The sequence below is a fragment of the Streptomyces sp. NPDC006512 genome, assembly GCF_040611935.1.
GTDB lineage: Bacteria > Actinomycetota > Actinomycetes > Streptomycetales > Streptomycetaceae > Streptomyces.
Window position 1 is genome coordinate 111,963 of the sequence record NZ_JBEXPG010000001.1, and the last position, 56,555, is coordinate 168,517.

Genomic DNA, 56,555 nt, shown 5'->3' on the forward strand with positions numbered 1-56,555 from the left:
AGTCGGGCGAGGCCCGCTACCCGTCCTTCAAGGGCATCATGGCCGCCAAGAAGAAGCCGGTGGAGTCCTGGGACCTGTCGGACCTGGACCTGGAAGCCGAAGAGGTCGGCCTCGAGGGCGCCTGGACCGCGGTCGACTCCGCGGCGCAGCGTCCGGCCCGCACCGCCGGCACGATCGTCAAGGACGAGGGCGAGGGCGGCAAGCAGCTGGCCGAGTTCCTGGCCGGCCAGAAGTTCATCTAAGAGCTTCGGCCATCCCCCTCTTAGCCCCCAGATACTTCGCAATCGCAGGAGAGCAGTCCCATGGCTGAAGTTCTCGTCTTCGTCGACCACGCGGACGGTGCCGTCCGCAAGCCCACCCTCGAGCTGCTGACGCTGGCCCGCCGCATCGGCGAGCCCGTCGCCGTCGCCCTGGGTGCCGGCGCCGCCGACACCGCCGCGGTGCTCGCCGAGCACGGCGCCGTCAAGGTCCTCACGGCCGACGCCCCCGAGTTCGCCGACTACCTCGTCGTACCGAAGGTGGACGCGCTCCAGGCCGCGTACGAGGCCGTCTCCCCGGCCGCCGTGCTCGTCCCGTCCTCCGCCGAGGGCAAGGAGATCGCCGCCCGCCTCGCCGTGCGCATCGGTTCCGGCATCATCACCGACGCCGTCGACCTGGAGGCCGGTGACGAGGGTCCGGTCGCGACGCAGGCCGCCTTCGCCGCGTCGTTCACCACCAAGTCCCGTGTCTCCAAGGGCACCCCGGTCATCACCGTGAAGCCGAACTCGGCCCCGGTCGAGGCCGCTCCGGCCGCCGGCACCGTCGAGGCGCTCGCCGTCACCTTCGGCGCCCTGGCCACCGGCACCAAGGTCACCTCGCGCACCCCGCGCGAGTCGACCGGCCGCCCCGAGCTGACCGAGGCCGCGATCGTCGTCTCCGGTGGCCGCGGCGTCAACGGTGCCGAGAACTTCGGCATCATCGAGGCCCTCGCGGACTCCCTCGGTGCCGCGGTCGGCGCCTCGCGCGCCGCGGTCGACGCCGGCTGGTACCCGCACGCGAACCAGGTCGGCCAGACCGGCAAGTCGGTCTCCCCGCAGCTGTACATCGCCTCCGGCATCTCGGGCGCGATCCAGCACCGGGCCGGCATGCAGACCTCGAAGACCATCGTGGCCATCAACAAGGACGCCGAGGCCCCGATCTTCGACCTCGTCGACTACGGCGTGGTCGGCGACCTCTTCGCGGTCGTCCCCCAGCTGACCGAGCAGATCCAGGCCCGCAAGGGCTGACCTGCGAGGAAGTCTTCTCCGGGGCCGTGTGGTGTTTGTCACCGCACGGCCCCGAGTCGTTTCCCCCTCCGGGCCGGGGGACCATTGACGGAGCGGAACCCCGTGACTAAATTCTGCTATGCGGATCTAAGCTTCCGTGAAGCGGAAAAGAGGAGAGTGCACGATGGGTCAGCAGGAGAAGGTGGCGACGAGCCTCGCAGGCGCGGTCAGCGAGGGCATCAGCGCCTCCCTCGCGCCGGTGGACGCGGAACTCGCGCGCCACTACCCGGGCGACCCCGGCACCCGTCAGCCCATCCACACGGTCTACGTGCCCGGTGACGTCTTCGCCGCCGACACCATCCGCTCCTGGGGCGACCAGGCCCTCGCGGCCCTCGACGAGCACGCCCCGGACGCCGCCACCTTCGCCAAGGTGCTGGGCATCTCCGACGAGCTGGCCGTACCCGTCTACGAGCGGGTCCGAGCCAAGCTGGCGAGCGAGCCCGTCGAGGACCTCCGCGTCGACTTCGAGGACGGCTTCGGCGTCCGCTCCGACGAGGAGGAGGACCAGGCCGCGGCCCGCGCCGCCCGCCTCGTCTCGGAGGCGTTCGCCAACGGCACGAACGCCCCGTACATGGGCATCCGCATGAAGTGCATGGAGTCCAACGTCCGCGACCGCGGCATCCGCACCACCGACATCTTCCTCTCCGGCCTGCTCGCGAACGGCGGCCTCCCCGAGGGCCTCGTCCTGACCCTGCCCAAGGTCACCTACGCCGAGCAGGTCAGCGCCTTCGTCAAGCTGCTGGAGGCCTTCGAGAGCGCCCGCGGCCTGCGCCAGGGCCGGATCGGCTTCGAGATCCAGATCGAGACCAGCCAGTCCATCGTCGCCTCGGACGGCACCGCCACCGTCGCCCGCATGATCGAGGCCTCGAAGGGCCGCGCCACCGGCCTGCACTACGGCACCTTCGACTACAGCGCCTGCGTCGGCGTCTCCGCCGCCTATCAGTCCAGCGACCACCCGGCCGCCGACCACGCCAAGGCGATCATGCAGGTCGCGGCCGCCGGCACCGGCGTACGCGTCTCCGACGGCTCGACGAACGTCCTGCCCATCGGCACCACCGAGCACGTCCACGAGGCCTGGAAGCTCCACTACGGCCTCACCCGCCGAGCCCTGGCCCGCGCCTACTACCAGGGCTGGGACATGCACCCGGCGCACCTGCCGACCCGGTACGCGGCCGTCTTCACCTTCTACCGCGAGGGCCTGGAGACCGCCGCCGCCCGCCTGAAGGCGTACGTCGCCAAGATCGAGGGCGACGTCATGGACGAGCCCGCCACCGCCAAGGCCCTGGCCGGCTACCTCGTCCGCGGCCTCGACTGCGGCGCCGTCGGCGCCGACGAGGTCACGGCCCTCACCGGCCTGACCCGCGCCGAACTCGACGCCTTCGCCATCCCCCGCCGCTCGGCGACACTGACGGCCTCCGCCTGATCCGCGGCTCCGCGTACGGCCCGGCCGGGGACCCCCGGCCGGGCCGTACGCCGTTTCCGGAACCGGAGCCCTGAGCCGGGGCCTCAGCCGGCCGGGGGGAGTTCGCCCGAGCCGCGGGGGATCAGGTGGGTCGGCAGTTCGATGCGGGTCGGGGGGAGGCCGGCGCCCGCCAGGCGCTGGAAGAGGCGGTCCGTGGCCACCCGGCCCAGGGTCGCCGCGTCCTGCGCCACCACCGTGACGCCGGGGTTCAGCAGGTCGGCCAGCTCGAAGTCGTCGAAGCCGACCAGCGCCACCGGGCGGTGCCGCGCCGCGAGGACCCGTACGACCGTGACGGTCACCCGGTTGTTGCCCGCGAAGACGGCCGTGACCGCGTCCGGGCCGCGGAGCATCGCCCGCGCCGCGTCCGCCACCCGCTCCGGGGAGGTCGAGCCGAGCGAGACCCAGGAGCCGGACACCGGCAGGCCCGCCCGCTCCATGGCCTCGCGGTAACCGCGCAGGCGCTCCGTCGCCGTGTGGATGCGCGGGTGGTCGCCGATGAACCCGATCCGCCGGTGCCCGCCCGCGATCAGGTGCGCCACCCCGTCGCGCGCGCCGCCGAAACTGTCCGACAGTACGACGTCGGCGTCGATCCGGCCCGCGGGCCGGTCCACGAACACCGTCGCCACGCCCGCCCGGATCTCCGGCTCCAGGTACCGGTGGTCGTCCCCGGCCGGGATCACGATCAGGCCGTCCACCCGGCGGGCACACAGCGCGAGCGCCAACTCCCGCTCGCGGTCCGGGTCCTCGGCGCTGGAACCGTTGATGAGGAGCGCGCCGTGCGTCCGGGCCACCTCCTCCACGGCCCGGTTGAGCGGACCGTAGAAGGGGTCCGCGAGGTCCTCCAGGACCAGACCGACCGTCGCCGTACGGCCCTTGCGGAGCACGCGCGCGCTGTCGTTGCGGCGGAAACCCAGCGCGTCGATGGCCTCCTGGACCCGCCTCTCGGTGTCGGGGGTCACCCCCGGCTCGCCGTTGACGACCCGTGAGACCGTCTTCAGGCCCACACCCGCCCGTGACGCCACGTCCTTCATGGTCGGCCGGTTGCCGTAGCGGGGCTCGGACGGGTGGCGGGTGTGCGGCACGGTGGGGAAACCTCCGGAGGCGGGGCGGCTCGGACAGGGCTCTGACCTTGAGGATAAGCACTCCGCCGAGGAGCGGGTTTCCGTGGCAGGGTGGGGCGGGCAAGCCACTGGGGGCTGCGGAGGCGAGCCATTGGGAGAGGGGTAGACGTGATTGTCTGGATCAACGGCGCGTTCGGTGCCGGGAAGACCAGCACGGCCCGCGAACTGGCCGGACTGCTGCCGGACAGCACCCTGTTCGACCCGGAGCTCATCGGTGACGCACTGCGCCGGCTCCTGCCGCCCGAACGCCTCGCGGAGGTGAGCGACTACCAGGACCTGCCGAGCTGGCGGCGCCTGGTCGTCGACACCGCGGCCGCGATGCTGGCGGAGCTCGGCGGGGTGCTGGTGGTGCCGATGACCCTGCTGCGCCAGGAGTACCGCGACGAGATCTTCGGAGCCCTCGCGGCCCGCCGGATCCCCGTACGGCACGTGCTGCTCGCCCCGGCGGAAACGATCCTGCGCGAGCGCGTCGCGGCCCGCCGGGAGCCGGGCGGCCCCGGCGTCGAGGACGCACGGGACCGGCAGCGGGCGCACGACCAGGTCCCCGCCTACCGGGAGGCACTGGGCTGGCTGACCGCCGACGCCCACGTCATCGACAACGGGCGGCTGACCGCACGGGAGACGGCCGGGCGGATCGCCGAGGCCGTACGGACGGACGCGGCCGGGATCTGCGACATCGTGCAGACCCCGGAGCCGACGCGCGAGACCGTGGCGGCGGGCGTCCTGCTCTTCGACGACCAGGACCGGGTCCTCCTCGTCGACCCGACGTACAAGGCGGGCTGGGAGTTCCCGGGCGGCGTCGTCGAGCCCGGAGAGGCACCCGGCTGCGCGGGCGTACGGGAGGTCGCGGAGGAACTGGGCCTGGAACTGGACCACGCCCCGCCGCTGCTCGTCGTCGACTGGGAACCGCCGCTGCGTCCCGCGTACGGGGGACTGCGGCTCCTCTTCGACGGCGGGCCGCTGACCCCGCCGCAGATCGGCGCGCTGCGCCTGCCCGGCCCCGAACTGCGGGCCTGGCGCTTCGTCACCGAACCGGAGGCCGCCGGGCTGCTGCCGCCGCAGCGCTACGAACGCCTGCGCTGGGCCCTGCGGGCCCGTGAACGCGCCCGCCCCCTGTACCTGGAGGCGGGCCGCCCGACGCCGTGAGCCCTGCGACGCGGTGAGCCCGCGACGCGGTGGGTGCCGGCCCGCGGCGTGACCGGGGGAGTGGACCCGCCACCCGCCCCGTCACCGGAGGGCGGCACCCCGCCGTCCTCCGGTTCCCGGCCGACCGGGGCCGGCGGGGCCTCGTGGACGGTCAGCCGTGTGCGCAGAGCGGCGGTTCCCGGTACGGCAGCACCGGGTCCGGGACGGGCCGATCGCCGTGGACGACCGGGGCGTCCGGCCGGTGCGCCGGCACCAGCGCGCCCCAGCGGGCGGCGAGTTCGCAGGCGGCGCCGACGCGGTCGCGCATGCGGAGCCGGTCCGGGAGCACTCCGACGGGATCCGTGCCCCGGACCCGGGCACGCGGACCGGGCACCCGGCCGCGCACCCGGCACGTGCCTCCGCCCGGGGCGGAGTACGCCGGGGCGCACTCCGCCCCGGGCGGACGGGTGTTGCCGCTCGCGCCGCGTCAGCCGCGCTTGGACTCGGCGTAGTTCACCAGGAAGAGTGCCTCCGCCACCGACAGGCGCTCCAGCTCCTCCGGCGAGACGCTCTCGTTCACCGCGTGGATCTGGGCCTCCGGCTCGCTCAGGCCGATCAGGAGCATCTCCGCCGCCGGGTACAGGGACGTCAGCGTGTTGCACAGCGGAATGGACCCGCCCATGCCGCTGACCTGCATCTCCTGGCCCGGGTACGCCACCCGCATGGCCGCCGCCATCGACGCGTAGGCCGGGCTGCTCGTGTCGGCCTGGAAGGGCTGGCCCTGGCCCACGACCTCGATGCCGAGGCGGGCGCCCCACGGAGTGTGCGCCACCAGGTGCGCCTCCAGCAGCTTGATGGCCCGGGTCGTGTCCACGCCCGGCGGCACGCGCAGGCTGATCAGCGCGCCCGCGCTCGCGTGCACCGAGGGGGTCGCGCCGATCACCGGCGGGCAGTCGATGCCGAGCACGGTGACGGCCGGCCGGGCCCACAGACGGTCCGCGATCGTGCCCTCACCGATCAGCCCGACCCCGTCCAGCACCTTCGCGTCGGCGCGGAACTCGTCCTCCGGGTACTGCAGGCCCTCCCACACCGCGTCGGAGTCGAGGCCGTCCACGGTCGTCGAGCCGTCCGCCGCGCGCAGCGAGGCCAGGGTGTGGATCAGCGCGGCCAGGGCGTCGGGGGCGACCCCGCCGAACATGCCGGAGTGCAGGTTCCCGCCCAGGGTGTCGATCTTCACCTTGAGGAGGGTCATCCCGCGCAGCGTGGCGGTCACCGTCGGCAGGCCCGTACGGAAGTTGCCCGCGTCGCCGATCACGATCGTGTCTGCGGCCAGCAGCTCCGGGTTCGCCTCGGCGTACTGCTGGAGGCCGCCGGTGCCCTGCTCCTCGGAGCCCTCGACGATGACCTTGACGGAGACCGGCACGCCGCCGTTCGCCTTCAGGGCGCGCAGCGCCAGCAGGTGCATGATGAACCCGCCCTTGCAGTCGGCGGCGCCGCGCCCGTACCAGCGGCCGTTCCGCTCGGTGAGCTGGAAGGCGGGGGAGATCCAGGCGGCGTCGTCCAGCGGCGGCTGCACGTCGTAGTGCGCGTAGAGCAGGACGGTCGGGGCGCCCTCGGGGCCGGGCAGGAAGCCGTACACCGACTGGGTGCCGTCGGGGGTGTCGAGGAGCGCCACGTCCTGGAAGCCCTCGACGCGCAGGGCGTCGGCCACCCAGTTCGCGGCGGCCTCGCTCTCGCTCTTCGGGAACTGGGCCCAGTCCGCCACCGACTGGAACGCCACCAGCTCGGTCAGCTCCGCCTTGGCGCGGGGCATCAGCGAGGCGATGGTCTCGGCGATCGGATTCTGGGTCATGGGCACGCTCCTCGTGGGTGCGACGTTGTGAAAGGTGCCGGGTTACGGCGAAAGCAAGGCGAAATACAGTTCCGATCCTCGCACAGAGGGGCGGGCGGACTCTCGCCGTAGGATTTCCACGGCATCCGAGCAATCGCGTGATCAGGAGCAGCAGCACATCGTGAGCAGCGACGACGACGTACACGGCGCAAGCGCAGGGCAGGCCGCTCAGGGGGCGGACGAAGGGACGGCGCGGGAGCCGGCCGACGGGCCGCTCGACGGGCCGCTCGACGAGCCGGCCGGTGGGCCGGACCACGAGCCGGCCGACGGGGCGGCGAGGGCCGCGGACGACGGCACGGGCGAGGTGTGGGACGTGGTCGTGGTCGGCGCCGGTCCGGCCGGGGCCTCGGCGGCCCACGCCGCGGCGACCGCGGGCCGGCGCGTCCTGCTGCTGGAGAAGGCCGAACTCCCCCGGTACAAGACCTGCGGCGGCGGCATCATCGGCCCCTCGCGCGACGCCCTGCCCCCGGGCTTCGTGCTGCCGTTCAAGGACCGCATCCACGCGGTCACCTTCTCGATGAACGGGAAGCTGACGCGGACCCGCCGCTCGAAGGGCATGCTCTTCGGGCTCATCAACCGGCCCGAGTTCGACGCGGCCCTGGTCGCGGAGGCCGAGAAGGCCGGCGCGACCGTCCGCACGGGGACGGCGGTGACCCGGGTCGAGCAGCACGGCGCGGCGGTTCCCGACCGGCGCACCGTCGCCGTGGTCCTCGCGGACGGGGAGACCGTGCTGGCCCGGGCCGTGGTCGGCGCCGACGGCAGCGCCAGCCGCATCGGGGCGCACGTCGGGGTGGAGATGGACCAGGTCGACCTCGGCCTGGAGGCGGAGATCCCGGTGCCGGAGACGGTGGCCGAGGACTGGAAGGGCCGGGTCCTCATCGACTGGGGTCCGCTGCCCGGCAGTTACGGCTGGGTCTTCCCCAAGGGCGACACCCTCACCGTCGGTGTGATCTCGGCGAAGGGCGAGGGCGCCGCCACCAAGCGGTACCTGGACGACTTCATCGCCCGGCTGGGGCTGGCGGGCTTCGAGCCGGCGATCTCCTCCGGGCACCTGACGCGCTGCCGCAAGCCCGACTCGCCGCTGTCGCGCGGCCGGGTACTGGTGGCGGGCGACGCCGCCGGGCTGCTGGAGCCGTGGACCCGGGAGGGCATCTCCTTCGCCCTGCGCTCCGGCCGGCTCGCGGGGGAGTGGGCCGTCAAGATCTCCGAGGCGCAGGACGCGGTGGACGCGCGGCGCCAGGCGCTGAACTACGCCTTCGCGGTCAAGGCCGGGCTGGGCGTGGAAATGGGCGTCGGCAAGCGCATGCTGACCGTGTTCGAGGCGCGGCCGGGCGTCCTGCACGCGGCGATCACCGGCCTGCGGCCCGCGTGGCTCGCCTTCGCCCGCATCACCCGCGGCTCGACGACGCTGGCCGAACTGGTGCGTACGTACCCGCTCGCGGGCAAGGCCCTGCACCTGCTGGACGCCCGCCAGGCGCGCAACGGCCGCGGCTGACCCTCCGGCCCGCCCCGCCCTGCCCCGTCCTTCCCGCAGGCGGGGCGGGGCCCGTGCCGCCCACCGGTGGGCGGCCCTTTTCGGGGTTGATCTATATTGGTCCGGGCTGCCCACCTCGTCACGCCGAAATACGTGGGCATCTGGCATCGCTCCGAGGGGGAGGGGTGTATTGCGACACGGGGGTAGGCGTGGCAGCCCTACGAAAGGCTTTGTCTCAGACCAGTCGGTTCCGAGCGCGTCCGCTGCCGCCGGTCGGCGGTCCTCGATTCCGGAATTCCTTGACCGAGGTATTTCCGCGCGAATCGATCGGAGCCTCTCCCTGCCGTGTCTTCGTCGCACCACATGCGTGGGGACGTACGGCTGAGCGCCAGGTCGCGGCGTGACGGGTGACAGGGGCGGGACAACTGAAGGAATGGCTTGAACATGCAGAACGGCACGCTCGGGGCCCGTGGTGTCACCACCGCGACCAGACCCACGGACCGGGGGCCCGGGTCCGTCGGCCTGTCCGTGGTCATTCCGGCCTACCGGGAGGAGGACCGGCTCGCCCCGACCCTGGAAGTCGTCCGGAAGTACCTCGACGCGCACGTGGGCGGCGGCTCCGGTGACTGGGAGGTGCTCGTCGTCGACGACGGCTCGCCCGACAGGACCGCCGCGATCGCCCTGGAGGCGGGCGAGGACGAGCCCAGGATCCGGCTCGTGCAGTCCGAGCAGAACCGCGGCAAGGGAAGCGCCCTGCGCCTCGGCGTCGCCGCTTCCCTGGGCCGACGCGTACTGATCATGGACGCCGACCTGGCCACTCCCATCGAGGAACTCGCCAAGCTGGAGCGGGCGCTGGCCGACGACCGGGGCGCCGGCGCCGCCATCGGCTCCCGCGCACACCGCGACTCGGCGATCGAGCGGCAGCAGAGCGTGCTACGCGAGGTCCTGGGGTGGGTGGGCAACCGCGTCATACGCATGGTGGCCGTCCGCGGGATCCGGGACACGCAGTGCGGGTTCAAGCTGTTCGACGGCGATCAGGCGCGCGCCGCGTTCGGTGCCGCCCGGCTCGACGGCTGGGCCATCGACGTGGAGATCCTCCAGTACTACCGGCGCAAGGGGTGGCCCGTGGCCGAGGTTCCCGTGCGCTGGGCGCACCAGGACGGCTCGAAGGTCCAGCTCCTGGACTACTTCCGCACGCTCGGCGAGCTGATGCGCCTCAACGCCGGCGGCATAGCCGTCGCCGCCCTGTACGTACTGGCCTCGCTCTACCTGTACAAGGGGCTGTGGGGCGACCTGGACGGCGCGATCCTGGCGCACTCGCTCCAGGACCAGAACCAGTGGGAGTGGTTCTTCGGCATCACCGCCGACAACATCTCCCACCTGCGCAACCCGCTGTTCACCGATTTCCAGAACATGCCCGACGGCGTGAACCTGATGGGCAACACGGTCATGCTCGGGCTGTCCGTGCCGCTGACCCCCGTCACGCTCCTGTTCGGGCCGACGTTCACCCTCGCGCTGGTGTTCACCCTCGGGATCGCGGTGACGGCCTGGGCCTGGTACCGGCTGATCCACCGCCGGCTGACGGACAGCCGCTGGGCGGCCGCCGCGGGCGGCGCCCTGGCCGCGTTCGCGCCGCCGATGATCTCGCACGCCAACGCGCACCCGAACTTCGTCGTGCTCTTCATGATCCCGGTCATCATCGACCGGGCGCTGCGCCTGTGCGAGGGCAGGAACGTCGTCCGCGACGGTCTGCTGCTGGGCCTGTTCTCCGCCTACCAGGTCTTCCTCGGTGAGGAACCCTTCCTGCTGGCAGCCATGGGCATGATGGTCTTCGCCGTCGCCCACGGGCTCTACGACCGCGAGACCGCCCGCAAGGCGGTCAAGCCGCTCGCCAAGGGCCTGGGCATCGCCATGGCCGTGTCCGTCCCCCTGGTGGCCTTCCCCCTCTACTGGCAGTTCTTCGGCCCGCAGAGCTACCACTCGGTGCTGCACGGTGAGAACGGCGCCGGCAATCCGCTGCGCGCGCTGACCGAGTACTCGGCCCGCTCGCTGTTCGGCAACGCGGAAACCGCCGGCAGGCTGTCGCTGAACACCACCGAGCAGAACGCCTTTTACGGCTGGCCGCTGCTGACCCTGGCCGCCGGCATCACGCTGTGGATGTGGCGGCGCCCCCTCGTCCGCGCCCTGGGCATCACCGCCCTCGTCATGGCCGTGCTCTCCCTCGGCCCCCATGTGGAGATCGACAAGTTCGGCTTCACGATCCCCGGCCCGTGGATCCTCCTGCGCCACCTGCCGCTGCTGGAGTCGGTCATCGAGAGCCGGGTCGCGATGGTCTGCGCGCCCGTCTTCGGCATGCTGCTCGCGCTGGCACTGGACCGGGCCGCGGGCTTCCGGGCCCGCGAGCACCGCGTCGTGGGCTACATGGCGGCCGCGGCCGCGCTCATCCCCGTCCTGCCGCTGCCCCTGGTCACCGAGGCCCGCGAACCCGTACCCGCCTTCATCACCCAGGGCCTCTACAAGGACCACCTGAAGGACGGCCGTTCCCTCGTCCCGGTGCCGCTGCCCGACCCCCGTTACGCCGCGGCCCTCCGCTGGCAGAGCAACACCGGATTCGGCTTCAAGCTCGCCGGCGGCTACTTCAACGGCCCGGACGGTCCCGACCGGGTGGGGATTTACGGCGCCAAGCCGCGCATGCTGTCCACCCTGCTCCGCGACATGCGCTGGGGCGCCGTCCCCCCGCCGGCCGTCACCCCCGAGATGCGCGACGAGGCCCGCCAGGACCTCGCCGCTTGGAAGGCCGGGCTGGTGGTCCTCCCCGAGAAGGCCGAGCGCACCGCCGAACTGAGCGGCACCATCACCGCCCTCCTCGGCAAGGAGCCCAAGAGGGTCGCCGACTGCCTCATCTGGCAGGTCGGCCCCGAGTAACCCGCCCGCAGCCGCGAGCAGCCCGCCCGGCCGCGGGGGACGACCTCCCGCGGCGGCGCTCCCAGGGGGCGTCCGCGAAGCCCGCCACGCCCTCCGGGCGTACGGCGCTACTTCGCGGGCGCCCCCTGGTCCGTGACCGTGATGCGGAAGACGGGGTGGTCGGCCGCGGCGGCCCGCAGTTCCGCGTCCGAGGACTTGGCGGTGACGCCCTGGAAGAAGCGGTTGACCTCCCAGCCCCACTTCGCCAGGTACGTGCGCAGCACGGCCGCCTTCGCCGCGGGGTCGGTGAGCTCCGTGGCCGTGAAGGCGCGCACCGTGCGGCCGACGCGGAGTTGACCGCCGCCCGCGACGCGCATGTTGCGGACCCACTGGGAGTGGCCCCGGGCGGAGACCAGGTACTGCGCGCCTTCGTGGCGGTGGGGGTTGACCGGGATCCGCTGCATCGCGCCGGACGTGCGGCCGCGGACCGACAGTTCGGCCGTTCCGGCGAGGCTGATGCCGAGGCGGGCGAGCTTCCCGAAGAGCGCGTTGAAGCGGACACCGAACGGGCCGGCCTGGACGTAGTACGGGGTGGGCGCGTTCACGGCGGGCCTCCGGGACCTGTGAGAGAGCGGTGCTCTCGCTTGAGACCAGTGTGCGCGGATCGATGCGCCGAAGCAAGAGCAGTGCTCTCCGAAAAGAGCGATGCTCCGATTTTCGTGCACTGCTCCACCCGCATGGCACACTGATCCGCATGAGCACCGTGAGAGGGGCCAGGGAGCGGGCCCGCGTCGAGGTCACCGCCGCCATCAAGGACGAGGCGCGCCGCAGGCTCGCGGCCGAAGGAGCCGCCAAACTGTCGCTGCGCGCCGTCGCCCGCAAGCTCGGCATGGTCTCCTCCGCCCTCTACCGCTACTTCCCCAGCCGCGACGAGCTGCTCACCGCGCTGATCATCGACGCCTACGACAGCCTGGGCGCCGCCGCCGAGGAGGCCGAACGGGCCGCCCTCGCCGCCGGTGCCGGCCCCCGCGCCCGCTGGATCGCCGTCTGCGAGGCCGTGCGCGGCTGGGCGCTCGCGCACCCGCACGAGTACGCCCTCGTCTACGGTTCCCCGGTCCCCGGCTACAGCGCCCCCCTCGACACCGTGGGCCCCGCCTCCCGCGTCGCCAACACCCTCATCGGCATCCTCCGCTCCGCCTACGAGGGCCGCGGCCTGGCCCTGCCCCCGCTGCCCGCCGCCCTGCGCCCCGAAGCCGGCCGGATGGCGGCGGACTTCGCCGAAGGGCTGCCGCCCGAGGTGACGGCCGCCCTCGTCGCCGCCTGGGCGCAGCTCGTCGGGCTGGTCTCCTGCGAGCTGTTCGGCCAGTTCGAGCGGGTCGTCGAGGAGCGGGCCGCCTTCTTCGCCCACGCCGCCGGGCAGCTCGCACACGGAGTCGGCCTGCCGGCCGCGTGAACCCCGAGGCCCCGGATCTGCGGCGCGGGTCCCCGGTCCGGCTCCCGGTCCGGCTCCGGTCCGGCCCCCTGGCGCGGACCGGGCGGACCCTGGCTTGGCTGGAATCTGACGGTGGTTCACATGATGAGGTGACAGATCGCTTTTCTGTTCCTCACACCAAAGTGGGTGGTTCGCCTTTCACCGAGTTGCCGCGCGCCTAGTGTTCGTCGGGTCGCGCCCCCGCAGCCGGAGGAACATCCATGCCCCCCGCCCGCTCCGTGACGGCCTTGTACGCCGTCCTGCTGGCCGTGTTGCTCGCCGCCGCGGCGGCCGTGGTGAAGGCCGCGGCCGACGGGACGCACGCGGCCGCCCGGCGCCCGGCGGGAACCGCGCCGCCCGACGGGCGGGCCCCCTCCTCGCCGCCGCCGAGCGCGATACCGGCCCCCACGATCACCCCCACCCCCCGGATGCCCGGCGTCCGCGGCCTGGACATCGCCGTCCCCGCCTACGTCTGGGCCGACGCCCCGATGCTCGCCGACCTCACCGCCACCGGCCCGGCCGCCTCCGTCGTCGTCCTCAATCCCGGCAACGGAGACTCCCCCTTCGACGCGGCCTGGCGGGCCCGGGCGGACGCCCTGCGCGCCGGCACCACCGCCACGGGCGAACGCACCAAGGTCCTCGGCTACGTCCACACCGACCACGGCAACCGCGACATCGCCGCCGTCAAGGCCTCCGTCGACAACTACCTCAGACCCGCCGACGGCGGCGACGGCCGCCTCCACGTCGACGGCATCTTCTTCGACGTCGTCAGCCGGGACTGCGGCCCGGACAACGCCACCCGCGACCACTACGCCGAGCTGCGCCGCTACGTCCAGGAGGTGATGCACACCGTCGACCCGGACGTCCCCGACCTGGTCGTCAACAACCCGGGCACGGCCATCGCCGACTGCTACCTGGAGCCCGGCCACCGCACCGCCGACACCTTCGTGACCTACGAGGACACGTACGCGGAGTACCTCTCGGGCGGCTGGCTCGGCGGCAACGTGTTCAACGCGCGCACCGGCTACCGGGCGGGCTCCGAATTCGACCCGAGCGGCACCGCGTTCTGGCACCTCGTGCACGACGTCCCGGACGAGGCGACGATGCGGGACACCCTGCGCACGGCCTTCGAGCGGGGCGCCGGCTACGCCTACGCGACGAACACGGTCATGCCCAACCCCTGGAACACCGGCCCCACCTGGCGCTACCGCAGCCAGACCGAACACGCCGCCACCCTCGGCTGACGGGCGCCCGGCCCGGGCGCCCCCGGTCCCGCGCCGCCTTACCCGTACGGCCCCCGCGGTCCAGCCCGCCGGTTCAGCCCTCCGACAGGTCCGGCCCCTCCGCCCGCGGCTGACGGCCGAAGCGCCACAGCACGTGCGTGACGCGCAGCAGGAACGCCACGGCGGCCAGCACGCCGCCCGCCACCGCCAGTGTCCGGTGCGCGGCCGGGGAGAGGTCCAGGGCCGGTGCCGCGCCGTAGACCGCCCCGAACACCAGCACGGCGGCGAAGCAACCGCTGACGAAGGCGTAGCCGATCTCGACGGTGACCGCGTCCCGCTCCGCCTGTGTACGTCGCTCCATGCGGGCAGTGTCACAGCGTGCACCGCGAGTCACAAGAGGGCCGGACCGGTGTCGCGGCGGGGGACGGTCGTCGCCGGCCGGCCTCCCCTCAGATCCCGGACGTGCCGCTCCACAGCCGGGCCAGCGAGTCGTCGCCGCTCACCTGCGGCCCGGCCAGGGGGAGCCGGTTCCACAGGGCCGCGTACAGCCAGGCCGCCTCACCGGTCACCTCGCAGTCCGCCCGGTCCCCGGTGTCGCCCGGCACCGCGCGGGCCGGCTCCCGCGACAGGTGGACCGTCCACACCGCGCCCGTGTCCGCCGCCCGGACGCGCAGCACCCGGGGCTCCTCGGTCCGGACCCGGCTGCGGGGCCGGGCGTGGAAGCCGGTGAGCAGTTCGTCCACCCCGTCCTCCGCGAACTCCGGCGTCACCGGGGAGAACTCCGTCCCCTGCGCGGACTCCGCGTCGAAGCGGTGCACGGTCGTCTCGTGGGCCTGGCGCCGCGCCCAGAACGCCAGCGGCGACGGCGGAGCCGTCGGCAGGAACGTCCAGCACACCACGTCGTCCGGAGCCCCGGTCAGGGTGCGGACCAGCGCCTCGTGCCCTTCCCGGAACCAGGAGAGCAGCTCCGCCCCGGCCAGCTCCGGCGCGTCCGGCAGCGGCGTCGGGTCCACCCGGGGCTCCCCGACGAACCCGGCCGCCCAGCGGTGCACGGACCCGGTGTGCCGCAGCAGGTCCGCGACCCGCCACTGGGGACAGGTCGGCACCGCGGCGTCGGTACCCGTCCGCCCGGCCGTCTCGGCGAGCAGCTCGCCCTCCCGGACCAGCGTCTCCACGTATTCGGTGATCTTCATGCCCAGGAGTCTGCCAGCAGGGCCACCATGGAGGGATGGGAGAAGAACTCTTCGCGCCGGAGGAACTCTTCCCGCGCGAACGCGCCGAGATCGCCCCGGGAGCCGTCCACCTGCCCGACTGGCTCGGCCCGCAGGACCAGCGGGAGCTGCTCGCCGCCTGCCGGGCGTGGGCGCGTCCGCCCGCCGGCCTGCGGACCGTACGCACCCCCGGTGGCGGGACGATGAGCGCCCGGCAGGTGTGCCTGGGGTGGCACTGGTACCCGTACGCCTATGCGAGCACCGTCGTCGACGGTGACGGGGCGCCGGTCAAGCCGATGCCCCGCCGGCTGTCCGAACTCGGGCGCCGGGCGGTCGCCGACGCGTACGGGACGTCCCCGGAGCAGGTGGAGGAGTACGACATCGCGCTGATCAACTTCTACGGCGGCGACTCCCGCATGGGCATGCACCGCGACGCCGAGGAGAGGTCACCGGCGCCGGTCGTCTCGCTCAGCCTCGGTGACACCTGTCTCTTCCGCTTCGGCAACACCCACTCGCGCGGACGTCCGTTCCGGGACGTTCCGCTGCGCAGCGGGGACCTGTTCGTCTTCGGCGGCCCGAGCCGTCTGGCCCATCACGGGGTGCCGAAGGTCCTGCCCGGCACCGCACCGCCCGGCCTCGGCCTCGACGGGCGGCTCAACATCACACTGCGGGTCGGCGGCCTGGGGCCGTAGGAGGGCGTCCGGTACCTCCCGATCATGCGAGGATCCATGTCATGAACGGCAACGGGGCCCCGCCGCGGGTGGGGGACGTGACCACGGTGTCCACGGGGACGGCGGGTACCGCGGATTCGGAGGGGTCGGCGGGTACCGCTGGTCCGACGGCTTCGGCCGCTTCGGCGAGGACCAAGCTGGAGCGGGGCCGCGGCGCGCTCGGCCCGGCCCTCGAACTCGTCCACACCGGCCGGGCCCCCACCCGCGCGGTCCTGACGGCCGAGCTCGGGGTCACCCGCGCCACCGCCGGTGCCGTCGCCGCCGAACTGGAAGCGCTCGGCCTGATTCGGGTCGACTCCCGCCCCGGCGGGGCCGGCGGCGCCCAGGGCCGCCCCTCGCACCGGCTGGCGGTCGAGGAGAACGGCCCCGTGGCGCTGGCGGCGCAGGTGCACCCGGACGGGTTCCGGGCCGCACTGGTGGGCCTCGGCGGGCGCATCGTGGCCACCGCACCCGGCAAGGTCACCGTCTCCGCCGACCCGGCGCAGGTGCTCGGCGCGGTCGTCGAGGCGGGGGCGGCGCTGCTCGCCGAGTCCGGGCGGCGCTGCATCGGCGCGGGCCTCGCCGTGCCCTCGGCGGTCGCGGAACCCGACGGTACGGCGCTCAATCCGCTGCACCTGGCCTGGCCGGCCGGTTCTCCCGTACGCGCGATCTTCGCGGAGTGCGTGAAGGCGGCCGGGATCGACGGTCCGGCCCTGACCGGGAACGACGTCAACCTCGCCGCCCTCGCCGAGCACCGGCACGGCGCCGGGCGCAGCGCGCAGCACCTGCTGTGCGTGGCCACCGGGCACCGGGGCGTCGGCGGGGCGCTGGTCCTCGACGGCCGGCTGCACAGCGGCAGCGCCGGTCTGGCCCTGGAGGTCGGCCACCTGACCGTGAACCCGGAGGGGCGGGCCTGTCACTGCGGCAGCCGGGGCTGCCTGGACGTGGAGGCGGACCCGCTGGCCTTCCTCACTGCGGCGGGCCGCACGCCGGGCCCGGAGGTGTCGCTGCTCCAGCAGGCCCGCGACCTGCTGCGCGCGGAGTACGCCGATACGGGGGTCCGGGCGGCCTCCGAGGAGCTGATCGACCGGCTCGGACTCGGGCTCGCGGGCCTGGTAAACATCCTGAACCCGGACCGGATCATCCTCGGCGGCCTGCACCGGGAACTGCTGTACGCCGACCCCGAGCGGCTGCGCGCGGTCGTCGCGGACCGCAGCCTGTGGGGGCGCAGCGGGGGCGTGCCGATCCTGCCGTGCACCCTGGACCACAACAGCCTGGTCGGGGCGGCGGAGCTGGCCTGGCAGCCGGTACTGGACGACCCGCTGGGCACGCTCGGCACCCCCGCCTGACCCACGGCGCGACCCCCGGTCCGCCGCCCGGGCGGGCCGGGCGGGTACGGAGGGTACGGCGGGTGCGGAGGGCTGCGGCGGGCGGTGGCCGGCCGGGCCCGGTGCCGACCGGGGGCTACACCGGCACGCCGGTCCTGACGGCCTCGGCGTCCACGGCGACGAGCACCGGGCGCAGTGGCTCCCGTACGCTCTCGGCGGTGATGCGGACCGTACCGGCCGGAGCCGCCGGAGCGGGGGCCGCCCGCAGCGAGAACCAGACCATCTTCCCGGCGCCGTCCGGCTGGGGCCGGGCCCCCCAGGCTTCGCTGACCGCCTCGACGAGCGCCAGCCCCCGCCCGCAGGTCTCCAGGGTCCCGGCCTCCCGCAGGACGGGCAGCCGCGGATCGCTGTCGTAGACCGCGACGGTGAGCCGCCCGAGGCGGAGCTCGATCTCGACCGAGCAGACCTTGTCCGGCTGCGCGTGGCGGTGCACGTTGCTGAGCAGCTCCGTCACGCCGAGCGCAGCCCGGTCTATGAGCGGATCGAGCTGCCAGTGGCGCAGTTGCGCGGTGACGATGCGGCGGATCTGGCCGATCCGCGCGGGCAGGGCCTGCAGTTCGACGACGCAGTGCCTGCGGGAATGACGTATCACGGCTGCGACTCCCCGAGATGTGAGTTACGGGTGCTGCACCCTCGGTAAAACACCACAAGCGTCACCTAACGTGCCGCGTTCTGCAACCGAATGCGACCGAAAGCGATCGGTATGGAAACCCAAAGTAATCGTTTGCGCAGGTGAGGGGGGTACATTTCGAAAGCGGGGGGCCGCGGAACAGACAAAGGAGCAAGGCGCATGAGCACCACCGGTACCACCGGTACGACGCCCGTGATGACGACCGTCGACGTCGACCGCAGCGACGCGGAATACCGGGCCTGGCTCAACGAGGCCGTCCGCAAGGTCCAGGCCGACGCCAACCGGTCCGCGGACACGCACCTGCTGCGCTTCCCGCTCCCGGAGGCCTGGGGCATCGACCTCTACCTCAAGGACGAGTCCACGCACCCCACGGGCTCCCTGAAGCACCGCCTGGCCCGCTCCCTCTTCCTGTACGCCCTGTGCAACGGCTGGATCCGCCCCGGCAGACCGGTCATCGAGGCCTCCAGCGGCTCCACCGCCGTCTCCGAGGCCTACTTCGCCAAGCTGATCGGCGTCCCGTTCATCGCCGTGATGCCGCGCACGACCAGCCCGGAGAAGTGCCGGCTCATCGAATTCCACGGCGGGGAATGCCACTTCGTCGACGACTCGATGAAGATGTACGAGGAATCGGCCGAACTCGCGGCCCGCACCGGCGGCCACTACATGGACCAGTTCACCTACGCGGAACGCGCGACGGACTGGCGCGGCAACAACAACATCGCCGAGTCCATGTACCAGCAACTGCGCCTGGAACGGTACCCGGAACCGGCCTGGATCGTGGCGACCGCCGGCACCGGCGGCACCTCCGCGACCATCGCGCGGTACGTGCACTACATGCAGCACGACACCCGCATCTGCGTCCCCGACCCGGAGAACTCCTGTTTCTTCGACGGCTGGACGCGCAACGACCCGCACGCCACCAGCGACTGCGGCTCGCGCATCGAGGGGATCGGCCGGCCCCGCATGGAACCGAGCTTCGTACCGGGCGCCATCGACCGCATGATGAGGGTCCCCGACGCCGCGAGCGTCGCCGCGTGCCGGGCCCTGGAGCAGGCCATAGGGCGCAAGGCGGGCGGCTCCACGGGCACCGGCCTGTGGAGCGCCCTGAAGATCATCTCGGAGATGGTGGCCGAGGGCCGCACGGGCAGCGTCGTGACCCTCCTCTGCGACCCGGGCGACCGCTACCTCGACAAGTACTACTCGGACGACTGGCTGGCGGCCCAGGGCCTCGACATCACCCCGTACGCGAAGACGATCGACACCCTGCTGACGACGGGGGAGTGGCGCGAGCCCACCGCCTGACAGCCGCCGGCGCCGCACGGACCAGCAGGAATGCGGATGCGTGCGGCCAGGCCGGACACGTAGAGTCGACGCCCGTGGAACCGCTCAGCGAAAAACAGATCCGTTCGTCCTTCGTGAACTGCACCAAGGGCGAGGCGACCCGGCTGCGACTGCCGCTCGACTTCGCCGAACTCCCCTGGGAGAGCCTGGACTTCCTGGGATGGGTGGACCCGGGTGCGCCCCTCAGGGCGCACCTCGTCCTGCCCCGCGAGGGGGGACCGCTCGGCATCTCGCTGCGGGTGCCCTCCGTGGGCCGCACCAGCGCGGTCAAGTCCAGCCTCTGCCAGATCTGCCTCACGGGCCACGCCTCCTCCGGCGTCACCCTCCTCGCGGCACCCCTGGCGGGCGCACGCGGCCGGGAGGGCAACACGGTCGGCGTCTACGTCTGCGCGGACCTCGCCTGCTCCCTGTACGTACGGGGCGAGCGGCAGCCCAAACTGCGCACCGGCCAGTACGAGGAGTCCCTCACCCTGGAGGAGCGCCTCGACCGGATGGCGGCGAACCTGGACGCCTTCGCCGCCAGGATCACCGCGGCCTGACCCGACCGCACCCGGGCAGCGGCCTCACCCGTTCCGGCTGTGGGCCGCGAGCCGGGTGTCCAGGGCGCGGACCGCGGAACGGAAGGAGCGGCCGAGGCCGGGGCGCGCGGCGGTCAGGGCCAGGCGGAAGGCGGCCGGGCCGTCGGCGGCGAAGGTCCAGCGGACCAGGGTGCCGCCCGCGGGGGCGCCGGCCGTCGCGGGGGCGTCGGTGAGGCGCCATTCCTCCAGCAGGGCGCGCACGCCGAGGGCGTTCGTCCCGTCGACCCGGTACGCGTAGCGCCGCCCCGGCTCCGTGGTCATCACCGTCTCCTGGAAGCGGACTCCGCCCCGCAGCCCGATCTCCCGGCCCGCGCCGCCCCGCGTCGGCCGGGCCAGCGTGACCGCCCCGAACCACAGCGGCCAGCCCGTCACGTCCTCCGCGAGTGCCCGGTACACGGCCTCGGGTGCGGCGGCGGCCCGGGCGGTGAAGACCAGGCGCACCGGGGCCTTCTCGGCGAAGTCCGGTTCCACGGGGCGAAGTCGGCGGAGTCGGCGGGCCATGGCATTACCCCCTGAGGTGGCGGCGCGGTCGGTACGTGCCGCGTCACACTAGCTGGCGCCCCGTCAGATGTCCCGTACGGGGCGCCGTCCCCGGGCGGATCAGCAGGGCGCGGGCAGGACCGGCAGCACGGGGAGGTCCTCCGGGAACAGCAGGGTGAGGTCGTCGGTACTCGGCTCCGTCAGCTGCGCGACCCGGCCCGCGTGCCGTTCCACCATCGACTCGAAGGTCTGGCGCGCGGTCCGCCCGTTGCCGAACGCGGGGCCCTTGGGCAGCTCCGTGAAGTACGCCAGCAGCGCCTTGCCGGTGCCCTCGCCCAGCCGGTACTCGTGCTCCTCCGCCTGCTGCTCGACGATCCGCAGCAGCTCCCCGGGCCCGTAGTCGCCGAAGGTGATCGTCCGGGAGAACCGGGAGGCGACCCCGGGGTTGACCGTCAGGAACCGTTCCATCTCCGCCGTGTACCCGGCGACGATCACCACCACGGCGTCCCGGTGGTCCTCCATCAGCTTCACGAGGGTGTCGATCGCCTCGCGCCCGAAGTCCCGCCCCGAGTCCTCCGGAGCCAGCGCGTACGCCTCGTCGATGAAGAGGACCCCGCCGCGCGCCCGGTCGAAGGCCTCCTGGGTGCGGATCGCCGTGGAACCGATGTGCTCGCCCACCAGGTCCACCCGCGACACCTCGACCAGGTGGCCCCGCTCCAGCACCCCCAGCGAGGCGAGGATCTCTCCGTAGAGCCGGGCGACGGTGGTCTTGCCCGTACCCGGGGAGCCCGTGAAGACCAGGTGGCGGCGGACCGAGGCCGCCTTGAGGCCCGCCTGCTGCCGTCTGCGCCCGACCTCGATCATGTCGGTCAGGGCCCGGACCTCCCGCTTGACGCTGTCCAGCCCCACCAGCGCGTCGAGCTGCCCCAGCACCTCGACCGAGCCGCGCGACTCCGCCGCCGGCGCCGCCGCGTCCGGCAGGTCCGCGGGCCGCGCCGCGGGCACCCCGCCCCCCGGCCCCGCGGGGGCCTGCGCGGCCGTGACCGTACGGATCCCCGTCTGCGCCCCGGAGGAAGTGCTGCCGGCCGCCGACCGGGCGGCGAGCCGCGGCCCGGACTCGTCGCTGGTGCAGCCTTCGGCGAGCGGGCCGTCCTCCGCGAACTCGTAGCCCCCGCGCGCACAGCGCTCGGTGTGGCAGGTGGAGAGCGTGGTGCGGCAGCCGTCGATGACGTGGAAACCGAAACCGGAGCTGCCGCTCACCCGGCACGCCCGGAACGTGCCCCGGCCGCCCGCCGAGACGTAGAACCCGGCCTCGGTGGGGTTGGTGACCGTGCACCGTTCCAGGGACGGGTCGGCGCCCTTGGTGACGATCACACCCGTCTGGACGTCGTCGATGGTGCAGTTGGCGAGGGTGCCGCCGCTGCCGTGGTCGCGGAACCACGCCCCGGTGCCCGCCTCCCGGATCCGGCAGTCGTCGACCTGCGCGGTGGCTCCGTCGCTCACCGACACGGCCGTGTTCCGCACCTGGGACAGGTCGCTGTCGACCACGTCGACGCGCGAACCCCGGTCCAGCACGAACAGCGCGTCCGGCACGTCGTGGACCCGGCACGAGTCCAGGGAGGCCGTGGCCCCGTCACTGACCCACACCGCCGGGTAGTCGCCCGTGCTGTCGTGGATCTCGCAGGACTCGGCGTCGACCCGGGTGCCCGGATCCCACACCGACAGGCCGTTGCGCCCGAACCGGCGGACCGTGGTGCGGCTCAGCGTGAGCACCGAACGGGACCGCAGGTCGACGGCGTTCTCCGGGATGTCGTGGATGTCGCAGCCGGCCAGGGTCAGGACGGCGTCGGTGTCGAGGGTGACCCCGTCGGCCGAGGTGCGGTGTACGGCGCAGTCGGTGAGCCGGGCCGCCGCCCGCGCCGCGATCTGCACCCCGGCGCCCTTGATCTCGTACACCTCGCAGCCCAGCGCCTCCAGGCCCGAGCCCTCGCCCGTGACGCCGATGCCGGCGCCCGTGGCGTGGTGGATCCGGCAGCGCTCCAGACGGGGGTGGGCGCCGCCGCGGACCGAGATCCCGGCCTGTCCGGCGGCGACGACCTCGCACTCCTCGAACACCCCGCCGCCGCCGTCCAGTACGGAGATGCCGACGCCCGCCGGGTTCTCCACCGTGCACCGGCGCACCAGCGGCCGGGCGCCGCCGCGCACCTCGATCCCCGCGGACGAGCGGGTGCTCACGCGCAGGTCGGTGAGCTCGGGAGAGCCCTCCTCGACGAGGACCGCCGGCGCCGCCCGGTCCGCTCCCTCCACGTACAGGTCCTGGATGAAGGCCGAGGCGCGTACCGTCAGCGCGACCCCGTCGAGCGGGGCGATCCGCACCGAGCCGATCGCGCCCCCTTCGGGCCCGCGCAGCGTGACGGCGTGATGGAGCACCAGGTTCTCCCGGTAGGTGCCCGGGGCGATCGACAGCACGTCGCCGTCGCCCGCGACGGCGAGAGCGGCGGACAGCGTCGGATACTCACCCGAGCGGCGCCGCCACCGCGAGGCCCCGCCGTGCGTCACCTGGACCGTGCCCTGAGCCATGGTGCTGTCGTGCCCCCACCCTCGTATTCGCGCCGCCGGAGCGGCCGAAGTGATTGAAGCCGTTCAAAGCGGCTGAAGCGATCCGAACCGGCCTCCGCCCCACCGTAGCGCGCGCGGGGCCGGTGAGTTGCCAGGTCAGCTGCCCGCGCCCGCCCGGCCCCAGTCCGGTCCGGCCGCCGCCCACGCGCGGTCCAGACGGAGGTACCGCCGATGCATGAGCCGGCGTACGACCAGCCGCCGGACCGTCTCCACCAGTGCGCCCGCCGCGAGCGCGGCCGCCAGCCCGGCCAGACCCGCGTGGAACGAGGCGGCGGACGGGTCGAGCGGCTGCCCCACCAGCCGCCCCCGGACGTCGGTCCATATGCGGAACCGGTCGCCGGGAAGCGGCGGTTCCTCGGCCGCCGGGACCGTCCCCTCGTGGCTGCTGCCGTCGGGAGCCGTCCACGCGGCCACGATCCGGCTCCGCTCCGGGGCCTGCCGCCGCGCCGCCGGATCGGTCTCCGCGCCGGCCGGTGAGCCCGGCGCGGGCCGCACCACCACGGCCGGTACCAGATAGCGCTCGTGCCGCTGCTCCTGGGCGGCCCGCTGGAGGGTGCCGTCCACGCGCAGGCCCGCGACCCAGCCGACGGCCGGGGCCACCAGCAGCACGCACACCAGCGCGGCGAACGCCACCCACGCCTCGAAGAGATCGGTCGGCCGGCGCAGCGGATTGCGCCGCCAGCGCCACACACCCATTGCTGTCCGCACGGTCCGGCTCCCCCTGCCTCCGCCAGTTTCCGTCTGTCCGCGCGTCCCGGTCCGGCACACGCCCCGCGGACGCGCATTCCGGGACGCGCGGGACCCGTGCCACCCGATCCGCAGCCGACTTCCCGCAGTCGTCTTCCCGCGGTCGTCTTCCGGTGGGCTTCCACACGTCCCGCATGCACCAACGGCACCGTGCGGTCCGTTGGTTCCAGAGAAGGCCCCGAGCCCCTCGAAGGTGTCATTCCGCCCGCCCGGTCACGGCGGTTCCCACGGACGACCCCCCGACGGAGGCTCCTGGCCCCCGGCTCACTCCAGGATCCGCACCTCGTCGCCCACGCGCACCGTGCCGAGGACGACCGGCACCATGTGCCGGCCGAAGGCCAGGGACTTCCCGATCCGCCGGTGCCGGGCCAGCGTCTTCAACGGTTCCCTGCCGCGCACCGCCGTGCTCTGGTCGGTCGTGGTGACGACGCAGCGCCCGCACTCGCGCACCCCGCGGAAGACGGCGTCCCCGACCGCGATGCGCCGCCAGCCGTCCTCGGCCCAGGCGTCGGCTCCGTCCCCGGCGACGACCAGATTGGGCCGGAAGCGGTTCATCGGCAGCGGGCCCTCCTCCGGGTGGTCGCCCTCGGCGATCAGCTCGTTGAGGGCGTCGAGGGAGGCGGCGGTGGTCGTCAGCACCGGGTAGGCGTCGGCGAGGCTCACCGTTTCGCCCGGCAGCGCGTAGCGCGGGTCCACGGGCCGGCGCTCGGCCGGATCGTCCATGTACACCAGCCGGGCGCTCCGGCCGAGGAAGGCGCTGAACCAGTCGGCGGCGCCGCGCGCCGCGACCACGGTCTCGATCTTGTTGCCGAAGATCGCGGCGGGCTCCCGCGGGCCCGGTTCCGGGACCTCCACGACCAGCTCCGGCATGCCCGGCGCCGACAGCGCGACCCGCCCGCCCTCCAGCGGGCGGGCGGCGGCCAGGGCCATGCGGGCCTCCTGGCGCTGGCTGATGACCGCGCCCTCGGTGTCGATCACGGCCCAGCGCCGGTCCCCGGACAGCCCCCAGGGCTCCACGGTCACCTCGTCGGGAGCGGTCCCCGCCACCGATTTGACGGGGTGGACGTGGAGCGACTGGACGTACAAGTTCGGCATGGGGGCATTTTGCCAGCCTCCCCCTTCCGCCGGCCTCCCCGTTCGAGGGCGCCCCGAGGGGAGCCCTCCACGGGGCCTCCCCTTCCCGGCGTCGCGGTCCGGGGCGGCCGGGGTCCGGGGCGCCGCGGTCCGTGCGGGGACCGCGGCCGCGGTTCCTTCCCCGCCGTGCCCTACGGGCGTCCGCCCGTCAGTAGCCGCGCCCCTGGTACTGGCGGCCGTACGGGTCCTCGTACGCGGGGACCTGCGCGGGGGACTGCACCGGGCGCGGAGCCGCCGGACGCATCGCCTCGTACCCGGTGGCCGCGGCCATCGGACGGGGCTGCTGCGGCTGCTGCTGCGGCACGTAGCCCGCGAGGGCGGCGACCGGCTGCTGCTGCGGGATGTACGGCGCGGGCGCGTGCTGGAGCGGCACGGGCATCTGCTGTACGGGCGCCGCCTGCTGCGGGTACGGGTACCCGTAGCCCGGGGCCTGCTGCTGGGGCATGGCCGGCGGCAGGGCGGGCATGGAGGAGGCGAGGGCCGGCAGGTAACCACCGCTCGAGTAACCGGCACTGGGGGACTCGTAGGCGGCCGGAACGCGGATCGGGGCGATCTGCGGAGTGCCGCGTTCGGCGACGAGGGAGTCGTAGATGGGGGTGTCCGGGAAGGAGGGCGCGGAGTAGTAACCGCCGCCATAAGTGGAGCGGGGGGAGGTCATGGGACCTAAGTTAAGCCCACGACTTCACGGGGTCCATAGCGAGGTGCCGTCAACCCCGCCCTGACCTGCATATTCCCAGGTCAGGGCCACAGCTTTCACTTCACGTTCACGTGCACGATTCGTCACTTCCACCCCGCCTTGTTCGTACTCGTACTCACTGGTTGGCCCTTGCACCTATGTGGTGCTGACGCAGCGTCACAACGCGGTGACCTCGGATGACGCCCCTTCAGGCACCCCGGCCCGGTGTCAGGCGTCGGTGGGCCGGGCATAGGTGCGGCCCTTCCAGGCGCCGCCGCGGCCCCGGTAGTGCTGCACGGCCGAGTCGACCGTCATCAGGAGGTAGAGCAGCGCGGTGAACGGAAGCAGCGGCGCGAGGACGGCGGGCTGCCGGTAGTAGCGCAGCATCGGCAGGTAGGTCCCGGCCATCAGCAGCCAGGCGAGCCCGCCCGCCCAGGCGACCGCGGGACGCCCGGCCGCGAGACCCGCGAGGAGTGCGGCCGGCGGGACCAGGTAGACGAGCACCAGGCCCGCCACCGTACCGGCCAGCAGCAGTGGCTGGTGGCGCAGTTGGGCGTACGCGCTGCGCGACACCATCCGCCAGAGGTCCCCCAGAGCGGGGTACGGGCGCACGCTGTCCACCCGCTCCGCCAGCCCGAGCCAGATCCGGCCGCCCGCGGCGCGGACGGCGCGGGCCAGCGAGACGTCGTCGATCACCGCCTGGCGGATGGAGTCCGGGACCCCGGCGCGCACCGCCGTCTCCGTGCGCAGCAGGACGCAGCCGCCGGCGGCCGCGGTCGTCCGGGCGGCGGGACGGTTGATCCGGCGGAAGGGGTACAGCTGGGCGAAGAAGTACACGAAGGCCGGTACGACGAGCCGCTCCCAGGTGCTCGCGACGCGCAGCCGGGCCATCTGGGAGACCAGGTCGAGGCCGGCGCTGGTCGCGGCGGAGACCAGCTCGCGCAGGCTGTCGGGCGCGTGGGCGATGTCCGCGTCGGTCAGCAGGAGGTAGTCGGGCTCGGCGGCGCGGGCGGTACGGGCGTGGGCGATGCCGTGGCGCAGGGCCCAGAGCTTCCCCGTCCACCCCGGCGCGGGGTCGCCGGGCGACACCACCGTCAGCGGGAGCCCCGGGTGCGCGGCGGCCAGCCGCCGGGCGAGCTCGGCGGTGCCGTCCGTACTGCCGTCGTCGACGAGGACGACCTCCGCCGTGCCGGGATAGTCCTGGGCGAGGAGCGAGGGCAGGCTGCGGGGCAGGACCTCGGCCTCGTCCCGGGCGGGCACGACGATCACCACCGACGGCCAGCGGGCGGGGGCGGTGCGCGGCGGGAGCCGGACGTCGGTGCGCCAGAACATGCCCTGGGCGAGGGTGAGCCAGAGCCAGGCGGCGAGCGAGGCACTGGCGGCGATCAGGAGGAGGCCCATGCCCCGCAGTGTGCCGAAGCCCGCCGGGGGTTGTCGCGCGTCGGGGCCGCTCCCCTGGCCGGGGTTTTCCCGCCCCACCCGGGACCACCCCCGGCAACCGACCCGGCCCACCCCCCGGCCCCGGCCGGGTCCCCGCCCCCCGGCCGGGTCCCCGCCCCCCGGCCGGGTCCCCGCCCCCCGGCCGGGTCCCCGCCCCCCGGCCCGTTCCCCGGGCTCCTGGCCCTGGCCCGGCCCCCGGCTCGTTGCTCGGACCCCTGGCTCTGGCCCGGTCCCCGGCCTCGGTACCCGCCCAGGACCCCGCCCAGGACCCCGGCCATGGCGCGGCTCCCGGGCACGGGCCCGGCCTTCGGCTCCACCCCTGCCCCCGCCCCCGCTCTCGCCCCCGGCCCCGGCCCCGGCCCCGGCCCCGGCCCCGGGCCCCGGGCCCCGGGCCCCGGTCCTGGCGGGGGTTCCGGGTTTCGGGCGGCCGTCGGTCCTGGGTCGGCCCTTGGTCCCGGGGGCCTGGCTCGGTCTTCGTTCCGCCCCGGCTCTGCCCCTCGGCCCCGGCCCCGGACCCGGTCTCGGTCCCGGGTTCGTGGGGGGTCGGGGGGTGGGTTCGGGCGGGGGTGGGGTGGGGGCTTCGACTATGGTGGGCGGGTGAAGATCGCGCTCATGGACTCGGGAATCGGCCTCCTTGCGGCGGCCGCCGCGACGCGTCGGCTGCGGCCGGACGCCGATCTGGTGCTGTCCTGCGACCCCGACGGGATGCCCTGGGGGCCGCGTACCCCCGCCGACCTCACCGAGCGGGCCCGCGCCGTCGCCCGGGCCGCCGCCGCGCACCGCCCGGACGCGCTGATCGTGGCCTGCAACACCGCCTCCGTGCACAGCCTGCCCGCCCTGCGGGCCGATCTGGAGCCCGCCGTCCCCGTCATCGGCACCGTCCCGGCGATCAAGCCCGCCGCGGCCGCCGGCGGGCGCGTCGCGATCTGGGCCACCCCCGCCACCACCGGCAGCCCCTACCAGCGCGGGCTGATCCGCGACTTCGCCGGCGGCGCGGAGGTGACCGAGGTGCCCTGCCCGGGTCTCGCCGACGCCGTCGAGGCCGCCGACGAGGCGGCCGTCGTACGCGCCGTCGCCGCGGCGGCGGCGCTGACCCCGGCTGACGTCACGGACGTGGTGCTCGGCTGCACCCACTACGAGCTGGTCGAAGCGGCCATCCGGGCCGCCCTCGACGCGCGCACCGGCGGCGCGCCGCTGACCTTCCACGGCTCCGCCGAGGCCGTCGCCCTCCAGGCGCTGCGCCGCGTCGGCGCCGAACCCCGGCCCGGCCTGCCGCGCACGGGCGGGCTGACCGTCATGCTCAGCGGGCGTCCCGGCGAGCTGCCGCACGCCGCGTTCGGCTACGCCGAAGGCCGGCTGCTCGCCGAGCTGGAGCGGAACGCGTCCGTCGGGGGATGACCCCCGGGTCCGCGGGTACCGCGGCCGGTACGGGCTGACCCCAACCCGGCCCGTGCGGCGGCCGCTTGCCGGGCCGGACCGGTCAGGCGGGTGTCGCGGGGGCTCGCGCGCACCGCGTCGTGACTCCCGGGCCGGGGCCGTCGGCAGGGTCGCCGGGCCCGGTCGCCGGGAGCCGTTCCGTTGCCGTCGGGGTGCTCGCATACTGGGGCCGTGACTGCCTACGCCAAGCACGTGCCGAGCGGGGTGATACCCGCAACCGGCGTACGTACATGGGGTGTTCCGGCGGCCGAGCACTGGCTGAAGGAACGCGTGCCGCTCTTCTTCACGCCGGGCGCCGGGAGTTGGGCGCTCGGCGTCCTCGTCGCGGTGTCCTTCCTGCCCGCCTTCTGGACCGGGGCGCCGGACGGGGCGGTCGGCACCGCCTGGCGGGCCTATCCCGGGACCGTCCTGCTGGTGGCCCTGCCCTTCTGGTTCCGGTACCTGCCGGGCGCGGCCGTCGTGTCCGCCGCGCTGATCGCCCTGGATTCGGCCGCGTCCCTCGCCGCACGGGGCGGCGGCGCGGGCCGGACGCGCTTCGGCCTCGGTCTCGTCGGCCTCGCGGGACTCTGGGCGCTCGCCGGGGCGCTGCTGCGGCTGCGGGCCCGCCGCCGCCAGGGCGAACGGGCCCTCCTGGCGGCCGGCGGGGCGCGCTTCCCGGCGCCGGGGCCGCTGCCCGACGCGCACGGCCGCCGTGGCATCCCGGCGATCCTGGGCGGCGTGTTCCTCTGCCTCGCGGGCGGGGGCGTCCTCCTCGACGGCCTCGTGCAGGACTTCGGCGGGCACGGCGCGGCCGTCGCCTACGACGCCGTGGGCCAGCAGCGGTTCGCCCTGCTGTTCCTGGTGCCCGGCAGCGTCCTGCTCGGCCGGGGCTGGACCGCGGACCGGGCCGCGCGGCGGCTGCACGACGACCGCCAGCCCGCCCTGGTCGTCGGCGTACGGGTCTCCCCGTCGGGGCACTTCTGGCTGTACCCGGACGCCGACGAGACCGCCGGGCGGCCCCTGATCGCCTACCGGGCCCGCAGCGGGGACACGCGGGGCGGGGTGCGGCTGCTGGCCGGCGGCCCCGAGACGGGAACCCGGCGCGGGGTGCACGACGTCGACGCCCGCAGCGAGCCCTTCGAGGCGGTGCTGTACGGGGTGCTCCGCGAGGGGGCCGAGGTCGTCCTGGAGTACGCGGTGCACGACGGCTACGGCCGCACCATCAGCTCCCACCTCACCGCGGCCCCGCTGCTTCCGCGCCGCCGGCACGGACTGGACGTCTGGGTCCCGGCCGGGGTGTCCCACCGGGAGAGCACGGCGCGGGTACGCGCCCGCGCGGAGGAACGCGGCCGGGAGCGGCAGCGGCAGCGCGCGGCGGACCGGGAGAAGGACCGGCGGACCAACGAGACCGCGGGCGGCTGCGGCGGCGGTTCGAGCTGTGGCGGTGACGGCGGGGGATGCGGCGGCTGCGGCTGCGGCTGACCCCGCACCGCCCGCCACCCATCGGCGGCGGGCGGTGCGGGGTCGCCGGCGAGGGGAGCGGCCGAGGGTTCCCGGTCCGGTCAGGAGCCGGCCGTCAGCCGTACCGCGAGCGTGCGCAGCGCCTCCGCGTCCAGGACGCGGCCGCCGAAGCCGGGGAGGGGGACGTGCAGGGGAGCGGTCCAGGACGCCGGGACCGCCGCCTGACCGTAAACGGCGCCGGCCAGGGTGCCGGTGACCGCGGCGACGGTGTCGGTGTCGCCGCCCAGGTCCACCGCGGCCCGTACGGCCTCCGCGAAGCCGGTGGTGGTCCGCAGGGCCCACACCGCCGAGCCGAGGCAGGGCCACACCGCCCCGTTGAACTCGGTGGCCAGTTCCGGGTGCCAGGCGGGGTCGAGCACGCGGGCGTACCGCTCACGGTGGTCCGCGTGCACCGCGTCGAGCACGCCGGGCAGCGCGGCCAGCGGATCGGCCCCGTCCAGGGCCACGCGTACGAGTTCGTGCAGGACGGCGGTGCCCTCCCAGGCGGCCCGGTCGCCGTGGGTGAGCGCCGCGATCCGCCGGGCGGCGTCCATGGTGGCCCCGCGCCCGGCGGGGGCGAAGTACACCGCCGAGGTGGAGGCCCGCATCAGGGAACCGTTGCCCGCCGCCCGGGCGTTGACCTGGAAGTGCAGCGCGGCGGCCAGGTCCCAGGGCTGGCCGCCGGTCAGCACGTCCTCGGTCTGGAGGCCGATGTCCTTGGGGTGCCCGGCGGCCCATCGCTGGAACCGGCCGAAGACGTCGGGGAGTTCGAGGCCGCCCCGCTCCAGCAGCGATTCCCCGACGAGGACGGCCATCTGGGTGTCGTCGGTCGCCTCGCCGGGATCCCAGCCGCCGCCTCCGAGCATCTCCTCGCCCCGTGCGGTCAGTTGTCCCGCCGGGCCGAACTCGTACGGCGCACCGAGGGCGTCGCCCGCGGCCGAACCGAGCACGGCGCCCACGGCGCGGTCGAGCCGGGTGATCACGGAGCCTCCTCGGGGCACACGGCGTCCAGCAGGCCGCGCGTGAAGGTGTTCAGGTCGTCGAGCCCGGCGGCCGTCAGGGTGCCGGGGGCGCCCGCCAGCAGGTGCGGGAGGGCGCCGTGCAGGGCGAGGGTCAGGGTACGGGCCGTGCCGGGTCCGGCGGGCAGTCCGGCCGTCGCCAGCAGGTGCCGGTGCGCGGCGAAGTCGCCGGCGGCGATCGGGTCGAGCAGCGCGGCCAGCCACGGTCGCCGGGTCGCCTCGGTCTGCAGTTCCAGGTAGGCGAGGGTGCGCGGTCGCCCGGGCCCGGCGACGTCCCGCAGCAGCCCCGCCAGGAAGGCTGCCAGTTCCGCCCGGCCGGACGGTCCCGGTCCGGCCCCCGCGAGGGCCGCGGCCACCGCCCGGTACTGCTCCAGGCAGCGTTCGGCGACGGCCCGCAGCAGGGCGTCGCGGCTCGGGAAGTAGTTCTTGGCCGTGCCCAGCGGCACCTCGGCGGCGGCGTCGACGGCCCGGTGGGTCAGCCCCCGCCCGCCCGCCTCGCCCAGCACGGCGACGGCCGCGTCGCGCAGCCGGTCCCTCCGGTCCTGATTCACCTTGCCAGGATAACCACAGTCGTGGTACCACGGATGAGGTACCACGGCTGTGGTGGCCGGTCGGGGGACGGACGACCGGATCGGAGCCCCCGCGTGCTCGCCGACACCGACCCCTCGGCGTGGATCCGCTACGAGATGCGCCACCTCCACCCGGCGCTCCCCTCCTTCGTCACCGGCGGCCGGACCGCACTCGTCGGCGACGCCGCGCACGCCATGACCCCGAACCTCGGCCAGGGCGCGTGCACCGCCCTCCTCGACGCCGAGGCCCTGACCCGCGCCGTCGCCGCGCACGGGCGTACGGGCCTGCCCGCCGCCCTGCGCGCGTACGACGCCGAGCGCCGCCGCAGCGCCCAGCGGGTCGCCTTCGGCTCCCGGACCCTGCACCGGTTCATGACCGTCCGCCGCACGGCCCTGCGCGACGCCCTGGTCCGGCTGCTCCCCGGCTGAGGCGCCCGCCCCGGCCGTTTGCCCGGGGCGGCTCCGGGCAGGCGCAGACGCCGGACCCGCGCGAGCGGGCGGCCGTGGACCGACTGGGCGAGAGGCGGTGGCGTCCATGCGGAACGTGAGTACGCTGCTACACATGACGGATCACCCCCCGGGTCCGCTCTGGACGGGCCGGGCCTCCAACCGTGTGCAGTGGCTCCTCGCAGCCGCCGGCGCCGCGTGCGTCGCGCTCGGGATCCACCTCGCCGTCGGCGGTTCCTGGACCTCCGGGATCGCCCCGCTGCTCATGTCCGTGGTCGGCTGCCTCGCCGCGGGCCTGCTGATCCTCTACGGCACCCTCGCCTTCGTGTACGTCGCCGTCACCGTCGACTCCCAGGCGCTGGAGGTGCGCTGCGGTCACGTCGGGCTGCCCCGCCGCACCATCCGGCTCTCGGACGTCACCTCCGCCGAGTTCGTGCCCCGCATCACCCCGCAGCAGTGGGGCGGCTGGGGATACCGCTGGCGCCCCGAGAAGGGGACCGCCATCATCGTGCGCCGCGGCGAGGGCGTGGAACTGCGGCTCGGGGACGGAAAGCTGTTCACGGTCACCGTCGACGACGCCGAGAACGCCGTCCGCGTCATCCGCGCCCACCTGCGCGCCCTCGCCGGCTGACCCCACCGCGGCCGCACCGGTACGCCGGTACCGGCGGCGGGGCCCGCGGTCCAGGTCCTTACCAGCCTTTGGCGTGCGGGGACGTACACTCCGCCAGATGAGCAGCAGTGTCACCCGCGACGCCGGGAACGACCCCTCGCCGTCGCCCCTCGCAGCATCCGAGGCGGCCGACGCGAAGACCGCCGGAGCCGGCGCACCCCGAGCCGGGGCCCTGTCGCGGAGGGCCGCCCGACTGGTACGGCCCGTAGTCGCCGTCCTCGCCGGAGTGCTGCTCTACCTGAGCTTCCCGCCCCGCCCGCTGTGGTGGCTGGCGCCCTTCGCCCTCGCCCTGCTCGCGGGCTGCCTGCGCGGCCGCCGGGCCCGCGCCGGGTTCGGCCTCGGGTTCCTCTTCGGGCTCGGCTACCTGCTGCCGCTCCTCGTCTGGACCAGCGAGGGCGTGGGCCCGGTGCCGTGGCTCGCCCTCGTCACCCTCGAAGCCCTGTTCATCGGCCTCGGCGGCCTCGGCATCGCCCTCGTCAGCCGGCTGCCCGCCTGGCCGCTGTGGGCCGCCGCCGTCTGGGTCGCGGACGAGGCCCTGCGGGCCCGGGCCCCCTTCGGCGGCTTCCCCTGGGGCAAGCTCGCCTTCGGCCAGGCCGACGGGATCTTCGTCCCGCTCGCCGCCCTCGGCGGCACCCCGCTGCTCTCCTTCGGCGTCGCCCTGTGCGGGTTCGGGCTGTACGAGGTCCTGCGCACGACCCGCGAACACCCCCGGCAGACCACCGCCGCGCTCGCCGCGCTGGCCGTCGCCGCCCCGGTCGGCGTGGCCCTCGCCTCCCGCCCCCTGGTCTCCGCGGCCGCGGAGGACGGCACCGCCGTCGCCGCCGTCATCCAGGGCAACGTCCCGCGCCTCGGCTTCGACTTCAACGCCCAGCGCCGCCAGGTCCTGGACAACCACGCCAACCGGACCGTCCAGCTGGCCGAGGACGTCAAGGCCGGCCGGGTCCCCAAGCCCGACTTCGTCCTGTGGCCGGAGAACTCCTCCGACATCGACCCCTTCACCCAGCCCGACGCGTACGCCGCCATCGACCGGGCCGTGAAGGCCATCGGCGTACCCGTCGCGATCGGCTCCGTACTGGCACCCGAAACCGGTCCGCTGCGCAACACGATGATCCTGTGGGACCCGGTCAAGGGCCCCGTGGACACCTACGACAAGCGCAAGATCCAGCCGTTCGGCGAGCGCATCCCGATGCGCTCCTTCGTCCGGCTCTTCAGCGCAGACGTGGACCGCGTCCGCCGGGACTTCGGCCCCGGCAAGGAACCCGGCGTCTTCGACATGGCCGGCAGCGGCATCGGCATGGTCACCTGCTACGAGGCCGCCTTCGACGACGCCGTGCGCTCCACCGTCCGGGCCGGCGCCCAGGTCATCGCCGTGCCCAGCAACAACGCCACCTTCGGCCGCAGCCAGATGACCTACCAGCAGCTCGCGATGGACCAGATCCGGGCCGTCGAGCACAGCCGGACGGTCCTGGTCCCCGTCACCAGCGGCGTCAGCGCCGTCATCCGGCCCGACGGCACGATCACCGAGCGGACGAAGATGTTCACCGCCGACGCGCTGGTGGCCGAGATCCCGCTGCGCTCCACCGAGACCCCCGCCACCCGCTTCGGCCCGCTGCCCGAGTACGCGCTGCTCCTGGTCGCGGCCGGCGGGCTCGGCCTGGTCCTGGCCCGTCGCATTCGCGCCGGGCGGTCCGCATGACGACGGCCGCCCCCGTCCTCCTTCGTAAGGTCGTGGCATGAGCACCCCCCAGTTCATCCGCGAGATCCGGGCCGGTGCCGGGCAGCAGCTGCTCCTGCTGCCCGGAGTCACCGCCGTGGTCGTCGACGACGCGGGGCGGGTCCTGCTCGGCCGCCGCGCCGACACCGGACGGTGGTCGGTGATCGGCGGCATCGCCGAGCCGGGCGAGCAGCCCGCCACGACCGCCGTGCGCGAGGTCTACGAGGAGACGGCCGTGCGGTGCGTTCCGGAGCGGGTCGTCCTCGTCGAGATGCTCCAGCCGATCACGTACCCCAACGGCGACGTCTGCCAGTTCCAGGACATCACCTTCCGCTGCCGTGCGACCGGCGGGGAGGCGCGCGCCCACGACGGGGAGCTCCTGGAGGTGGCCTGGTTCGAGGCGTCGGCGCTGCCGCCGCTGGAACCGTTCGCCCTGGAGCGGATCCGGCGCGCCTTCCTCGACGAGCCGACCTGGTTCGCGGCCGCCGCCGGACGGTGAACCGGCCGGCGGCGCGCGAACCCGAGGGTCAGCCGAACCCGAGGGTCAGCCGAACTGGCCCGGCTGGTAGTCACCGGCGGGCTGCCGTACGGCGACGTTCACCCGGTTGAAGCTGTTGATGACGGGATCAGTCCCACCAGGGCGGCGAGCTGCTCCTCGTCGAAGTGCCGGGCCGCCTCCGCCCAGGCCCCGTCCGTGATCCCGCCGGCCGCGTCCGCGATCCGGGTGCCCTGCTCCGCGAGCTCCAGCGCGGCGCGCTCGGCCTCGGTGAAGACGGTGGCCTCCCGCCACGCCGCCACCAGGTGGAGGCGTACCGAGTCCTCACCCGCCGCGACGGCGTCCTTCGTGTGCATGTCGGTGCAAAAGCCGCAGCCGTTGATCTGACTGGCGCGGATCTTCACCAGTTCCTGCGTCACGGCCGGCAGCGACGATTCCGCGATCACCCGGTTCGCCGCGATGAAGTGCTTCAGGATCTTGCCGGCGACGGGGCTGGCGAACAGGTTCAGACGGGCGTCCATGACGGTCTCCTCGGTCGAGGTCGGTGCTGCCTACACCCCTGTGACAGACCGGACCGGCCGAACGTGACACCTGCGGCAAGTGACGTGGGTCACCACGCCGTGGGCCCCTGCGCGGGGGAGCCGAGGGCGAGGGCCCCCCGGGCGGACGCCTCCCGGTACAGCTCCAGCGCCCCCTCGCCCATCACCGCGCTGTACGAGACCTCCGGGACCGTGCCGCCGCCCTCGTACCCGCCGAGCACACCGGCCAGCGCCCCGTCCGCCAGCCACGGGCTGCCGCTGGTGCCGCCGCTGAGGTCGGGGCACTCGATCCGGCGCTGCGTCGCCGACAGCAGCTCCGTGGCGTTGGCGCAGCGCAGCGGCGTCTCCCGCGTGCTCGGATAGCCGAGGACCGTCACCGCCACGTCGTCCGGCTGCTCGCCGGCCACCGGGAAACCGCCCACGACGTCCTCGATCAGGGCTCCGTCGAGCGGGGCGAGGGTCGCGAACGCGATGTCCTCGTCCGGGTCCTGCCCGTCCCGCCAGCCCGGGGCGACGTACGCGCCGGACAGCCGCCACACCCCGTACGGGGCCTCGCCGTCCCGGTAGCCCGGCGCGAAGACGGTGGTGTCGGGGTGGTCCAGGCAGTGCGCGGCCGTCGCGATGACGTCCCGGCCGGCGCTGCGCACCACGGCGGCGGTGCAGAAGTGGCCGCCGTCGAGCCCGCCCGCGAACAGCGCGCCCACGCGGTCGGCGGACGTGCCGGGCCGGGCGGCGGCGGTGACGCCCAGGGGCGGCGCGGACGCCGGGTCGGGCACGTCCACGCCCAGCAGGGCGGCCGTCGCGCACAGGGCGAGCAGGATCCGGGTGGCGCGCCGGGCGCGGGGGCGGCCGGCCTGTCGGGGGAGGATGCCGTGGATCATGTTTCCGAGCCTCCCCGCCGAAACCATGTGCGGAGCCCGGAATTCCATATGAATCCGCTGTGAATCCGGGAGCGGCCCGGAACCGGGGGCCGCGCCCGCACAGGCGGGACCCGGCCCGCGGGGCGAGACTGACAGAGGTGTGGTTCCAGGGGGGGCCGAGGTCCTTCAGGAGGTCCCGACATGACGACACGGCGCACACCGGTGATCTTCATCCACGGCCTGTGGCTGCACTCGACGAGCTGGCAGGGCTGGGCCGACACCTTCCACGACGCCGGGTACGAGCCCCTGATGCCGGAGTGGCCGGGGGTACCCGACACCGTCACCGGGTCCCGCCGGCTGCCCGACGCGCAGGCGGGCGTCGGCCTGGCCGAGATCGCGGAGGCGCACGCCCGGGTGATCCGCACGCTCGCCGCCCCGCCGGTGCTGGTCGGGCACTCCGTCGGCGGTTTCATCGCCCAGCACCTGCTCGGCGAGGGCCTGGCCTCCGCCGCCGTGGCGATCTGCCCCGGCCAGATCAAGGGGGTGAAGGCCCTCGCCCCGGCCCAGGCGAAGTCGGCGTTCGCCTTCCTCCGCGACCCCGGCAACATCCACCGCGCGGTGTCCCTGAACCGCGAGCAGTTCCGCTACGCCTTCGCCAACGCCGTCTCCCAGCCGGACTCGGACGCGCTCTTCGACGCCTGGACCATCCCGAGCCCGGCCAGGCCGCTGTTCCAGCTGGCCCTCGGCAACTTCACCCCGCACTCCGCGAACAGGGTGAACACCGACAACGCCTCGCGCGGTCCGCTGCTCCTGATGTCCGGCAAGCTCGACCACACCGTCCCCGACGTGCTGACCCGCTCCACGTACAAGCAGTACCGGCACTCCCCGGCCACCACCGAGTACCAGTGCTTCGAGGACCGGGGCCACTCCCTGACCATCGACCGCGGCTGGCCCGACCTGGCCGCCGCCTCCCTGTCCTGGCTCGGCACCCACGCCCGCCCCCTGGCGAGCGCCCGCTGAGGCGCCGGAGCTCCGCACGCCCCGGCGCGGAAGCTACCGGCGTTCGTACACCGTCACGCGGCGGCCCCGCATCTGGTGGTCCTCCACCACCGTGAAGTACTCCCGCAGGACCGCCGCCTTCGTCTTGTCGCGCTGCGCGCCCGCGGGCCGGGCGACCCGCTCCGCGTCCGTCACCAGCAGGACCCGGCGCCGCTCCAGCAGGGCCGCGCGGATCCACGCGGGGTCGGCTTCCTCCCCCTTGAGGGTCGCGGAGTCCTCGGGGCTCTCGGCCAGCGCCACGTCCGCCAGGCCCCGGAACGCGCCGGGCGAGACCAGGGCGGTGTCCCGCCGCGCGGCCGGTACGAAGAGCACCGCGTCCCCGTCGCGGCCCAGCCGGGCCACCTCACCGGCCACGGCCAGTACGTCGTCCACGCGGCTGGCCGGAGCCCGCTTGCCGAGTTCCACGGGCAGCAGCGCCACCACCGCCGCCCCGGTCACCACCGGTACGAGCAGCGCCGACGCCCTCGGGAAGCGCGGCGCGGCGGCCCGGGCGGCAGCGCCCAGCGCGGCGCCGATCAGCAGGGCCAGCCCCAGCATGCCGAACAGCACGTACCGGTCCAGGAACAGCGGCTGCACCAGCGACAGTCCGATCAGCCCGAGCTGCGGCACCGCCAGCAGCGGCAGCCCGACGGCCGCCACCGAGAGCCGGCCGCGGGCCGGGCGGTCCGCCCACGCCCCGAGCCCCCCGATGGCCAGCAGGATGCCCGGCCCGATGAGCATGTGCCAGGTCAGCGGCGGTATCCAGGACACCTGGTCGGACTGGCCCCGGCTGAACAGGATCAGCGGCAGCGCCCCCGCGACGGCTCCCGCTGCGGCCGCCGCCCAGCGCAGCCACACCCCGCGCCCGGCGCGCACCCACCACAAGGTCACCGCGTGCGCGGGCAGCGCCAGCAGCGACAGCCAGTTCAGCAGGGCGCAGACCAGCACGAGGAGCCCGTACGCCGTCCAGCGCGGCCACGCCCGCCCCCCGGGCCCGCCCGACACGAGGGACACGAGCAGCAGGGCCGACACGCCGGCCCCGGCCGCGACCAGCGCGTAGGGCCGCCCCTCCTGGAGGTGGAACTGCACGGCGGGCAGCAGCCCGAGGGCGAGCCCGCCCCCGAGGCCGGCCGCGAAGCCGGCCAGCCTGTTCCCGATCAGCGCCACACAGGCGGCGGCCGCCGCCACCGCGAGCACGGACGGCAGCCGCAGGGTCGTCGTACCCGGCCCGAACACCTCGAAGAGGCCGTGCATCAGCAGGTAGTAGAGGCCGTGCACCGCGTCCACGTTGCCGAGCATCGCCCATATCTCACCCGCCGACCGGCCGGCCACCTGCCAGGTCGCCGCCTCGTCCCGCCACACGCTGTCCTGGCGGGAGAGCCCCCAGAGACCGAGTGCCAGCGTCCACAGGACCGGAAGGAGCCAGACGAGGAGCCCGCGTCGGGCCGCGGCTATGTGGCAAAGCATGAAGGTGTGCGGATCCTCGGTCTGGTGTTCGGTCGGAAGACACCAGTCTATGGACGACACGGACGGTTTCCGGACACGGTGTTGTGCACGACGGAGCGTGATCAGCGGGCCCGCCCGCCCCTAGCCTCGCCGCAGGAGCACGAACGAGGGGCGGTACCCGGTGAACTGGCTCATCCACGACTACCGCGAGAGCGATCTCGCAGCGGTGGTCCACCTGATCGACACCACGGCCGAACTCGGCCAGGAATCCGTCTTCTCCCTGGCCGAGTGCATCAGCGCCCTCACCGACCGGCAGCCCTGCGTGGTCGCCGTCCACCAGGGCGTCCCGATCGGCGCGGCGCTCGCCTGCGTGACGGGCGAGCGGGCCTGGGTGATGCGCATCGCGATCGCCGCGGGCTGGCGCGGCCGGGGACTGGCCAGTGCCCTGCTCGTCGAGCTGGAACGCCGGCTCATCGCCGCCCGCGTCGGCCGGATCGCGTACGTCCTGCCCGAGGAGGACATGCTCGGCGAGGGCCTCCTCAACGCCGGCTACACCCGGCAGCCCGCCGTCGCCTACTTCGAGAAGACGGAGCCGCTGCACGGACCGGCCGCCGGCCTCCTCGACGACCTCGGCGGCCGCTTCCTCCCGAGCGACCTGTGGGACAAGGTCGCCGGCATGGAGAGGGAGAAGGACCTCATCGAGCGGCGCGTGGTGCTGCCCCTCGCCGAGCCGGAGCGGGCCGCCTCGCACGGCGTGCGCCCGCCGCGGGCCATCACCCTCTTCGGCCCGCCCGGAACCGGCAAGACCACCTTCGCGCGGGCGATCGCCTCCCGGCTGGGCTGGCCCTTCGTGGAGCTGCTGCCCTCCCGCCTCGCCGACGAGGGCAACCTGGCGGCCGCGCTGCGCGACGCCTTCGCCCGGATCGCCGAACTGGAACGGGTGCTCGTCTTCATCGACGAGGTCGAGGAGATCGCGCCCGTGCGCACCGAGCCCGCCCAGCCGGGCGGCATCCACGGCGTCACGAACGAACTCCTCAAGCTGATACCCGGCTTCCGGGAGGGCGACGAGCGGCTGCTGGTCTGCGCGACGAACTCCGTCCGCTCGCTCGACCCGGCCTTCCTGCGGCCCGGGCGCTTCGACTACCTGATCCCGATCGGCACCCCGGACGCCGGGGCGCGCGCCGCGATCTGGTCGCGCTACACGGCCGGGAGGGCCGACGTGGACGTGCCGGCGCTGGTGGCGGCGACCGAGCTGTTCACCCCGGCCGACATCGAGCACGCGGCGCGGATCGCGGCGCAGGTGTCCTTCGAGCGGGACCTGGAGGCGGTGGGGGCGCGGGGCGCGGCCGCCGCGCAGCTCGGCGCGACCACCCGGGACTACCTGGAGGCGATCGCCCAGTGCCGGCCGACGGTGACCCCGGCGATGACGGGCGAGTTCGAGGCGGACATCACCGCCCACGCCCGGTTCTGAACTCCGTCCCCCCGGTTGCGGCGGGGGGACGGGAACGAAGCGGCCCGCAGCCACTCCCCAAAGCGGCTGCGGGCCTCCCCGCGCGGACTCGGCATCCGTGCGGGACGGCCACGTTCCGGTTGGGGTGTCGCCGGCTGGAACGTGACGCGCAGGGGTGCCTGAGGGCGTCCTGCACGCCCTCGTCAACACCTGCGAGTCAACCAGCGGGCGGTACCGCGGCGCTTCGGCCGGACGGCCACGTCCACCCGGCCGGAAGGAGGACGGGACGGGACGACGGCGGGCCTTCCGGCCCGGCTTTCCCTTATGGGCGGCAGCGGTAGGTGAACTCCACCGACGCCGAGCGCCGTACGGGCTCGATCAGCTGGAGTTCGGCCCGGGCCGGGTAGCTGCCCGTGCCGTGGAAGGTCCACAGCAGGTGCAGCGTGGCCTGCTTCCGGCCGCTCGGCACCCGCTCCGTGAGCTCCTCCGACCGGGTGCCGTCGCTGCGGACCCAGCGGTAGACGAGGGTGCCCGGGCGTCCGTTCGTCGAGACGAAGGCCACCACGTCGGCGGCCGCGTCGCAGCCGGGTCCCTGCTGGTCGGTGCTGACCTTCAGGTCCCGTACCTCGACGGACGGCCCGTACCGCTGCCAGCCCAGGAACCCGAGGACCAGGGCCAGCACCACGACGGCGAGGGTGTACCGGCGCCAGCCCCCGCCCCGGCGCGGCCGGGTGGCCGCCGGACCCGGGACCAGCGGGAACGGGGCGGGCATGGCGGCCGTCACCCCGGGACCGAAGCGCAGTACGGAACCCTCGACCCGGTCGGGGGCGGCGTCCGCGGGCGGCGGGGGACCGGAGAACCAGTGACTGCCGAGGACGGTGGCGCTGTACTCGTCGTCGTCGCCCGCGTGCGGGGCGCGGGAATCGCTCATCGCGGCGGCTCCGGCTGCTGGCAGCGGTACAGCAGCTGCGAGTCGGACGCCGAGGAGTTCCCGGCGGCGGGCTTGGTGGTGACCCGGACCCCGCCGTAGCAGCCGTGGCCACGGCTGAAGAAGTGGGTGCGGACCACCGGCGCGGCGGACCCCGCCGGCACGGTGAACGTCTCGCTGCCGTCGGCCACGCCGAGGGTGCCCGGTGTCGCGCCGAGGAACCACTCCACCGTCACCGTGACGGCGCCGCTGCCCTGCGACGCGACCGACACGGTCGCGTCCCCCCGGTAGACGCCCGGCTTGAGCGAGACGCCGACGTGGGTCACCTTGAGCGTCGGGGTGGGGCTCGGGGTCGGCGTCGGGGACCAGCTCACCGTCGGCGTGGGGCTCGTCGAGTGGCTCGGGCTCGGCGTGTGCGTGTACGAGGGCGACGGGGTCACGGACGGCGAAGGCGAAGGCGACGGCGACGACGTGGGGGAGGCGCTCGGCGACGGCGAGGGACTCGGGGAGGCGGACGCGGTCGCCGAAGGGGCCGGGTGCGGGGACCCGCCCGGCGGCGCCGGGCTCGTGGTGGCGAAGTCACTGAGCGCCGAGGCACCCGGCGGAGTACCGCCGATGGCATCGGTCGTGAACACCAGCAGCGTGCCCAGCACCAGCGCCAGGCCCGTCGCGATCCAGCCGCCGCGCCCCGGCGCCCAGCCCGACGGACCCCCGACCGAGGTCGAGGCCACCGAGGTGGTGCCCGCCGCCGCGGCGCCCGCCGAGGGGAACAGCAGCGGCAGCAGGGCGGCCAGCGCGGCCAGCTTGCGCTGCCCGCGCTGCTCCCAGTCCGGACCGTAGGCGGCCAGGGCGACCCCCTCCAGCTCGGCCACGAACGCCTCGGCGTTCTCCGGTCGCTGCTCCGGCAGCTTGGCGAGACCGCGCCGGATCAGCGGGCGCACCGGCTCCGGGGCCTCGGTCTCGGGGACCGGCGCCTCGATGTGCTGGACGGCGAGCTCCGCGAAGTTCTCCCCGTCGTAGGGCTTGCGGCCCGTCAGGAACTCGAAGAAGGTCGCGGTCGCCGCGTACACGTCCGCCGTCGGCGAGGCGGGCCGGCCCTGCCACTGCTCGGGGGCCATGTAGGCGGGCGTGCCCGCGACGCCCGGGGTCGTGCCGCGGCCCGCCGCGATCCCGAAGTCCACGAGCTTGGAGGAGCCGTCCGCGGAGACCAGGACGTTCTCCGGCTTGTAGTCGCGGTGGACCACGCCGGCCCGGTGCGCCGCGGCCAGCCCCAGCAGGGACCCCTTCAGCACCACCAGCGCGGCCTCGGGCTCGGAGCGCCCGGACTGCTTGAGGAGCGCGCGCAGGGAGATCCCGTCGACCAGTTCCATCACGATCGCGGCGCCGCCCGGCGCCTCGACGTACTCGTACAGTCCCACCACGTACGGGGAGCCGAGGCCGCCGAGGAGCCGCGCCTCCGCCCGGAACTCCCGGACGAAGGCGGGGTCCTCGCGCAGCCGGTCGCTGAGGTACTTCACGGCGACCGCGGTGCCCGTGCCGTCGTGGACGGCGAGCACCACCCGGCCGCTGCCGCCCGCACCGAGCTCCCGGACCTCGCTGTAGCCCGGTACCGTCCATTCACCGCTCATCGTTCGCCCCCGTCCGTGGCATCGCCGCGTCCCCGCACCGGTCGAACCCGACCGGCCACCACCAGGGACACGGTTTCCGCCACGGCCGGTTCCCAACCGGAGGGGGTGTCTCGAAGCGTGGTGAGCGGTCCGGTCAGGCCGCGGCCGCGACCGCGCCGATCATGGCGTGCAACCGGTCGGCCGCGGCCCGCCCGAAGGACGGGTCGTTGATGTGGGTGTCGTAGTCGTAGAGCCGGGCGGCACTGCCCCGCAATCCGTCGCGCAGCGCCGAGAACAGGGCCCGGTCCGCGCCGGGGTCATGGTAGGGCCCGCCCGGCGCGCCGAGCGTGGACAGTCCGCGCAGTGGGACGCAGACCGCCGTGGGGCCCGTCGCGCCGCGGAGTTTGGCGGCGACCCGGCGTCCGAGCTCCGTGCATTCGGACTCCGTCGTACGGATCACCGTGATCGAGGGGTTGTGGACGCGGACCCTGCGGTAGCGGGCCCGTTCCGGCAGGCTCTCCAGCGGCCCGAACTTCACCATGTCCAGCGCGCCCAGGCTCACCACCTGCGGGATCCCCGCCCGCCCGGCCGCGGTGAGCCGGTCCGGTCCGGCGGTGAGGATGCCGCCGCACAGGTCGTCGGCGAGCTCGCTGAGCGTGAGGTCCAGCACGCCCGCGAAGATCCCCTGACCGGCCAGGGTCTCCAGGGTGCGGCCGCCGGTGCCGCTGACGTGGAAGACCAGGACCTCGTAGCCCAGTTCCGTCAGCCGCTCCCGGGCCGCGTCCACGCCGGTCGTCGTCACCCCCGCCATGCTCGCGGCGATCAGCGGCCGCGGGCCCGCGCCGAGCCGGGCCGGGCGGTCCCGGTCCGAGGCGGCGCGCGCGTAGCCCTTCGCCATCCCGGCGACGGCCTCCACGGCGTTGGCCAGTACCGGGGCGGAGATGCTGTTGATCCCCGCGATGTCCACGACGCTGTACATCATCGTGATGTCGGCGGAGCCGACGTAGGGGGCCACGTCCCCGGACGCCATGGAGGAGACCATCACCTTCGGCACGCCCAGCGGCAGGGCCCGCATCGCGCGGGTCGCGATGGAGGTGCCGCCGCTGCCCCCGATCGCGAGGACCCCGTGCAGCCGGCCCTCGGCGTGCAGGCGTAACAGGGTCGCCTCCGCGCCCTGGGCCATCGTGGTCACGGCCGCGCCCCGGTCGGCGGCCGCGCGCAGTTCCGTCAGTTCCGTTCCCGCTGCCCGGGCCACCGCTTCGCGCGGCACGTCCGCGGGCACCTTGGGTTTTCCCATGATCCCTGTGTCGACCAGCACCACTTCGACGCCGGCGCGCGACAGCCTCTCGCGCAGCCAGCCGTACTCGACACCCTTGGTGTCCAGGGTTCCCACCAGCACGACGTTCGTCATATGTGCAATGTCCATGCAGGTGGGGTTTGTTGGCAAGTAAAGGTCGGGTCAACCCTTCAGAAGTACCAACAGGCGCTCCAGGAACGGGACTTGGGCGCCCATCAGTTTGTTTCTGGCCATCGGGGGAGTGAACCAGGCCACCCGGTCCAGTTCGGGGAACTCCTCCTCGCGGCCCGAGTGCGGCGGCCACTCCATGGTGAAGGTCCCGGGCACCATCAGCGCGGGGTCGAGGTCGGCCTCGACCGCCCAGATGGTCACCAGCTTGCCGCTCGTCAGCCGTACCTCGCCCAGCGGCAGGTAGTCGCCCTCGGGCGGCGGCAGCCCGATCTCCTCGGTGAACTCCCGGCGGGCCGCGTCGCGCGGGGCCTCGTCCGGCCCGTACTCGCCCTTCGGGATGGCCCAGCCCCCCGCGTCCCGCCCGGCCCACAGCGGACCGCCCATGTGGCCCAGCAGCACCTCGATCGCGGGGCCGGGCCCGCCGTCGGCGGTCCGCCGGAACAGGAGCAGTCCGGCACTGCGCTTGTACCTCTTCGGTTCCGTCACGGATCCATCCATGCCCCGCCGGGAGCACTCTCAGTGATCGGATTCCACGCTCCGTGTCCCGCGGGTCAGTGCGCGTGCGGGCCCTGCCGGTGCACCGGGCCGTGGGCGTCGGCGCAGTGCGGATCGCCCGCCGGGTCCTCGCCCGCCCGGCCGACGGAGAGCAGCTCCTCCCGGACGTGGTCCACCTGGAGGGTCGTGTGGGTGATCCCGTACTCCTTCTCCAGCAGGGCCTCCAGGTCGCGGCGCACCGCGTGGCAGTCGCCCTCCGGCTCCACCAGGACGTGCGCGGAGAGCGCCGCCTGGCCGGAAGTGATCGTCCAGATGTGCAGGTCGTGCACCTCGGTCACCGGGGGGTGCCCCACGAGCCGGTCACCGACCGCGTCGGGGTCCACGTTGGCCGGCGCGGCCTCCAGGAAGATCCGGCCCGACTCGCGGACCAGCCCGTAGCCCGCCTTGACCATCAGCACCACCACGACGAGCGAGGCGATCGCGTCGGCCTGGACGAAACCGGTGGTGAGCACGATCAGACCGGCCACGGCCGTCCCGATGAAGGCGAACAGGTCGTTCAGGATGTGCTGGTAGGCGCCCTCGACGGCCAGCGAGGACCGGTTCGCCCGGGAGATGCACCAGGCCGCCGCGATGTTGACCACGATGCCGGCGAGCGCCGTCACCAGCACCAGCCCGCCCTCGACCGGCGGCGGATCCAGGAGGCGGCGTACCGCCTCGTACGCCAGCCAGACCGCCAGCAGCAGCAGCGTCAGTCCGTTGGCCTGCGCGGACAGTATCTCGGCCCGCTTGAGGCCGTACGTGAAACCGCCGCGGGCCGGCCGGGCCGCCAGCCGCATCGCGATCAGCGCGAGGACGATCGACACCGCGTCGGTCAGCATGTGCGCGGCGTCGGAGATCAGCGCCAGCGAGTGCGCCATGACGCCGATGACCACCTCGACGGCCATGAACCCGCAGATCAGGGTGAGGGCGATCGCCAGCCAGCGGCGGTCCGCGTCCGGATCGACGCCGTGGCCGTGCCCGCCGGGGCCGTGCTCGTGGCCCCCGTGCGCGCGCCCGCCGTGATCGTGCGCGTGTTCGTGCCCGCTCATCGTTTCCCCCGTCTGTTCGGTTCCGACGCGTGAAGTGAAGCGCACCTCGACGAGATCGGCAAAGGCTGCAACGGGGACCGTTGTCATTACCTTTAAGGCCCTTCTGACCTGCGGTTATGCCGGTCGGTCCGGCTCATGGGAAAATCTGTCCATGGTCCAGCGCCCCGGTGTGCCGACCGCACCCGAACTCGTCCTGGAAACCGCCCGCGGCTCCACCGAGATGAGCCCGGGACGGACCTACCACGTCGGCCGCGACCCCCTCTGCGAGATCTGCCTCGACGACGCCCGCGTCTCCTGGCACCACGCCGTCCTGCGCCCCGACGGAGACCACTGGACCGTCGAGGACGAGGGCAGCACCAACGGCACCTGGGCCGACGGCCACCGCGTCCACGCGTGGAGCGTCGGCCCCGGCAGCGAACTGCGCTTCGGCAGCGCCGACGACGGCCCGCGCGCCGTCCTCGTCGGCCGTCCGCCCCCGGCCCCGACCCCACCCCCGCCCCCGGCACCCGCCCCCGCAGCGGTCCCGGACCCCGTGGTGGACCCCATGGTCGATCCCGCCGTCGGCGCCCGGCCCTCCGGCGTCCGGGGCCCCTCCCTGACCGGCACCTTCCGCCGCCCCACCAGCGTCCGCCCGCTCCCCGCGCGGACCGCCGTCCGCATCGGCCGGGACCCCGGCAGCGACCTCGTCCTCGACGACCTCGTCGTCTCCCGCCGGCACGCCGAACTGCGCGCCCTCGCCGACGGCACCTACGAGATCACCGACCTCGGCAGCCACAACGGCACCTACCTCAACGGAACCCGCGTCGAACGGGCCCCCGTCACCGAGGGCGACATCGTCGGCATCGGACACTCGGCGTTCTGCCTCGTCGGCGACCGCCTCCAGGAGTACGTCGACACCGGCGAGGTCTCCCTCGACGTGCAGGACCTCGCCGTCACCGTCGACCACGGCCGCAAGACCCTCCTCGACCACGTCTCCTTCCCCGTCGGCGCGAAGTGCCTGCTCGCCGTCGTCGGCCCCAGCGGCGCCGGCAAGTCCACCCTCCTCGGCGCCCTCACCGGACTGCGCCCCGCCGACCACGGCAGCGTCCTCTACGACGGCCGCGACCTCTACCGCGACTACGCCGAACTCCGCAGCCGCATCGGCCTCGTCCCGCAGGACGACATCCTCCACGCGCAGCTCACCGTCCGCCGGGCCCTCACCTACGCGGCCGAACTCCGCTTCCCCCAGGACACCGCGAAGGCCGAACGGCAGGCCCGGGTGGACGAGGTGATCTCCGAACTCGGCCTCGGCCAGCGCGCCGACCAGCCCATCCACAGCCTCTCCGGAGGCCAGCGCAAGCGGGTCTCCGTCGCCCTGGAACTGCTGACGAAACCCTCCCTGCTGTTCCTCGACGAACCCACCTCCGGGCTCGACCCCGGCATGGACCGCTCCGTGATGCACATGCTGCGCGGCCTCGCCGACGACGGCCGCACCGTCATCGTCGTCACCCACAGCGTGCTCAGCCTGGACGTCTGCGACCGCCTGCTCGTCCTCGCCCCCGGCGGACGCATCGCCTACTTCGGACCGCCCGCCGAGGCGCTCGGCTACTTCGGCTTCGCGCAGTGGCCCGAGGCCTTCGAGGCGTTCGAGAACGAGCGGGGCCGCGACTGGGCGCCCCAGTACGCGGCCTCGCCCCAGCACCTCCGGTACGTCGCCGCCGTCGCCCGCCCCCTCCTGCCCGACGGAGCCGGACCCGGCCCGGCCGCCGCGGTGACGCCCCCGCCCAAGGCGCAGAGCTGGGGCTCGCAGCTCTCCACCCTGGTCCGCCGCTACGCGGCGGCCCTCGGCGCCGACCGCACCTTCCTCGCCATCATGATCGCGCTGCCGTTCGTCATGGGAGCCATGGCCCGCGCCCTGGCCGGCAGCAGCCTGACCCAGGAGACCGCGATCAACGCCCTGCTCATCCTGTGCGTCGGCGGCGTCCTGACCGGCGCCGCGAACGCCGTCCGGGAACTCGTCAAGGAACGGGTGATCTACCAGCGGGAGCGGGCCGTCGGACTGTCCAGATCGGCCTACCTGATGTCCAAGGTCGTCGTACTGGGCACCATCACCGTCGCGCAGGCCGTGGTCCTGACCCTCGTCGCCCTCCTGGGGGTGGAACTCGGCGCCCCCGGCGGCCAGGGCGTCTTCCTGCCGCCGCTCCTCGAAATCATCCTGGCCGTCGCCCTGCTGTCGTTCACCGCGATGACGCTCGGACTGCTGGTCTCCGCCCTCGTGAAGAAGGAGGAGGTCACCATGCCCCTGCTGGTCCTCCTCGCCATCGTGCAGGTGGTCTTCTGCGGGGCGCTGCTCCAGCTCGACGGGGTCCCCGTCATCGAACAGCTCGCCTGGTTCGTGCCCTCGCGCTGGGCGCTCGGCGCGATGGCCGGCACCATCGACCTCGGCCGGATCGTGCCCGGGCCGCTCACCGACGACCCCCTGTTCGCCCACTCCGGCGGCGTCTGGCTGCTGAACGTCGGCATGCTGGTGGCCCTGGCGGTCCTGTTCGGGGTGCTCGTCTCCCGGCTGCTGCGCCGGCACGAGCCCGCGATCATGCGGAAGTAGGCCGGATGAACAGCGCACCGGGCGGGCCCGGCGCCGGCTTCCGGCCCACGCACGTCGTCCCGGGCGACGGACTGCCCGCCTGGGAAGCCCCCGACGCCACCCGGCCCACCGCCCCCCTCGACGCCTTCCTGCCGGTACGGCTGCTGACCCGGCGCGGGGAATGGGCGGAGATCCTCTGCTCCAACGGATGGTCCGCGTGGGTCGACGGACGGCTCCTGGTGGCGGTGCCGCAGCCGCCCCCGACGGCCGGCCGGCCCCTCGGGCCGGCCGAGGACCCCGCGCCGCTGCTCGACCGGACCGCCGATGCGCTGGAGCGCGTCCGCCGGGCCGCCGCGGACCTCGCCGCGGGCCGCGTCGACCCCGAGGGCTTCCGGCGCGCCACCCTCGGACTGCGGGCCGGGATCGTCCTCGACGGGGACCGGCTGTGGGTCTACGACGACACGGCGGGACGGTGGATGTACACGGACGGGGGCCGTCTGACGACCTACGCCGCCGACGCGGGACCGGGAGCCCCGCCCGCGCCGGAGCCGCGGCCGCCGGGACCGGACCCCGGGGCAGGGGCCGACGTACCGGAAGTGCCGCACGAGGCCACGCGCGTCGCCGGACCGCCCGACGGGGGAGGGCCGTGACGGGCGGGCCCTCCGGGCCGGTCGGCGAACGGATCGCCGGGTACCTCGTCGAGGGCGAGATCGGCCGGGGCGGCATGGCCGTCGTCTACCGGGCCCGGGACCTGCGCCTGGACCGGACGGTCGCACTGAAACTGCTGGCCCCCGAACTGGCCCGCAACGACACCTTCCGGCAGCGCTTCGCCCACGAGTCGAAGGTCGCCGCGGCCATCGACCACCCCCACATCGTCCCGGTGTTCGAGGCCGGCGAGGCGGAGGGCCTTCTGTACATCGCCATGCGGTACGTCGCCGGCCAGGACCTGCGCGCCCTCCTCGACCGGACGGGCCCCCTGCCGGTCGCGACGGCGGCGCGGATCGCCGGCCAGGTCGCCTCGGCGCTGGACGCGGCGCACGCCCACGACCTGGTCCACCGGGACGTGAAACCCGGCAACATCCTCGTCGCGGAGGGCACCGACAGCGAACACCCGGAGCACGTGTACCTCACGGACTTCGGGCTGACGAAGAAATCGCTGTCGCTGACCGGGTTCACGACCGTCGGGCAGTTCGTCGGGACCCTGGACTACGTGGCGCCGGAGCAGATCGCCGGCAAGCCGGTGGACGGCCGCTGCGACGTCTACAGCCTGGGCTGCGTGGTCCACGAGATGCTGACGGGCGGGCCGCCCTTCCGGCGCGACGACGACCTGGCCCTGCTCTGGGCCCACCAGTACGACGCCCCGCCGCCGCCCTCCGAGGCCAGGCCGGACTTGTCCCCGGAGGTCGACGCCGTCCTGGCGAAGGCCCTCGCGAAGTCCCCCGGGGACCGCTGGGACGACTGCCTGGCCTTCACGACGGCCCTGCGCCGCGCCGGACCGGCCCGCCACCGCCCGCACGCACCGGAGCATCCCCCGCCGCCCCCGGCCTGGGCCCTGCCGGTGTTCGGGGGGCGGGAGGGGACGGGGCAGAGGCCGCGGACGGCGTGAGCCGGTCCGGGCCGCGGGGTCAGGGCCTCAGGGCCTCAGGGCCTCATGGCCGGGCAGGGGCGTCGTCGACCGGGCCGCGGCGGTGCGGGCGGCGGGCCAGGAGGGCGCCGAGGAAGCCCGCCAGGGCGCCCCAGAGCAGGGCGAGGCCGACCGTGCGGCCCAGCAGCGGGAGCAGTTCGACCGAGCCGCCGAGTCCGTCGGCCGTGCCGATGCCCAGCAGGGAGAGCCCGAACTGGGCCTGCACCCGGGCCAGCAGGCACACCGTCAGCGTGCCGAGTGCCAGGGCCACCGCCAGATGGAGGGCGTGCTGCCGCGGCCGTACGTGCGCGGGGGAGCGTACGGCGGCCAGCACGCCCGTGCCGAGCAGCAGCACGGCCGCCACCGGCACCAGCCACCAGGCCCGGGGGTCCCGCTCCGCGAGGGCGGCCACGTCCACCGTGGACCGTTCCTGCCCGCGCAGGACCTCGTCCAGCAGCCGGGGCACCGGCAGCCCGAACGGCCCCTCGGCCCTGCCCTGCCAGGCCCCGCCGAAACCGAGGGTGAGGGCGGGCCAGGCGAGGTTCGGCAGGCCGAGCAGGAGCACCGCCAGGGTGCGGCCGCCGTGCCCCTGGGTCAGCGCGACCACGAGGCCGGCACCGAGGCCGAGGAGCACGTACGCGAGCAGCAGCAGGGCCGTGGCGAACGCGGCCGGGCGCACGGCCGCGTGGAAGCGGACCAGCCCGGCCGGGAGCGGAGCGCGCCGCGAGACCAGCAGGGAGATCAGCAACAGGCCCAGGATCCAGAGCAGTCCGAAGAAGAGGGTCGCGGGCAGGTCGGCCCGGAAGCCCGCGGTGGGCGCGGAGTCGAGGAGTTCGCCGATCTCGCCGAGCGGGGAGTCGCCCGTGGACAGGCCGAAGTCCTGGCGGGCGAGGAGGGCGGTGCCGAGCAGCGCGAGCAGCCACAGGAGCGTCAGGCGGCCCGCGCGCAGCAGGAGTTCGCCGGGGCCGGCGACCGCCCGGTTGTGCAGGGGGCGCAGGAAGAGCGAGCCCGCGGTGAGCGCGCCCGCGAGGGACACCGAGAGGGGAACCACGGACAGGCTCGCGTCCGCTTCGGCCAGGAACCCGGCCCCGCCGGTCACCTCCACCGCTCCGCCGGCCGCCATCACCACCACCGCGGCCACCACCCGGGGGAAGGCGCCGCCCGGAAGGTCGCCCGCCCCGGCGCAGGCCAGCCCGGCCGCGGCCACCGCGGCCATCACCACGAAACCCGCCAGGACGGCGACGAGGGCGTCCCGCCAGGCCCTCGGAGAGGTACGGCTCACCCTGCAACGGTAGGCATCCCCGGCTTGCGGCCACCACCTGAACGCCGCACACAATGGCGACGAGAGTCCGACAGCTCCGTATCCGCCCGGTCTGCCGACGGCCCGTTCACCTGGGGAAGAGAGCCTGTGACCACGCAACCCTCCGGCGAACGCCCGCCGCAGCCGAACGACCCGCCCTCTCACCGGCCGACGCCGGGCACGTCCCCGTCGAACCGGCCCCCGCCCGGGGGCGAGCCGCCCTCGGGGCCCTCGGCGTCCGGTTCGGGCCCGTCCTCTCCGGAGCGGCCGACCGGGCCGCCTTCGGGGCCGCTCGCCGGCCCGCCCGCGGATGGCTCGTCCGGCGCCGGCCAGGGCCCGCCGCCTCCGCCGGGCCCGCCCGTGGCCCCGGGCGGCTCGTCCGGCGGACCCTGGTGGCGTTCCGTTCCCCGGCTGGCGACGGCGATCGTGGCGCTGGCCGCCGTCGCCGCCCTGGTGGTGGTACTGACGCGTCCGGGCGGGGGCGGCACCCCCACGCCCGGCGAAGCGGGCGGTGAGGTGTTCCTCCAGCCGGCCGCCGCGACCGGACCGGCCCCGTTCACCGAGTCGACGGCCGCGAAGGAGGCCACCGTGCCTCCCGCGAGCAGACCGCCGTCCCCCTCACCCGTACGGAGTACCGGGGCCCCCCTCGCCATCCGCAGCGTCACGGGGTCCACTCCCGGCCTGTACGGCGGCACGCAGGACATCGCCAGCTGCGACGTCGAGAAGCAGATCGCGGTGCTGTCGGCGGAACCGGCCAAGAACCGGGCCTTCGCCGCCGCCCTCGGCATCCGGCCGGCGGCCGTACCGGGCCACCTGCGCGCCCTGACCCCCGTACAGCTGGCCCTGGACACCCGGGTCACCAACCACGGCTTCCGCGACGGCAGGGCCGTCCCCTACCAGGCGGTGCTCCAGGCCGGGACGGCCGTCCTCGTCGACGACCGGGGCGTGCCGCGGGTCCGCTGCGCGTGCGGGAACCCGCTCGGGGTCGCGGTCGCGCTCGGGCCGGACGCCAAGAGGCACGGGCGGCCGTGGAGTTCCTACCGGCCGCAGGACGTCGTGGTGATCGCCCCCTCCGTGAAGGTCGTCAACAAGATCGTCATCTACGACCACGAGGGCCGCCGCTGGTTCGAGCGCGAGCGCGGCGCCGACCCCGAGCCCGACCGGCCCGTCCCGCCGCCGGTCATCCCCAAGCCCGTGTACACCACACCACCGGTGACCCCGCCGCCGCCCGACTCCTCGCCGCCGGACTCCTCGCCCCCGGACTCCTCGGCCCCGGATTCCTCGGCCCCGGATTCCTCGGCCCCGGATTCCTCGCCGCCCGCCACCGATTCCGGCAGCCCCGACGGCACCACCCCCTCAGACAGCCCGGCGGACCCCCCTTCGGACGAGTCCCCCGCCCCGCCCGAGGACTCCCCGCCCGAGAACTCCCCGGCCGATCCGCCCGGCGAGTCGTCCCCGGGCGTCTCCGACGGACCGTCGGCGAGGTCGCGGGCACCGGGGCTCACCGACGACTCCGGCACCCCGCCGGGAACACCGGCCTCCAGTCCGGCCGCCCCGCCGAAGCCCGGCCTCGCCGGCCGGCCGACCACCACCCCGCCCCCACACCGCCCGGGCCTGACCACGACCCCCTGACGCACGGCGCGGGCGCCGCGCGGTGCGTCAGCCGAGGGAAGCGCCGAACCCGCCTGCCATGGCCTCCTCCTTCGGGACGGTGACCTTCCCCCGGTGGCTGACCTCGACCTGATAGAAGCGTGCGCCCGTCGGTACGCCGGTGACGGTGACCGGGAAGTCGCACGTCAGCCCTTCCCGGGCGCCGGCGCCCAGCGAGCCGGTGGCCACCACCTTTCCGGCGTCGTCGTAGACGGTCACCGAGGCCCCGGCCCGGATGTCCTTGTAGCCGCCCTTGCCCGCGCACCCGCCGCCCGAGAGGCTCAGGAACCCGTCGCTGTCGCTCAGGGCCATCTTGCCCGTCAGGGTGAAGGTCTTCTCCGCCGCCGAACCGCCGCCGCCCCACGGCAGCGACCACACGAACGCCGCTCCGGCGAGGAAGCCGAGCACGCCCGTGCCCACCGGCAGCACCCACCGTCGGGCCGCCCCGGCAGGGCCGGGGACGGCCGGGGGCGAGGCCGGAACCGGAGGAACGGGTGGTCCCGGCTGCGCGGGCAGTACCGGGACCGCCGCCGGGTCCGCCGCCGGGGCTTCCTCGCGCCCTGCGGGCATGGTCGGGCCACCGGTCGGCTCCGGGGGCGTGGTGTCGGTGTCCGTCAAGGCGTGCCGCTCTTTCTGCCGGGCGTACCGGCTCCGCCGCCGGCACAGGTGCGGCGGCAGTGTGCCGGAACGGGAGCGCGCCGGTCCACTGGGGTCCGCCCGTCGGACGGGCCGGTGATCCGGCTCTGCGCATGCCGAGGGCGGGGGAGGGGTGAGACCCTGGCTGCATGGACCAGCGGGGAGGAACCCCCGAGGTCGACTGGCCCGCGCGGCCGGACACGAGCCTCGCGCTCAACCGCATGGGTACCTTCGACTGGGACCTCGACAGCGGGCGGATGCACCTGGACGCCACCGCCCTGGAGGTCCTCGACCTGGACCCGGAGGAGTTCAGCGGAACTCCCGCCGGGCTGCGCGGCCGTGTCGCGGCGGGCGAGGAGGACCGGTACGACCGCCGCGTCGAAGAGGCCCTCCGGGACGGCCGCAGCCACTACGGCGTCTACTTCCGCACCCCACGCGACGGCGGAACCTCCTGGATCCACGCCCAGGGCCACATCCTGCGCGACCCGGACGGCCGCGCGTACCGGGTCATCGGGATCCTCCGCGACGCCGACCGCGACCCGGGCGAACCCGGCGCCGCCGGGGAACGGGACGAGGGACGGCGCAGGCTGACCGGCGTCGTCGAACGGACCACCGCGATCCTCGCCCACGCCCGCACCGTCAACGACGTGACGGACGTCCTCAAGGACCGCGAGGCCCTCAGCCACCTCGGAGCCGTCAGCGTCATGCTCGGCGTCGTCGACGGCGGCCGCATCCACCTCGTCGCCGAAGGCCAGCTGGGCTCGTACGTACCGGAGATCGAGTACACGCGCATCGACGCCCAGCTCCCGATGAGCGAGGCCGTACGGACCCTCCAGTCCGTCTACATCGCCTCCCGTGAGGAGTTCCTGCGGCGCTACCCCCAGCTGTGGCCGTACATCGAGCCGCTCTCCGTGCGCAGCGGGGTCTACCTTCCGCTGATCGCCCAGGGCCGGCCCGTCGGCGCGCTCGGACTGCTCTACGCGCGCGACGGGGACTTCACCACCGAGGAACGCAACCTCCTCGTCGCGCTGGCCAGCGGCATCGCGCAGAGCCTCCAGCGGGCCATCCTCTTCGAGCAGGAACACGACCTCGCCGAGAGCCTCCAACGGGCCATGCTGCCGCGCCGCATCCCGGACGTGCCGGGCGCGCGGATCGCCGTGCGCTACCGGGCCGCCCGCACGGGGCGGGACGTCGGCGGGGACTGGTACGACGTGATCCCGCTCGGCGGCGGCCGCGTCGGCGTGATGATCGGCGACGTCGAGGGCCACGACACGGACGCGGCCGCCGTCATGGGCCAGTTGCGCATCGTGCTGCGCGCCTACGTCCTGGAGGGCCACACCCCCGGCACGGCCATGGCGCGGGCCTCCGCCTTCCTGCGCGAACTGGCCACCGACCGCTTCGCCACCTGCACCTACGCCGAGGTCGACCTCAACACCGGCACGCTGCGCATGGTCCGGGCCGGCCATCTCGACCCGGTCGTACGGCGGGGTGACGGCAGCTGCCACCGCATCCAGGTCGCGGGCGGCCTCCCCCTGGGCCTGCCCCCGCGCGACCGGCCGGGAACCGGCTCCGGCTACCCCGTCGCCACCCTCGAACTGCACCCCGGGGACACCCTGCTGCTCTGCACGGACGGACTGATCGAACGGCCCGGCGGCGACTCCGAGACCGGCATGCGGGAACTCCTGGAAGCCACCCGCACGGGCCCGGCCGACGTCGAGGAACTCGCCGACGTACTGTGCGACCTCGTCGGGGACGCGGGCGGCGGGGACGACATGGCCCTGCTCGTGCTGCGCCGGCGCGGAGCCATCGGCCCGCGCGGCGGCGGCCCGCTGCGCCAGCGCCTGACACCCGGCGACCCGGACGGCCCGGCGATGGCCCGCCACCTGATCCGGGCCGCGGTCGCCGCGTGGGGCGCCTGGGAACGGGCGGACGAGATCGAACTGGCGGCGGACGAGCTGATGACCAACGCCCTGGTCCACACCGACGGCGGCGGCCAGGTCGGCCTCCGGCTGACCGCGGACGGCCGCATCCGGATCGAGGTGGAGGACACGAGCAGCGCCCTGCCGCGCCGCCGCGAAGCCGGGGACTGGGCGGTGTCCGGCCGCGGCCTGATGCTCGTGGACCGGCTCGCGGACGCCTGGGGCGTGGAGCCCCGGGGCAGCGGGAAGCGCGTCTGGTGCGAGTTCGCCGTCCCCGCCCCGGCACCGGCCGTACGGGAGGACGCGGAGGAGGCCCCGGGCCTCCCCCGTCCGGAACCGGAACCGGAAACGGACCTGGGGCCCGGGCCGGCCGGAACCCCCGAGGTCCCGGGGCGGGACGGCTGAACCCCGGCCGTTCAGCGGCAGAGGGCCGTGTCCACGACCTTCTCGACGCGCCTCGTGCCCGCCCCGTCGACCGGAATCGCGGTCACGGTGACGGTGGCGGCGCGGCCGTCGTCGGTGACCCCGCCCCGGGTCTCGTACCCGTCGATGTCACCGCCGTGGCCCCACTGGACACCGCCGCACGACAGCGGCCTGCTCATGATCCCCAGCCCGTATCCGGCGCCGGTGTCCCCGATGGGGACGGTGGTGCGCATCTGGGCGAGCTGTGCCGGCGGAAGGAGACGGCCGGCCAGGAGCTCGGCCAGGAACCGGTTGACGTCGGAGTTGGTGGAGATCATCTGGCCCGCCGCCCAGGCCACGGACGGGTCGAGTTCCGTGACGTCGCGCAGGGGCGCGCCCGCCGCGTCCCGGGCGTAGCCCTGGGGGTGACGTTCCCGGAAGGTCATGTCACCGGGGGCGGGGAAGTAGGTGTGGCGCAGCCCGATGCGCCGGACGACGCGCCGGTCCACCTCCTCCGCGAGCGGCCGGCCGGTGACCTTCTGGACGATCAGGCCGGCCACCACGTAGTTCGTGTTGCTGTACGACCAGCCCTTCCCGGCGTCGAAGACGGCCTTGCGCCGGAAGGCGACGTCGAGGATGTCGCGGGGTTCGAAGTAGCGGTGCTCGCGGATGTCGTCGGCGACGAGGTCCTCGTACTCGGGAAGTCCGCTGGTGTGCTGGAGGAGTTGACGGACGGTGATGCGGCCGCCGTCGAACCCGTCCCCGCGGACGAGACCCGGCA

The 56,555-nt window shown here is 74.5% G+C and carries 49 protein-coding genes and 2 pseudogenes (2 of these 51 cut by a window edge); 25 read left to right on the top strand and 26 right to left on the bottom strand.

Translation table 11 applies throughout. The features are described 5' to 3' along the window. The 3 genes from ABZZ17_RS00530 to ABZZ17_RS00540 all read left to right on the top strand — a co-directional run. Positions 1-242: the final stretch of an electron transfer flavoprotein subunit beta/FixA family protein gene (locus ABZZ17_RS00530; RefSeq protein WP_356870411.1), read on the top strand. 544 nt of this gene lie to the left of the window's left edge; 242 of the gene's 786 nt are visible here — the last part of the coding sequence; the start codon falls outside the window, past its left edge; it ends in the stop codon at positions 240-242. A gap of 60 nt (positions 243-302) precedes the next feature. Next, entirely contained in the window at positions 303-1,265 is a 963-nt protein-coding gene (locus ABZZ17_RS00535) for an electron transfer flavoprotein subunit alpha/FixB family protein (protein ID WP_356870413.1), read from the top strand. 163 nt (positions 1,266-1,428) lie between these two features. Beyond that, positions 1,429-2,727, top strand: coding sequence for an aldolase (locus ABZZ17_RS00540; RefSeq protein WP_356870415.1), 1,299 nt, complete (start codon positions 1,429-1,431; stop codon positions 2,725-2,727). Positions 2,728-2,810: 83 nt separating this feature from the next. Here ABZZ17_RS00540 and ABZZ17_RS00545 read toward each other — a convergent pair whose 3' ends face one another. After that, positions 2,811-3,797 (bottom strand): LacI family DNA-binding transcriptional regulator, encoded by a 987-nt coding sequence (locus ABZZ17_RS00545; protein WP_356870699.1) that lies wholly within the window; start codon positions 3,795-3,797, stop codon positions 2,811-2,813. Positions 3,798-3,995: 198 nt separating this feature from the next. Between ABZZ17_RS00545 and ABZZ17_RS00550 the strand changes: the two genes are divergently transcribed. Beyond that, the gene (locus ABZZ17_RS00550) at positions 3,996-5,033 is read left to right on the top strand and encodes an NUDIX domain-containing protein (RefSeq protein WP_356870417.1); all 1,038 of its coding nucleotides are present in this window, start codon (positions 3,996-3,998) and stop codon (positions 5,031-5,033) included. Between the two features lie 151 nt (positions 5,034-5,184). Here the strand turns inward: ABZZ17_RS00550 and ABZZ17_RS00555 are convergent, their stop codons facing one another. Both ABZZ17_RS00555 and ABZZ17_RS00560 read right to left on the bottom strand, forming a co-directional pair. Continuing rightward, the gene (locus tag ABZZ17_RS00555) at positions 5,185-5,406 is read right to left on the bottom strand and encodes a hypothetical protein (RefSeq protein ID WP_356870419.1); all 222 of its coding nucleotides are present in this window, start codon (positions 5,404-5,406) and stop codon (positions 5,185-5,187) included. A gap of 93 nt (positions 5,407-5,499) precedes the next feature. Continuing rightward, entirely contained in the window at positions 5,500-6,864 is a 1,365-nt protein-coding gene (locus ABZZ17_RS00560) for a dipeptidase (RefSeq protein ID WP_356870421.1), read from the bottom strand. A 343-nt stretch (positions 6,865-7,207) separates the two neighbouring features. Between ABZZ17_RS00560 and ABZZ17_RS00565 the strand changes: the two genes are divergently transcribed. Together ABZZ17_RS00565 and ABZZ17_RS00570 are read left to right on the top strand one after the other, a co-directional pair. Beyond that, complete coding sequence (locus ABZZ17_RS00565; RefSeq protein WP_356870701.1) at positions 7,208-8,398, top strand: geranylgeranyl reductase family protein; 1,191 nt, start codon at positions 7,208-7,210, stop codon at positions 8,396-8,398. Between the two features lie 423 nt (positions 8,399-8,821). Further along, positions 8,822-11,302, top strand: a complete 2,481-nt coding sequence (locus tag ABZZ17_RS00570) for a dolichyl-phosphate beta-glucosyltransferase (RefSeq protein ID WP_356870423.1) — start codon at positions 8,822-8,824, stop codon at positions 11,300-11,302. 107 nt (positions 11,303-11,409) lie between these two features. Here ABZZ17_RS00570 and ABZZ17_RS00575 read toward each other — a convergent pair whose 3' ends face one another. Further along, a complete protein-coding gene (locus ABZZ17_RS00575; RefSeq protein ID WP_356870425.1) occupies positions 11,410-11,886 on the bottom strand; it encodes a nitroreductase/quinone reductase family protein in 477 nt (158 codons plus the stop codon). 149 nt (positions 11,887-12,035) lie between these two features. On the opposite strand from ABZZ17_RS00575, the gene ABZZ17_RS00580 reads away from it, so the two are divergent. Together ABZZ17_RS00580 and ABZZ17_RS00585 are read left to right on the top strand one after the other, a co-directional pair. Further along, positions 12,036-12,734, top strand: a complete 699-nt coding sequence (locus ABZZ17_RS00580) for a TetR/AcrR family transcriptional regulator (RefSeq protein ID WP_356870427.1) — start codon at positions 12,036-12,038, stop codon at positions 12,732-12,734. A 239-nt stretch (positions 12,735-12,973) separates the two neighbouring features. After that, a complete protein-coding gene (locus ABZZ17_RS00585; RefSeq protein WP_356870429.1) occupies positions 12,974-13,996 on the top strand; it encodes a spherulation-specific family 4 protein in 1,023 nt (340 codons plus the stop codon). Positions 13,997-14,069: 73 nt separating this feature from the next. On the opposite strand, the gene ABZZ17_RS00590 is transcribed toward ABZZ17_RS00585, so the two are convergent. Both ABZZ17_RS00590 and ABZZ17_RS00595 read right to left on the bottom strand, forming a co-directional pair. After that, complete coding sequence (locus ABZZ17_RS00590; protein WP_356870431.1) at positions 14,070-14,336, bottom strand: DUF6332 family protein; 267 nt, start codon at positions 14,334-14,336, stop codon at positions 14,070-14,072. A gap of 88 nt (positions 14,337-14,424) precedes the next feature. Continuing rightward, positions 14,425-15,168, bottom strand: a complete 744-nt coding sequence (locus tag ABZZ17_RS00595) for a maleylpyruvate isomerase family mycothiol-dependent enzyme (RefSeq protein WP_356870433.1) — start codon at positions 15,166-15,168, stop codon at positions 14,425-14,427. 35 nt (positions 15,169-15,203) lie between these two features. On the opposite strand from ABZZ17_RS00595, the gene ABZZ17_RS00600 reads away from it, so the two are divergent. Next, positions 15,204-15,878 (top strand): alpha-ketoglutarate-dependent dioxygenase AlkB, encoded by a 675-nt coding sequence (locus tag ABZZ17_RS00600; RefSeq protein ID WP_356870435.1) that lies wholly within the window; start codon positions 15,204-15,206, stop codon positions 15,876-15,878. 41 nt (positions 15,879-15,919) lie between these two features. Then, on the top strand, positions 15,920-17,245 hold the full coding sequence (locus ABZZ17_RS00605) for an ROK family protein (protein WP_356870437.1): 1,326 nt from the start codon (positions 15,920-15,922) through the stop codon (positions 17,243-17,245). 115 nt (positions 17,246-17,360) lie between these two features. On the opposite strand, the gene ABZZ17_RS00610 is transcribed toward ABZZ17_RS00605, so the two are convergent. Next, positions 17,361-17,876 carry an ATP-binding protein gene (locus ABZZ17_RS00610; RefSeq protein WP_356870439.1) on the bottom strand — a complete coding sequence of 172 codons (516 nt, stop codon included), beginning with the start codon at positions 17,874-17,876 and terminating at the stop codon, positions 17,361-17,363. A 198-nt stretch (positions 17,877-18,074) separates the two neighbouring features. Here ABZZ17_RS00610 and ABZZ17_RS00615 point away from each other — a divergent pair, with 198 nt between their 5' ends. Then, on the top strand, positions 18,075-19,217 hold the full coding sequence (locus ABZZ17_RS00615) for a PLP-dependent cysteine synthase family protein (protein WP_356870441.1): 1,143 nt from the start codon (positions 18,075-18,077) through the stop codon (positions 19,215-19,217). Positions 19,218-19,291: 74 nt separating this feature from the next. After that, on the top strand, positions 19,292-19,795 hold the full coding sequence (locus tag ABZZ17_RS00620; protein WP_356870443.1) for an FBP domain-containing protein: 504 nt from the start codon (positions 19,292-19,294) through the stop codon (positions 19,793-19,795). Positions 19,796-19,819: 24 nt separating this feature from the next. Here the strand turns inward: ABZZ17_RS00620 and ABZZ17_RS00625 are convergent, their stop codons facing one another. The 6 genes from ABZZ17_RS00625 to ABZZ17_RS00650 all read right to left on the bottom strand — a co-directional run bounded on the left by ABZZ17_RS00625 (position 19,820) and on the right by ABZZ17_RS00650 (position 26,891). Further along, positions 19,820-20,335 carry an SRPBCC family protein gene (locus ABZZ17_RS00625; RefSeq protein WP_356870445.1) on the bottom strand — a complete coding sequence of 172 codons (516 nt, stop codon included), beginning with the start codon at positions 20,333-20,335 and terminating at the stop codon, positions 19,820-19,822. A 99-nt stretch (positions 20,336-20,434) separates the two neighbouring features. After that, the gene (locus ABZZ17_RS00630; RefSeq protein ID WP_356870447.1) at positions 20,435-22,894 is read right to left on the bottom strand and encodes a right-handed parallel beta-helix repeat-containing protein; all 2,460 of its coding nucleotides are present in this window, start codon (positions 22,892-22,894) and stop codon (positions 20,435-20,437) included. A gap of 135 nt (positions 22,895-23,029) precedes the next feature. Then, complete coding sequence (locus ABZZ17_RS00635; protein WP_356870449.1) at positions 23,030-23,641, bottom strand: hypothetical protein; 612 nt, start codon at positions 23,639-23,641, stop codon at positions 23,030-23,032. A 303-nt stretch (positions 23,642-23,944) separates the two neighbouring features. Next, a complete protein-coding gene (locus ABZZ17_RS00640) occupies positions 23,945-24,775 on the bottom strand; it encodes an MOSC N-terminal beta barrel domain-containing protein (RefSeq protein ID WP_356870451.1) in 831 nt (276 codons plus the stop codon). A 187-nt stretch (positions 24,776-24,962) separates the two neighbouring features. Further along, the gene (locus tag ABZZ17_RS00645) at positions 24,963-25,472 is read right to left on the bottom strand and encodes a DUF6643 family protein (protein ID WP_356870453.1); all 510 of its coding nucleotides are present in this window, start codon (positions 25,470-25,472) and stop codon (positions 24,963-24,965) included. Positions 25,473-25,718: 246 nt separating this feature from the next. After that, positions 25,719-26,891, bottom strand: a complete 1,173-nt coding sequence (locus tag ABZZ17_RS00650; RefSeq protein ID WP_356870455.1) for a glycosyltransferase — start codon at positions 26,889-26,891, stop codon at positions 25,719-25,721. A gap of 636 nt (positions 26,892-27,527) precedes the next feature. Here ABZZ17_RS00650 and ABZZ17_RS00655 point away from each other — a divergent pair. Both ABZZ17_RS00655 and ABZZ17_RS00660 read left to right on the top strand, forming a co-directional pair. After that, entirely contained in the window at positions 27,528-28,328 is an 801-nt protein-coding gene (locus ABZZ17_RS00655) for an aspartate/glutamate racemase family protein (protein ID WP_356870457.1), read from the top strand. A gap of 210 nt (positions 28,329-28,538) precedes the next feature. Further along, complete coding sequence (locus ABZZ17_RS00660) at positions 28,539-29,828, top strand: hypothetical protein (protein WP_356870459.1); 1,290 nt, start codon at positions 28,539-28,541, stop codon at positions 29,826-29,828. Between the two features lie 80 nt (positions 29,829-29,908). Here ABZZ17_RS00660 and ABZZ17_RS00665 read toward each other — a convergent pair whose 3' ends face one another. Continuing rightward, positions 29,909-30,826: an ADP-ribosylglycohydrolase family protein gene (locus ABZZ17_RS00665; protein WP_356870703.1), complete on the bottom strand. Its 918-nt coding sequence runs from the start codon at positions 30,824-30,826 to the stop codon at positions 29,909-29,911. Beyond that, entirely contained in the window at positions 30,826-31,416 is a 591-nt protein-coding gene (locus tag ABZZ17_RS00670) for a TetR/AcrR family transcriptional regulator (RefSeq protein ID WP_356870461.1), read from the bottom strand. Before ABZZ17_RS00670 ends, ABZZ17_RS00665 begins: the two co-directional genes overlap by 1 nt. 87 nt (positions 31,417-31,503) lie before the next feature. Between ABZZ17_RS00670 and ABZZ17_RS00675 the strand changes: the two are divergent. The 4 genes and pseudogenes from ABZZ17_RS00675 to ABZZ17_RS00690 all read left to right on the top strand — a co-directional run. Further along, positions 31,504-31,863, top strand: a pseudogene (locus tag ABZZ17_RS00675) (FAD-dependent monooxygenase); the annotation flags it as partial. Positions 31,864-31,996: 133 nt separating this feature from the next. Further along, a complete protein-coding gene (locus tag ABZZ17_RS00680; protein WP_356870463.1) occupies positions 31,997-32,512 on the top strand; it encodes a hypothetical protein in 516 nt (171 codons plus the stop codon). A 97-nt stretch (positions 32,513-32,609) separates the two neighbouring features. Continuing rightward, on the top strand, positions 32,610-34,247 hold the full coding sequence (gene lnt / locus ABZZ17_RS00685) for an apolipoprotein N-acyltransferase (RefSeq protein WP_356870465.1): 1,638 nt from the start codon (positions 32,610-32,612) through the stop codon (positions 34,245-34,247). 37 nt (positions 34,248-34,284) lie between these two features. After that, entirely contained in the window at positions 34,285-34,764 is a 480-nt protein-coding gene (locus tag ABZZ17_RS00690) for an NUDIX domain-containing protein (protein ID WP_356870467.1), read from the top strand. A 45-nt stretch (positions 34,765-34,809) separates the two neighbouring features. Here the strand turns inward: ABZZ17_RS00690 and ABZZ17_RS00695 are convergent. Both ABZZ17_RS00695 and ABZZ17_RS00700 read right to left on the bottom strand, forming a co-directional pair. Beyond that, positions 34,810-35,282 (bottom strand): annotated as a pseudogene (locus ABZZ17_RS00695) (carboxymuconolactone decarboxylase family protein). Between the two features lie 89 nt (positions 35,283-35,371). Then, positions 35,372-36,181: a trypsin-like serine protease gene (locus ABZZ17_RS00700; RefSeq protein WP_356870469.1), complete on the bottom strand. Its 810-nt coding sequence runs from the start codon at positions 36,179-36,181 to the stop codon at positions 35,372-35,374. A 180-nt stretch (positions 36,182-36,361) separates the two neighbouring features. Here ABZZ17_RS00700 and ABZZ17_RS00705 point away from each other — a divergent pair, with 180 nt between their 5' ends. Further along, complete coding sequence (locus ABZZ17_RS00705; RefSeq protein WP_356870471.1) at positions 36,362-37,180, top strand: alpha/beta fold hydrolase; 819 nt, start codon at positions 36,362-36,364, stop codon at positions 37,178-37,180. Between the two features lie 33 nt (positions 37,181-37,213). On the opposite strand, the gene ABZZ17_RS00710 is transcribed toward ABZZ17_RS00705, so the two are convergent. Then, complete coding sequence (locus tag ABZZ17_RS00710) at positions 37,214-38,665, bottom strand: hypothetical protein (protein ID WP_356870473.1); 1,452 nt, start codon at positions 38,663-38,665, stop codon at positions 37,214-37,216. Positions 38,666-38,825: 160 nt separating this feature from the next. Here ABZZ17_RS00710 and ABZZ17_RS00715 point away from each other — a divergent pair, with 160 nt between their 5' ends. Continuing rightward, positions 38,826-40,115, top strand: a complete 1,290-nt coding sequence (locus ABZZ17_RS00715; protein ID WP_356870475.1) for a bifunctional GNAT family N-acetyltransferase/ATP-binding protein — start codon at positions 38,826-38,828, stop codon at positions 40,113-40,115. A 301-nt stretch (positions 40,116-40,416) separates the two neighbouring features. Here the strand turns inward: ABZZ17_RS00715 and ABZZ17_RS00720 are convergent, their stop codons facing one another. From ABZZ17_RS00720 to ABZZ17_RS00740, 5 genes are all read right to left on the bottom strand, one after another. Then, positions 40,417-41,025 (bottom strand): hypothetical protein, encoded by a 609-nt coding sequence (locus tag ABZZ17_RS00720; RefSeq protein ID WP_356870477.1) that lies wholly within the window; start codon positions 41,023-41,025, stop codon positions 40,417-40,419. Beyond that, positions 41,022-42,650, bottom strand: a complete 1,629-nt coding sequence (locus ABZZ17_RS00725) for a serine/threonine-protein kinase (RefSeq protein WP_356870479.1) — start codon at positions 42,648-42,650, stop codon at positions 41,022-41,024. The genes ABZZ17_RS00720 and ABZZ17_RS00725 overlap by 4 nt, the downstream gene beginning before the upstream one ends. Positions 42,651-42,783: 133 nt before the next feature. After that, positions 42,784-44,040, bottom strand: coding sequence for a Tm-1-like ATP-binding domain-containing protein (locus ABZZ17_RS00730; protein WP_356870705.1), 1,257 nt, complete (start codon positions 44,038-44,040; stop codon positions 42,784-42,786). A 48-nt stretch (positions 44,041-44,088) separates the two neighbouring features. Next, the gene (locus ABZZ17_RS00735; protein ID WP_356870481.1) at positions 44,089-44,583 is read right to left on the bottom strand and encodes an NUDIX domain-containing protein; all 495 of its coding nucleotides are present in this window, start codon (positions 44,581-44,583) and stop codon (positions 44,089-44,091) included. A gap of 65 nt (positions 44,584-44,648) precedes the next feature. Next, on the bottom strand, positions 44,649-45,680 hold the full coding sequence (locus ABZZ17_RS00740; protein ID WP_356870483.1) for a cation diffusion facilitator family transporter: 1,032 nt from the start codon (positions 45,678-45,680) through the stop codon (positions 44,649-44,651). A gap of 151 nt (positions 45,681-45,831) precedes the next feature. Here ABZZ17_RS00740 and ABZZ17_RS00745 point away from each other — a divergent pair, with 151 nt between their 5' ends. From ABZZ17_RS00745 to ABZZ17_RS00755, 3 genes are read left to right on the top strand one after another with little or no spacing between them, the layout of a single operon-like run. Beyond that, entirely contained in the window at positions 45,832-48,264 is a 2,433-nt protein-coding gene (locus tag ABZZ17_RS00745) for an FHA domain-containing protein (RefSeq protein ID WP_356870485.1), read from the top strand. 5 nt (positions 48,265-48,269) lie between these two features. Then, positions 48,270-48,893, top strand: a complete 624-nt coding sequence (locus ABZZ17_RS00750) for a hypothetical protein (protein WP_356870487.1) — start codon at positions 48,270-48,272, stop codon at positions 48,891-48,893. Then, a complete protein-coding gene (locus tag ABZZ17_RS00755) occupies positions 48,890-49,849 on the top strand; it encodes a serine/threonine-protein kinase (RefSeq protein WP_356870489.1) in 960 nt (319 codons plus the stop codon). The genes ABZZ17_RS00750 and ABZZ17_RS00755 overlap by 4 nt, the downstream gene beginning before the upstream one ends. A gap of 43 nt (positions 49,850-49,892) precedes the next feature. Here the strand turns inward: ABZZ17_RS00755 and ABZZ17_RS00760 are convergent, their stop codons facing one another. Next, positions 49,893-51,149 (bottom strand): streptophobe family protein, encoded by a 1,257-nt coding sequence (locus tag ABZZ17_RS00760; protein WP_356870490.1) that lies wholly within the window; start codon positions 51,147-51,149, stop codon positions 49,893-49,895. A 378-nt stretch (positions 51,150-51,527) separates the two neighbouring features. On the opposite strand from ABZZ17_RS00760, the gene ABZZ17_RS00765 reads away from it, so the two are divergent. Continuing rightward, complete coding sequence (locus tag ABZZ17_RS00765; protein ID WP_356870492.1) at positions 51,528-52,799, top strand: DUF6777 domain-containing protein; 1,272 nt, start codon at positions 51,528-51,530, stop codon at positions 52,797-52,799. Positions 52,800-52,826: 27 nt separating this feature from the next. Here ABZZ17_RS00765 and ABZZ17_RS00770 read toward each other — a convergent pair whose 3' ends face one another. Next, the gene (locus tag ABZZ17_RS00770) at positions 52,827-53,435 is read right to left on the bottom strand and encodes a hypothetical protein (RefSeq protein WP_356870494.1); all 609 of its coding nucleotides are present in this window, start codon (positions 53,433-53,435) and stop codon (positions 52,827-52,829) included. Between the two features lie 167 nt (positions 53,436-53,602). On the opposite strand from ABZZ17_RS00770, the gene ABZZ17_RS00775 reads away from it, so the two are divergent. Beyond that, positions 53,603-55,777 carry a SpoIIE family protein phosphatase gene (locus ABZZ17_RS00775; protein ID WP_356870496.1) on the top strand — a complete coding sequence of 725 codons (2,175 nt, stop codon included), beginning with the start codon at positions 53,603-53,605 and terminating at the stop codon, positions 55,775-55,777. A gap of 11 nt (positions 55,778-55,788) precedes the next feature. Here ABZZ17_RS00775 and ABZZ17_RS00780 read toward each other — a convergent pair whose 3' ends face one another. Next, a protein-coding gene (locus ABZZ17_RS00780; protein WP_356870707.1) for a serine hydrolase domain-containing protein crosses the window boundary here: on the bottom strand, positions 55,789-56,555 show its 3' portion. Its footprint extends 337 nt past the window's final position; the window shows 767 of its 1,104 coding nt (coding positions 338-1,104); its start codon lies off the right edge, out of view — the gene reads right to left on this strand; the stop codon is at positions 55,789-55,791.

Excerpts from the sequence above, each read along its gene's own strand:
- ABZZ17_RS00535 (WP_356870413.1), top strand. The coding sequence starts at position 303 with ATGGCTGAAGTTCTCGTCTTCGTCGACCACGCGGACGGTGCCGTCCGC.
- ABZZ17_RS00540 (WP_356870415.1), top strand. The coding sequence starts at position 1,429 with ATGGGTCAGCAGGAGAAGGTGGCGACGAGCCTCGCAGGCGCGGTCAGC.
- ABZZ17_RS00545 (WP_356870699.1), bottom strand. The coding sequence starts at position 3,797 with ATGAAGGACGTGGCGTCACGGGCGGGTGTGGGCCTGAAGACGGTCTCA.
- ABZZ17_RS00560 (WP_356870421.1), bottom strand. The coding sequence starts at position 6,864 with ATGACCCAGAATCCGATCGCCGAGACCATCGCCTCGCTGATGCCCCGC.
- ABZZ17_RS00570 (WP_356870423.1), top strand. The coding sequence starts at position 8,822 with ATGCAGAACGGCACGCTCGGGGCCCGTGGTGTCACCACCGCGACCAGA.
- ABZZ17_RS00580 (WP_356870427.1), top strand. The coding sequence starts at position 12,036 with ATGAGCACCGTGAGAGGGGCCAGGGAGCGGGCCCGCGTCGAGGTCACC.
- ABZZ17_RS00585 (WP_356870429.1), top strand. The coding sequence starts at position 12,974 with ATGCCCCCCGCCCGCTCCGTGACGGCCTTGTACGCCGTCCTGCTGGCC.
- ABZZ17_RS00590 (WP_356870431.1), bottom strand. The coding sequence starts at position 14,336 with ATGGAGCGACGTACACAGGCGGAGCGGGACGCGGTCACCGTCGAGATC.
- ABZZ17_RS00595 (WP_356870433.1), bottom strand. The coding sequence starts at position 15,168 with ATGAAGATCACCGAATACGTGGAGACGCTGGTCCGGGAGGGCGAGCTG.
- ABZZ17_RS00600 (WP_356870435.1), top strand. The coding sequence starts at position 15,204 with ATGGGAGAAGAACTCTTCGCGCCGGAGGAACTCTTCCCGCGCGAACGC.
- ABZZ17_RS00605 (WP_356870437.1), top strand. The coding sequence starts at position 15,920 with ATGAACGGCAACGGGGCCCCGCCGCGGGTGGGGGACGTGACCACGGTG.
- ABZZ17_RS00615 (WP_356870441.1), top strand. The coding sequence starts at position 18,075 with ATGAGCACCACCGGTACCACCGGTACGACGCCCGTGATGACGACCGTC.
- ABZZ17_RS00625 (WP_356870445.1), bottom strand. The coding sequence starts at position 20,335 with ATGGCCCGCCGACTCCGCCGACTTCGCCCCGTGGAACCGGACTTCGCC.
- ABZZ17_RS00630 (WP_356870447.1), bottom strand. The coding sequence starts at position 22,894 with ATGGCTCAGGGCACGGTCCAGGTGACGCACGGCGGGGCCTCGCGGTGG.
- ABZZ17_RS00640 (WP_356870451.1), bottom strand. The coding sequence starts at position 24,775 with ATGCCGAACTTGTACGTCCAGTCGCTCCACGTCCACCCCGTCAAATCG.
- ABZZ17_RS00645 (WP_356870453.1), bottom strand. The coding sequence starts at position 25,472 with ATGACCTCCCCCCGCTCCACTTATGGCGGCGGTTACTACTCCGCGCCC.
- ABZZ17_RS00650 (WP_356870455.1), bottom strand. The coding sequence starts at position 26,891 with ATGGGCCTCCTCCTGATCGCCGCCAGTGCCTCGCTCGCCGCCTGGCTC.
- ABZZ17_RS00680 (WP_356870463.1), top strand. The coding sequence starts at position 31,997 with ATGACGGATCACCCCCCGGGTCCGCTCTGGACGGGCCGGGCCTCCAAC.
- lnt (WP_356870465.1), top strand. The coding sequence starts at position 32,610 with ATGAGCAGCAGTGTCACCCGCGACGCCGGGAACGACCCCTCGCCGTCG.
- ABZZ17_RS00690 (WP_356870467.1), top strand. The coding sequence starts at position 34,285 with ATGAGCACCCCCCAGTTCATCCGCGAGATCCGGGCCGGTGCCGGGCAG.
- ABZZ17_RS00700 (WP_356870469.1), bottom strand. The coding sequence starts at position 36,181 with ATGATCCACGGCATCCTCCCCCGACAGGCCGGCCGCCCCCGCGCCCGG.
- ABZZ17_RS00705 (WP_356870471.1), top strand. The coding sequence starts at position 36,362 with ATGACGACACGGCGCACACCGGTGATCTTCATCCACGGCCTGTGGCTG.
- ABZZ17_RS00710 (WP_356870473.1), bottom strand. The coding sequence starts at position 38,665 with ATGCTTTGCCACATAGCCGCGGCCCGACGCGGGCTCCTCGTCTGGCTC.
- ABZZ17_RS00720 (WP_356870477.1), bottom strand. The coding sequence starts at position 41,025 with ATGAGCGATTCCCGCGCCCCGCACGCGGGCGACGACGACGAGTACAGC.
- ABZZ17_RS00725 (WP_356870479.1), bottom strand. The coding sequence starts at position 42,650 with ATGAGCGGTGAATGGACGGTACCGGGCTACAGCGAGGTCCGGGAGCTC.
- ABZZ17_RS00730 (WP_356870705.1), bottom strand. The coding sequence starts at position 44,040 with ATGACGAACGTCGTGCTGGTGGGAACCCTGGACACCAAGGGTGTCGAG.
- ABZZ17_RS00740 (WP_356870483.1), bottom strand. The coding sequence starts at position 45,680 with ATGAGCGGGCACGAACACGCGCACGATCACGGCGGGCGCGCGCACGGG.
- ABZZ17_RS00745 (WP_356870485.1), top strand. The coding sequence starts at position 45,832 with ATGGTCCAGCGCCCCGGTGTGCCGACCGCACCCGAACTCGTCCTGGAA.
- ABZZ17_RS00750 (WP_356870487.1), top strand. The coding sequence starts at position 48,270 with ATGAACAGCGCACCGGGCGGGCCCGGCGCCGGCTTCCGGCCCACGCAC.
- ABZZ17_RS00775 (WP_356870496.1), top strand. The coding sequence starts at position 53,603 with ATGGACCAGCGGGGAGGAACCCCCGAGGTCGACTGGCCCGCGCGGCCG.